Below are 43,702 nucleotides of genomic sequence, written 5' to 3'. Positions count from 1 at the left end.
TCGTCTCGACAGACGCCCGTTCGATAAAGCCCTGTTCAAGGCGCGCCATCTCATCGAGAACTTCTTCTGCAAGCTCAAGGAGTTCAAGCGTATCGCCACGCGGAGCGACAAGACAGACAGATCATTCACAGCGATGATTTATCTCTCCGCTGCAATCATCAATTCACGATAATTCCCAACAGGCCCTGAAAAAAGGCGACACCCAGAAAATTTTCGTGCTTCCATCAAGCATTTGTTTCAAAACAGTTTCTTACCGCTCTTCATTGCCCGGCTGATACAGTGCAACCCGGCCACAAGCCATGTTGATTACCATGGCCCATGCCGCAGCGCCCACAAGACAGAGAAAAACGATACTGTAGCTTTTTGTCACGCCGAGAATAAGCCCGATCAGGGGCGCGGAAACAAACCCTGCCACCTGACCACCAAAATTGATGATGCTGATGCCCAACCCGATAAAGACGGGCGGCAACGTGCGCGACGGCAGGAACATGATGGCTGAAAAGGCAAGCGACTTGAAAAAATAGACCAGAACTTCACAGAAAATGACTTCATTGACCGTAGAAGCACAGTACATGCCACCCAGCGCCAGGCATAACAGCACGATGTTCACGTTCATGAACATGCGCTCACGGTCATGAAAATACCGCATCAGCACCCATCCCCCCAGTGCCGTTGCAATCCCGGCGGAAAGGTAGGGCGCAGAAAGCAGAAAGCCTGCGGATTTTAGGGAAATGCCGCATTCACGCAGTAGGTAGGACGGCATCCAGGTATCCAGCCCTTTATTGACAAGGCTGATGCAAAAGAAAATACCAACAAGCCGCCATGTTTCACGCAGTTTAAGAAGTATTGCAATCGTGTGCCAGTTTACGGGAATGGTCGGCACATTGTCCGGCCCCCCTGCCTGTCGTGGTACCGACAGGGCATACACCCCCGCCAGCAGCATCCCCACACCGCTCATGACCACGAACACGGCACGCCAGCCCATGTAATAGATAAGCGGAATGATGACGAACGGCGCAATCATGCTGCCAACAAAGTTTGACGACATCAGGAACGCTGTCGTGCTGCCTCTCTCCTTCGGCACGAAATACTGGTAAATGCTCTTTACACTGGCACCGGGAAAGATCCCCTCCCCCAGTCCGAACAGCACCCTCACCCCGATCAGGGACAGGAACGACCATGTCAGTCCGGTCATCATGGTAAAGGCCGACCATGCGACCAGGCCCGTGATGACAATCCATTTGGGGCCGTACCGGTCGGCCATCCACCCGCCGGGAATCTGCATGAAGGCATATCCCAGATAGAATATGCCCAGTATCATGCCCTGCCTGGCAGGTGAGATATGCAGATCCCCAACAATAACGGGTGCGGCCATGTTCATGGCCGAGCGGTCAAGAAAGGAAAGACACCAGGCCACGTAAAGAAGCGCGAACACCCACCATTTCGATACAGGATTTTTAATATTGAATGGCATCACGGATCCCATTTCATATCAGTAACGGCACAAAGCGGCTGTGTTCGCGCCCGGCCTGCGGTTACAGGCCCAGGCGGTCAGGCAGGTAAGGCGTCATGTTGATGAAAGATGTCTTGCCCGCAATGCGTTCAGCCAGCATGCGCCCTGTTACCGGGCCAAGCGTAATGCCCTGGTGGCCATGGCCAAAATGGAACCACATGCCCTTGTGCCGGGGCGCAGGCCCGATAACGGGCAGCATGTCGGGCATGCAGGGCCGGTTACCCAGCCATGGCCCGCCATTGGGGCGGCTGCCCTCAAGGTCAAGCAATTCACCGGCATGCCGGCAGCAACGGGTTAGTTGCCGCAGGGCAGGCGGCGCGCCGAAACGTGAAAAATCCGCCCCCGTGGTCACCCGCAGCACGCCATCGCCCATCGGGGCCAGCATGGTGCCGGTATGGGTATCGAGCATCGGGGCATCGGGGCAGTTCTTCACCTCGGCAAATTCACGGTGGTAGCCCCGCTTGGCGAAAAGCGGCACATCATACCCAAATGGCAGCAGGGCCTCGCGCGCCCAGGGGCCCAGCGCAATCACCACATGCTCGGCCTGCACCACGCCATCCGCCGTATTGATCTGCCAGCCCGCCCCGTTCGGGCGCAGGGTCTGGGCATGGCCAATGCCAAAGTGGCCGCCATCGCGCCCGAACAGTTCCGCATACCGGCCCACCAGTCGGCCGGGGCCGTGAATGCTCCACGGATCACGCCAGTGCAGCGCCCCCGCCATGGTGCCCCTGAGCATGGGTTGCGCCAACGTCAGTTCCGCCCCGTTCAGCACATCAAGCTTCAGGCCATACTGCTCTGCCTTCTGCCGCGCAATCGTGGCTTCAGCCTGCAGTTCACGCGCGGAACGGTACATGATGTACATGCCCGTATCCCTGACGATCTGCTCAGATGCGCCCGCGCGCTCGATCATGGGAAGGTGCTCGTCGAGCGCATGCCGGATCAGGGCGGAATAGGCGCTGGCAATATGGCCATAAGCCGACGGACGTGAATTCCACCAGTACCGCAGCAGGCGCGAGGCAAGACCCGGCAGGGCCGATGGCGTGTAATGAACCGTATTGTCCAGCCCCAGTCCCACCCTGAGCAGCTTGCCCACGGAACGGGGGAACGGATAGGGCTCCACCGCCTCGCGCTGGATGACACCTGCGTTGCCGTACGATGTTTCCAGCCCGGGCTGCCTGGCATCGACCAGAACGACCTCCAGCCCCTGCTGGCGCAGGTGGTAGGCCGTGCTGGTTCCGACCATGCCCGCACCCAAAACGATTACCGATGCCTGCATCATTCCTGTTCCGTTCGTGCCACCACCCCGGCGGTCGTGGCCCCATTATATGTTGACGTAAGGCGTGCCTGATGGATGGGTGATCCTGCGCAGCCGCTACCCGAAAAAACCGGGATACTGCGCGATGGGCGGCGCCTTGCGCAGCGCATCAAGATCCGGCAGCGGGCGGCACAGCGCCGGATCGGATGCCAGCGCCTGCTCCACGGCAAGGGCAACCTGCATCAGCAGCGCATCCCCGCCCCGGGGCGCGACAATCTGCAGCCCGAACGGCATGCCTGCCTCATCAAGCCCCACGGGGATGCTGATGGCAGGGTGCCCGGACAGGGTCACCGCATAGGCCAGCGCCAGCCAGTGATAATAACTGCGCGTTTTCCTGCCATCGATCTCGGCAGGGTACAGTTCCGTCCAGGGCCGGGGAGACAAGGTGATGGCGGGACTGATCAGGATGTCATGATCGCGGAAAAACGCCTGATAGGAACGATAGATACGGGTCTGGAGAACCGCCGCGCGGGCCTGGTCGTGCAGGGTATATTGAAGCCCTTCTTCAATATTGGCACGAATATTGGGGCCAATCTGCTCGAAGTGGCTGACATAACGCTCATGATGCGCCGAAAGGAACATGGAGGCCCGCTGGATGCTGAACACCTCATCAGCCTGCGTGCAGTCAGGATGCGCCTGCGTCATGCTGCCAAACAGGGCGGCAATGGCTGGCACCCTGGCCCGAAAGGCCCGCCTGACAAGATTTTCGGTGGGCGCGAAGCCAAAATCCTCGGTCACGGCAAGGCGCAGCCTGCCGGTGCAGGCGGGCTCGGTCGGGGTGTAGTCCTGCGGCACGGCGCGCACGGCCCCGGTCGGCAGGGTATAGGCAAGCGGATCTTCGCAGGAGTCACTGGCGATGACGGACAGCATGAGCGCCGTATCCGCCACGTTGCGTGCCATCGGCCCGTCAACCGAAAGCGGGAACCAGCCCTGTGGCCGCCGCTCATTCGCCACCAGCCCGGGAGATGGGCGCATGCCGACGATGCCGTTGAAGGCCGCCGGGTTGCGCAGGCTGCCACCCGTATCAGACCCCGTGCACAGGGGCAGCATGCCGCAGGCGAGCGCCGCACCCGAACCGCCAGACGACCCGGCGGCGGAAAGCAGAGGATTGAACGGGTTGCCCGTCGCGCCATATACGGGGTTGCGGCTATTGGCGCCTGCCGCCCATTCCGGCGTGTTGGTCTTGCCAACAATGACCGCCCCTGCGGCACGCAGGCGGCGCACAATGCCCTGATCATGCTCCGGCACGTAATTGGCATAGATGGGGCTGCCGAAGGTCGTGCGCAGATGGGCGGTGACGTGCGTATCCTTGATGCCCACAGGCAGCCCGCATAACGGCCCGACATCCTCCCCGGCCCGTAGGGCCTGGTCAGCGTGGTCCGCCTGGGTACGGGCGGCCTGTACATCCATGGCGACAATGGCATTGATGGCGGGATTGATGTCCTCGATCCGCTCAAGGCAGGAATCCAGGACCTCATGGGCGGAAACATCACGCGCCCGCAACATCTGACAGAGCCCTATTGCCGATACATCACACAGACTGGTCATGACTTTTCTTTCCGCGCCCCATAAACAGCGGGAACGATATTTACGTTAATAAATATCGGACCCATATACATGCATACAATACGAAACAAACGATAGAAAAAATAGACACAAGTTCCGTAATGCAGGCCTGTATACAGGCCACCACACCGGAACGGGTAAACCATAACAGCATGTTATTTTGACATGCAAACAAATATATTTTGCCTGCTGAGCCCGGACCGGCAGCGCGGATGGATATGAAAGCTTATTTCTCTCTATGAAACAGAAAAGAATATTCTCTCATAAATCATATCGCGGTGTACATGTCGGGGCGCCTGTTCTTTGAAAAGTTGAAGATATTTTCACGCAATTCCTGGCAGCGATCAAGATCACAACATGCCGTTACGACCTCATCGCCGGTGGTGCTGGCCAGCGCCACGATTTCACCCGTGGGGGCAATGATGCAGCTCTGCCCCAGCATCGCGACACCTTCCTCAGTCCCGGCCTTGCCTACGGCTACAACCCACAGGCCATTCTGGTACGCGCCCGCCTGCATGCACAGGTGGTTATGGAAGGACTGGAGATGATCGTGCTCGGGCGCCAGCGGATAATGCAGTGGCGTATTATAGCCGATCAACAGCATTTCGGCGCCGCGCAGGCTGACCTCGCGGTATGTTTCGGGCCAGCGGCGGTCGTTACAGATCGCCATGGACATCTTGCCCCCCAGCACGTCAGCGCAGCCGTAAGGTGCTTCCCCCAGTTCGAAATAGCGCTTTTCCAGATGCTGGAACTGCCGCCAGGGTTCGTGCTCGGGGTGGCCGGGCAAATGAATCTTATGGTATTTCAGGCAGATATTGCCGTCCTGATCCACCAGTATGGCGGTATTGAAACGGCGCATCGTGCCATCGATCACCGTTTTTTCGGCATAACCAAAGTTCATGGCGATGCCGAGTTCACGCGCGCGGGCAAACAGGGGCGCCACTTCAGCCGAGGGCATTTCCGTTTCAAAGAACGTATCGATTTCAGCCTGGTCAGCCATGAACCAGCGCGGAAAGAACGTGGTAAGCGTCAGTTCGGGATACACCACAAGGTTGGCCCCACGCCTTGCCGCCTTTTCAAGCAGGGCAAGCATGCGAACGACAACCTGGGTACGTGTCTCGTGGCGTGCGATCGGCCCCATCTGGGCCGCTGCCACAATAATTTCTCTGGACATCACTCTATCTTTCCGGCTTCAGGCAATGCCTGCCTGATCTGTGACAACACGCAGCAAGAGATTGGCCCCATTCATTATGTCGTCTGGATGGGTGTATTCACGGATATTGTGGCTGATCCCCGCAACACTGGGCACGAAAATCATGGCGGTGGGGGCGATGGGGGCAATCATCTGGGCATCGTGACCCGCACCGGAATACAGCCGCATGCAGCTCAGATCCATCTTGCGGGCTGTTGCCTCGATGGTATCGACAAGGGTGGACGTGAAGGGCACCGGTTCAAAACGGGCAAGGGTGCGGTGCGACACGTTCACGCCGTAACGGGTTGCGGCTTCGCCCATCAGTTTTGCCAGCGTGGATTCAGCCGCGCACAATGCGGTGTTGTCGGGGTTGCGCAGATCAACCGTCATGACCGCGCGACTGGCGACCACATTGACCAGATTGGGGGCAAGGCTCAGTGCGCCAACAGTTGCAAGCTGCTCTGGCCCCATGCGGGCCACCATGTCGGACAGGCCCATGGTGATGTACGCTGCGGCCAGCCCCGCATCATGCCGCAGCCGCATTGGCGTGGTGCCGGCATGCGCCGAGCGCCCCTCCACCGTGATTTCGGTCCATGAAATACCCTGCACCCCGGTGACGATACCGATATTGAGGCCCCGGTCTTCCAGCACCGGTCCCTGCTCGATATGCAGTTCCACATAGGCATGGATGGCCTGCGGCCCGGACTGCATGCCGCAATAGCCGATCCGGCGCAGTTCCTCGCCCAGGACCGAGCCGTCGCATCCCGTTATGCGGTAGGCATCCTGCACATCCATCACACCGGAATAGACCAGGCTGCCCAGCATGTCGGGCGCGTAGCGCGCGCCTTCCTCATTGGTAAAGGCGGCGACCACCACGGGGTGGCGCGGGCGGATGCCCGCATCCTTCAGGCATGCCACGACCTCCAGCCCGGCAATGACGCCCAGCGTCCCGTCATACAACCCGCCGGTCGAGACCGTGTCGATATGCGATCCCATCATGACAACCGCATCCTCGACACCCGCATGGATGCCGAAGATGTTGCCGACAGGGTCGATCCGGATCTCCATGTCCAGTTCACGCATCTGACGCAGCAGTTCGGCGCGCCCCTGTGCATCCGCATCCGTCAGCGCAAGGCGGGAGACCCCGCCCCCCGACAGGGCGCCACAGGCACCAAGGCTGGCGATACGCTGCAGCAGGCGGGTCGGGTTGACCTGGAGTGTGGGCGCCGTCATGCGGGCTGTTCCAGTTTACGGCCGGTTATGCTTTCCCACATCTGCACGTCCGTCGCTCCTTCCGTGCCGACCAGCAGCACGCAGGACTGACCATCCAGCCCCAGCGCCTGGCGCATCGTTCCATCGGCTGCGGCCACGAGCAGGCCAGCCAGGCCCGCGGCCCCGCTTTCCCCCGCAATAACGGGCGGCTGCCCGCTACCCTGCGCCAGCTGCCGGATGGCAACGCGCACGGCCTCATCGGGGATGGCGAGATAGTCGGAAACCGCCCCCTCCACATACGGCCACGCCACGAGGGAGGGCTCGCCACAGGCCAGACCGGCCATGATCGTGTCATGCAGGCCGCTGACAACACTCGGGCGGCCATTGCGCGCACTCAGCAGCAGGCAGGCTGCGTTTTCAGGCTCGACAATGATGATGCGCGGGCAGTTCGCCCCGTAATGTTCCCACAGGCCGGAAATGATGGCGGCGGCAAACCCGCCCACGCCGCCCTGCAGGAAAACATGCGTGGGCCGCGTGCTGCCCAGCTGCTCCAGCGTTTCATGCAGCAGCACGCCGTAACCGCGCATCACATCCAGTGGCACGGTCATGTATCCTTCATAGGATGTATCGGAGACCACCAGCCATCCATTCGCTTCGCCTGCTGCATTGGCGGCGCGCACGGCATCATCATAATTGCCCGGATCACGTACGATTCTGGCACCCAGGCGGGCGATTTCCTCTGCCCGCTGGCGGGTGACCGTACCATGCACGAAAATCACGCTGTTGCAGCCAAAAAGCGAAGCCCCCCACGCAACCGAACGGCCATGGTTGCCATCGGTCGCGCAGGTTACGGTCACCTTCTGGGTGATGTCGCGGTAACGCCCGGCAAGCAGGTCCGCCACCTGCGGCACGTGGCCGGTTTCTTCCTCGATTCGCTGGGCAAGAAGACGAAAAACCGCATACCCTCCCCCCAGCGCCTTGAAGCTGCCCAGACCGAACCGACCGGCTTCATGCTTGTACAGCACGCTGCCCACACCCGCATCGACCGCCATGGCGGACAGCGCCAGCAGCGGGGTTGGCCTGTAACCGGGCCACTGCGAAATAATGGCAAGGGCATCAGCCGTAAAATGACGGTTCAGGGCCTTTGCCAGTGTAGCCGGGTAACCACCCGCCCCACGCTGGCCAGCATGATGCGCATCAATAACCATGCCCGCATACGGATCAGTCACGATTTTCAGTTCCCTTAAAGACGGACAACACGGTAACTCCTGTGACAAGAGTAGGGTTACCCGTGAAACCGCGTACGATTTTCATTATCGTGCTATTATGAAAAAATCTTTTCACAAAGGAAAGGCATAATTTTTTGAACCAGAAAAAAAGCAGTTCGCTCAACCAGCGGATCATGGATGCGCTGGAACACCTCACCCCGGGGGAACGCAGGCTCGCGACCGTAATCCGTGAACTGCATGGCGACATTTCAAGCTACGCCGCAAATGAGCTGGCTGAACGGGCACAGGTTTCAAACGCCACAGCGGCACGGCTGTTCAAGCGGCTGGGATATGAGAGCTACACGGCGGCCCGCGCGCAGGCCCGCGCGCAGGTCAACTGGGCGCCGCCTTCCCTGCGGCAGGAAGAAAGGCTGCGCAACGGTGGCCAGTCGGACAACACGCTCGCGGCCTATATCCAGGCTGATATCAGCAACCTGACCTATACCCTGGAAAAAATTCCGGATCGCGCCATGCACAAGGCCGTCGGCATGATTGTGGCCGCCCCGCGGATCTGGGTCACAGGTTTCCGCAATTCCACGTCACTGGCGTTGTACATGCGCGCGCTGCTGGTCCTGCTCAAGACCGATGTGCGGCTGATTGCCCAGAACGGCATGTCGGCCGGTGATGACGTGGCTACCATGCAGCCCGATGATCTGCTGATTGTCGTCGGGTTTCGCCGGCAGCCGCAACTGGTGCGCAATATCCTGCTCGAGGCCAATAATATCGGCATGCAGAGCATTCTGGTCACCGACCTGCACAGCGCCCCGCTGGCCAGTCTTGTCACCGTATCCCTGCTGACCTTCAGCGACAGCCCCGGAATTTTTGACAGCTACAGCGCAGGCACCACCGTCATCAATGCCCTATGCTCCATGGTGGAACGCGCGATGGGTACCGAAACGACCGAACGCCTGGCCCGTATCGAGATGCTGTACCGGCAGGTGGACAACCTGCACGGGGAATCTGAAAACACGAACACGGTCTGACGGGCAGCCAGCGCACGGCTGCCCACAGTCAGGCCTGCTGCGTGCCTAGGCGGCTACGGCCGTGACCGGCTTGTGCTGCCTGGCAGGCCCGCGTGGCACGGACACGAACAGGAGAATGCTGCCGGTGGCCACGATCAGGCCCATGCAGACAAGGCCCGCGGCAAGGGTGCCGGTCCAGTTCGTGAGGTGACCGATGATGATGGGACTGCAGAACCCGCCCATGAGCCCGATGGAATTGACCAGCGCAAAGCCGCCAACCGCACCCGGGCCCTTGAGCATCTCGCACGGCACGGCCCAGAAGATGATGTAGGCGGAAAAGATCAGCGAGATTGCAATGGAGACGACCACAAGCGACAGGAACAGGCTGCCCCCCACAAACGCCGTAACGAACAGGGCCAGCGCACCGAAGGCTGCCGGCAGCGTGCTGTGCAGCCTGCGCTCACCCGTGCGGTCGGAGCGGCGCGCCCATATGATGATCGCGATCGTGCACACGGCGTAGGGAATGGCCGAGAACAGGCCGGTCTGTAGTTCCGACTGGACGCCAGCATTGCGTATGATGTTGGGCAGCCAGAAATTGACCGTGTAGATACCGCAGATCAGGCAGAAATAAGCCAGGGAAAGCACATAGATCACGGGCGAGCGCAGCACGGCCCGAAAACTGGAAAAATAGACCGCCGAAGGGGCCGGCGCGCTATCGCGTTTCAGCAGCATGCGTTCGCGGTCATCCAGCCAGCGCGCATCTTCGGGGCGGTCGGGCAGGATGAAGAAGACCACAACTCCCATGATGATGCTCGGCAGCCCTTCCAGCATGAACATCCACCGCCAGCCATCCACCCCGCCGACATGATCCATCGACGAGATCAGCCACCCCGAAAGCGGCCCGGCCATGACACCGGCCAGGGGCGATGCGGTCTGCTGCACCGAAAGGACGGTAGCCAGCCGTGAAGGCGGATACCACAGGCCCAGGTAGAACATGCATGCAGGCGCGAAACCGGCTTCGAACATGCCGAGCATGAAGCGCAAGACGTAGAACATGTTCTTGTCATGTAACAACCCCATACAGGCCGACGTCGCCCCCCACAGGACCATGATGCGCGCGAACGTACGCCGCGCGCCCACACGCGGCAGCATCAGATTCGATGGAATTTCGAACAGGACATAACCAATGAAGAAAATACCCGCAGCCATGCCGTAATCGCTGCTGTTCATGCCCAGATGTTCGGAAATGTTCTTCTGCGCAAACCCGATATTCAGCCGATCCACACAATCGAGAAGATAGGCAACCAGCAGGATCGTTACGATACGCACATCCATCTTGCGATAGATGCGCCCGAGCATGTCCTGCTCCGTTGCGTTCATGGAAGATCGTGATGGATCAGCCATCAATAAACCCCGCTCTGCTTTGACTGTCGATAATGAAAATATTCTGCGCACATCTACTTGCAGATTGTGTGGGGAACAGCCTCACAACCTTCCCCACAGTGCAAAATCTGATGCGCCTGCCAACCGACTTTACGATTCAAAGGCACGGCCATGTCAACGCAGAAAAGTGTTTCGGTGCCGAATTTAATGTCATGCATGAAACGAATGCGGCCGCCCCCGTGCCGGACCGCGATCCGACTGAACGGAGCGTGACATTTTTATCGCGTCACCGATGATGCGAAAGCACGTCACCCCCGATTCAGACCGATTTCGATATGAAAAATCCTCCGGAAATCCTGTAAAAAAAATAAAAAAAAGACATTCAATTAATTGATATAGAACGATATTATTGTCTTCATTCATTTTTGGTAATGAAAAAATTGTTGCCACAGAGGCAACGGTGAATAACAAAATAGCAGCTGTGAAAACAAACCACATCCGTAATGATCAGCGCAGTTTCCCGACAGGAACGCAAAACGAGTCCTTATCCCCCACCCCACACACGATCAGGTGCTGCGAACCATCAGGCGTTTGTGTCACCCCAGCATGATTGGAGGCGTGAGTTGAGCTTGAAAAAATTTGCACTGCGCAAAACCTTGCTACTGGCCACGGCCTTCGGCTGGACAGGATATGACCTGCAGCACAGTGTCATGGCGGCTGATACCCAGCCTGCGCACACTACGGCACAACGCCCCCATCGTGGCGCGCCGCAGCATGCCGTATCGACACATTCCACGGCCGCCGCCGCCACCCTGCAGTCCAGGGCGGCACCTGAAACCATCAGCGTGCGCCGCAACCGCGCCCTCCAGTTCTCTGCAGCGCAGCACGAGCCGGATTCCACTTCACACATCAGCGCCGCAGCACTGATCGAGCAGCATGTGCAGACGGTCAATGACCTGCAGCGCCTGGTGCCCAACCTGACAATCCAGACCGAAGGCGGCTCCACTTCCGCATCGTATTACCTGCGCGGCATCGGCCTGGAAGACTACACGCAGAACAACATGTCATCTGTCATGACCTACTTCGATGACGTGGCATTCCCGATCAGCTCCATGAGCACGGGGCAGATGTTCGATGTTTCCGCCGTGGCCGTGGAACCGGGGCCTGTAGGCACCGAGCATGGCATGGCCGACACGGGTGGCGAGGTGCGTATCGACAGTAACGCCCCCACAAAGGAATTCCATTACGGCGCATCGGAGGACATCGCCTCCTATGCCCGCAGCAAGACCAATGCCTACGTATCGGGTTCGATCACGCATAACCTGCAGTACCGCATTGCGGGGCAGATGCTGGAAGGTGGCGGCTATTTCCGTAACCGCGATACCGGGCAGACCGTGGGCAACGCCAACATGGGCGCCCTGCGCGGCCGCCTGGCCTGGCAGCCTGACAGCAAGACCAACATCGACCTGATCGCCAACTGGTCACAAGATGAATCGCAGTCCGGCTACGGTTTCGTGCTGAGCGATCCGTATTCATCCTCCACCTACGGTGCCCAGCCGCGCGACCAGAACATCTACAATACCGGGTGGAACCTGAACCCGAATTTCGCCAACAAGGTGGGCATCAGCCCCAACAGCGTGCCCAACAACCACGACGTGACGTGGAGCATCATCCTCAAGGGGTCACGCGATCTTGGTTTTGCCAAGCTGAAATCCATCACGTCCTTCGCACAGCAGCAGCGCCACGAATACAATGACCGTGACGCGCTGGACCTGCGATCGGGTGATACATATTTCGTTGGCGAATCGAATGTCTTCTCGCAGGAACTCCGCCTCGAAGGCAGGCCGATGTTCAACGACCGCTTCAAATGGACCGTTGGCGCCTATTATAACCGCACCCGTACTTTCGGGGCAAACTGGTTCGATTCAACCGGCACCAATCCGTCTGATCCGTTCATTCGCGACAGCTATCACAACCAGCCTGCCGAAACATTCGATCAGTTTGTCAACCTGAGCTACAAGATCATTCCCAGCGTCCGCATCAACTTCGGGCTGAACCACGAAACCGATACCCGCCAGATCGTGGATGACACGGTCGTGCAGTATTACGGCCCCACGAATGCTGAAAAGCGGCTGATGAACGGCAGTCCCTTCCCCACCTTCGGCGCGATGACCAACCAGTTCTCGGGGCGTGTGGGCATTGACTGGCGCATCAACCAGGACGTGATGCTGTATGCCTCCATCAAGCGCGGCGTGAAGCCTGGCGGCTTTACCACCAATACAACGGTATCAGAAGCACAGCTCAAGCCGTTCAAGCCGGAATGGGTGCTGGCGTACGAAATCGGGGTCAAGAGCGAGTTCTTCAAGCATCGCCTGCGTGTCAACGCCGCCATGTTCTATGATGATTACCATGACAAGCAGATCCTGGGGCAGATCGTCATTCCCGGCCAGCTCAACCAGGGCCTCAACCCCACGCCGGGCATCTATGGTTCCTACATCAATGCGCCCAAATCCACCATCTGGGGCACGGAAGTGCAGATCCAGGCCCACCCCATCCGCGGCCTGAGCCTGACGCAGAACATCGGCTGGGAACGCGGCACCTATGATCAGTTCCAGGAAGTCAACCAGCAGGCCGTGCAGGCATATTTTGCCCAGACCCAGACATACAAGTCCTTCACCACCAACTATAACGGCGCGGACATGGGTATCCCCAAGCTGACGCTGAACGGTTCGGTGTCCTACCAGACCAGGCCGCTGCTACATAACGCCTACACCCTGACCTTCGAGGGCAACTACTCCTACCGCGGCGCACAGGGCTGGCAGCCTCGCGCAACAGGGGTTTACGTCATTCCCTCCTACTTCCTGATGGGTGCGAGCATCACCTTCAAGCCGCGCAATGGGCAGTGGTATGTCAACGCCTATGCCTCCAACCTGCTCAACCGCCATTATATCCTGAGCGAAACCTTCGCCACGGTTGACCAGATCGGTTATGCCGGCGCGCCGCGCTTCGTGGGCGGGCGTTTCGGATGTGATTTCTGAACCATGAAACAAGCCATGTAACCGACTGGCATCCCACACGGGGTGCCAGTCTTTTTTTGTTTCAAACGCCATTGCATGAAAAGAAGAGCCCGCCATGCGCATTGCCCTTACGGGAGATAGCATTCTGCTCCGTCGCCTCAACAGCCTGGAAGATGAAGCCCTTCTGCCGCTATTCGACCTGATCCGTGGCACGGATGTTGCCTTTACCAACCTGGAAGTGCTGCCAAACGATTTTCAGGGTGATCCGGCCCTGGAAAGTGGCGGGTCGCATTTCGGTGCGCCGTCCTGGGTGATCGATGAACTGTGCGATGCAGGCTTTGACCTGTTTGCAACAGCAACCAACCACAGCCTTGACTACAGCATCTCCGGCCTGCGCGCGGCCATGGACGCCATGCAGGCGCGCGAACTGCTCTATGCCGGCGTGGGCGACTGCCTGGAGGCGGCACGCAGGCCCACCTACTGCACCCGCCCGCAGGGCACGGTGGCCATGACATCGTGCACATCAAGCTTTGCCACAGGCCAGGAAGCCGCCCCCCAGACCGATGGCATGCAGGGCCGGCCCGGCCCCAGCGCGCTGCATTTTGATACGATGCACACCATCACGCCCGAGCATTTTACGACGCTGCGCGATATTGCCGTATCACTGGGGCTGGAGACATTGCGGGAGCGGACCATCCAGCTCGGTTTCGCCTTTCCCTCCGCCGATCCGTCCGTGCTACCTGTCGGTGGCCTGAACTTCCGTGCCGGCACCCAGGCCCGCATCACCACCACGCCAAACGCGCGCGACCTGGCCGACATGGCGCGCTGGGTGGAAGAAGCCCGCATGACGGCAGACAGGGTGATTGTCAGCATTCATGCCCATGAGGTGGGCTACAACACCGCAGGCCAGCTTGACCCTGAAATTCCGGCGGAATTCCTGCGCACCTTCGCCCATGCCATGATCGATGCGGGCGCCGACATCGTTGCAGGCCACGGGCCACATCTGCTGCGCGGCCTGGAAATCTATCAGGACCGGCCGATTTTCTACAGCCTGGGCAACTTCATCGGGCAGAACGAGCTTGTGCCCCGCCTGCCTTATGATTCCTACCAGCGCTTCCGTGCCGATCCTGCGCAGACTCCCGCCAAGGTGTACCAGCAGCGCACACAGGACGATACCAAGGGCTTCCCCGCCGAAACACGGTTCTGGGAAACGATCATGCCGATCTGTGAATTCGATGCAAACGGGCTGAAATCCATCCGCATCTACCCGGTCAGTCTCGGGCTGGGCATGGAGCGGCACAGGCGCGGCGTTCCCTTCCTTGCAACCGGCGCGCATGCCCGCAGCATAGAAGAGCGCTTTACGCAGCTTTCGGACGCCATGGGCACGACCCTTGCCCCCGATGCGCAAGGGGTCCTGTCCTATGTCCGCCCCTCATGACATCATGACAGAAAAACAGGACAGGCTGCACCGGCAGTCCCTTCGTGCCACAACACACAGGTAACGCGACATGTATGATATCGTCTTGAGAAATGGCCGGCTGATCGACCCTGAAACCAGGCTGGACGTGATTGGCGACGTGGCCATAAACGGCAGCGCCATCGTGGCGGTTGGCAGGGTCGAGGGCACGGGCCACAAAGAAATCGATGCAACCGGCCTGGTGATCGCCCCCGGTTTCATTGACATACATGCCCATGGCCAGTCCCTTGCCGCCGACCGCATGCAGGCATTTGATGGCGTGACTACCACGCTTGAATTCGAAATCGGCTCCCTGCCGGTCGGCCATTGGTACGAACAGCAGACCAAAACCACCCGGCTTCTGAATTACGGCATATCCGTATCATGGGTCGCAGCCCGGATCGCGGTCATGACGGGACAGGATATCAACCATGCCCCGCTCACGCTCATGGGGCGCAGCATCCGCGACCGGCGCTGGGTGGATGACGTGGCAACCGACACGCAGGTCAGCGCCATTACCGCCATGATGGAACAGGGCCTGCGTGAAGGCGGCATCGGCATCGGCATTCCCAATGCCTACCTGCCGGGCGCGGGGGTAAAGGAAGTTTCGCAGATATGCTCGCTGGCGGCGCGCTATGACGTGCCGACCTATACGCACATTTCCTTCTCTTCCAACATCGACCCACGCAGTTCGGTGGAAGCCTATACCCGCCTGATCGGCTATGCCGGATCAACCGGCGCGCGCATGCATATCTGTCACTTCAACAGCACCAGCCTCATGGATATCGAACGCTGTGCCGAACTGGTGCGCAATGCGCAGGCGCAGGGGCTGCGGATCACGGTGGAAGCCTATCCGTATGGCACGGCATCCACCGTCATTGGTGCGCCCTTCTTTGCCGATCCCGCTTTCCCGCAGCGCACGGGCCAGGGATACGACGCGCTCCAGCGCCTTGATAACGGCCAGCACATGACCAGCCGCGAGGACGTGCTGCGCGCCAGCGCGGAAAAGGCCGACAACCTTGTGCTGTGGCACTTCCTGGATGTGGAGAGCAACCAGCGCCACCGTGACCTGCTGGACATATCGGTGCTGTATCCCGGCGGCATCATCGCATCTGACGCCATGCCCTGGACCATGCCTGACGGATCGACCTACATGGGCGATGCGTGGCCCCTGCCCGATGAAGCCGTGGCCCATCCGCGTTCATCCGGCACCTTCACGCGCTTCCTGCGTGTCTACATGAACGAGCGCAAGGCCGTCAGCCTGATCGATGCCATGGCCAAGTGTTCCTGGCTGCCGGCCACCATCATCGAATGCGCAGCCCCGACCATGCGGCGCAAGGGGCGGCTACAGGTCGGGTGCGATGCGGACATCTGTGTGTTCGATGCGGACACGATCAGCGACCGGGCGGAATTCACCGCCATGAACCGGCCTGCGGTGGGCGTGAAATATCTGCTGGTCAATGGCCAGCCCGTGATCGAAGCGGGCGAACTGGCAGCCAATGCCAGCACCGGGCAGCCGGTACGCGGATGCTACCGGGCATGACCGCCCTCACCCCTCCGGCCGGCGCCCGCATGGGTGCGGTGCCTGTCATCGTGATTGGCGGCTTTCTGGGCGCAGGCAAGACAACCTTCATCAACCGGATCATCAACAGCTTCCCCACACGGAAGCTGTCGGCCGTGGTCAATGATTTTGGCGCAATCGACATTGATGCCGATCTCATCAATCTCGGGCGCGAGCAGGTCATTCCGCTGCGCAACGGCTGTATCTGCTGTTCGCTGCAGGGCGACATGCTCTCGACAATCCGTTACCTGCTTGACCAGCCCGTGCGGCCTGACGGCATCATCATAGAATGTAGCGGCGTCTCGCAGATCGGCGATGTCAAGACAGCGCTGCTTGATGCGGTATTCTGGAAGGAAGCGGCGCTCGACAGCGTGATCTGCGTAGCCGACGGGCAGGACATCCTGGAGGACCCGGCCTATTTTGCGCAATCCCTGCGCGCCGAGCAGTTCCGTGACGGTGACTTCATCATCCTCTCCAAAATGGACCAGATGTCCCCTGAGCAGCGCCAGAGCGTGCGCGAACGGGTGCTGGCGCAGGGCAAACGCGCGGAATTCGTGCTGGACAACACCGCCGTCCAGCAGATGGAAAACCTGCTGTTTTCCTTCTCCTTCGACTACGCAGCCACGCCCGGCAGGAGCCGCGGCCTGCGTGCCAGCGATGCCGTGCCCGTCCAGCCCTTTGCCTCGCTGGCATGGGAGAGTGACCGGCCCATCGCGTTCGACATTTTTCAGCAGGTCATCGGCGCGCATGCCCCGACCCTGCTGCGCGCGAAGGGCATTCTCTACGCCAGCCATGCGCCCGAAACACCCGCCGTATTCCAGATGGTGGGCAACCGCGTAACCGTGGGCGCGGGCCATGACCCGGAAGCGGGCACGCACCGCTCACGCATCGTTTTCATCGGATATGAGGGGCAGATCGACCTCAGAACCCTGCGCACGGACATGGACCGCTGCGTGGCTGAATAGGTGGATACACGCTTCATGAAATATTTCATTGCGACGCTTGGAACCGAAACCAACACCTTCTCGCCCATTCCGACCGGGCGCGCCGCCTTCATGGGCGCACGCGACTGGTTCCGCACGGATGGCAGCCTTCAGGCCACGACCGCCGCCACGCTACCGCTGCGCACATGGCGCGCGCGGGCGCAGGCTGACGGGCATGAGGTGGTGGAGAGCCTATGCGCCTTTGCCCAGCCGGCCGGGCTTACGCTCAAGGCCGTGTATGAAGAACTGCGCGACATGATCCTTGATGACCTGCGGCGTGCCATGCCGGTCGATGTGGTCCTGCTTTCCATGCACGGCGCCATGATCGCGGTGGATTATGATGACTGCGAGGGCGACCTGCTTGCCCGTATCCGCGCCATGACCGGCCCGGGCACCGTGATCGGCGCGGAACTGGACCTGCATTGCCACCTGACGGAAACCATGCGGGAAAATGCCAGCCTGATCATCACCTACAAGGAATACCCACATGATGACATAGTGGAGCGGGCGCAGGAGCTTTATGATCTGGCCACCCGCACCGCGCGCGGCGAGATCCATCCGGTCATCGCCTATCATGACTGCCGCATGCTGGCCATATGGCGCACCCCGTACGAACCCGTGCGTTCCTTCGTGGACCGGATGCAGACCTATGAAGGCCATGACGGCATCCTGTCGGTCTCGTTCGCCCATGGCTTCCCCTGGGCGGATATTCCCGATGTCGGCGCCAAGATGATGGTCATTGCCGATGGGGATGAAACCGCAGCGCAGGCACTGGCCCGCAGGCTGGGCCGCGAGATATGGGACATGCGCGACAGCACGGTCGCATCCTACGTGCCCCTGCCCGATGCGATCGGCATGATCCGCGACAATGACAGCGGCAGGCCGATCGTAATCGCCGATGTATCCGACAACGCGGGCGGCGGCGCGCCATCGGACAACACGATCATCCTGCGCGCCGTGCTCGATGCAGGGGTGGATAACGTGGCCGTCGGCTGCATATGGGACCCTGCCGCCGTGGCCCTGTGCATCGAGGCAGGGGAAGGTGCAACCTTCGACCTGCGGCTAGGTGGCAAGTGCGGCGTGACATCGGGCGACCCGATCGATATGCGCGTGACCGTGCGCCGCTGCATCCGCCCCCTGTTCCAGACGGGCCTGAGTAACGGCCAGGCCACCCTGGGTGACAGCGTGTGGCTGCACACGGCGGGGATCGATATTGTCGTGACATCCAGCCGGCAGCAGACCTTTGCCCCCGATGCCTTTACCAATTGCGGCATCTCGCTGGACAAGGCAGCCTTGGTGGTCAAGTCCGCCCAGCATTTCTACAATGCGTTTGCCGCCATTGCCGAGCGTATCATATTCGTGGCGGTACCGGGTTGCGTCATGCCCGACATGAACGGACTCTCCCTGCCCCGGCGGACCATTCCCATGTGGCCCCATGTGGAAGATCCGTTTACCTGACCGGCCTCTCCCGTCCGGGGCCTTCCACCATGCCGCCCGGTCCTGCCGGGCGGCATGGGTGTTTCAGGGAGCGTTTTCCTACAGTTCCGGTCCAAGCATGTTCGGCGTCAGTCCCAGCGGGCGCTCTCCTCCTGCCCGGGCCCGCGCGCCTTCACGCGCCGGGCCAGGAACTGCCCGTGCCGCCCATGCCGAAAGCACGCCACCGGCAATGATGAAAACCAGCCCGATGCCCAGCACCGGGGTCATGGCTTCATGCAGGAAAACCATGGACGCGAGCAGCCCGATGACCGGCACCGCAAGCGTGATGCTGGACATGGAAAAGGTAGAGACCCGGCGGCCGAATTCGCATGAGATGACAAAACACACCGATGTCGCCAGCGGGCCGATGAACAGCAGCAGCCCCGCCAGTTCACCGGACCAGACAATATGCGACGGCGGGCCTTCCTTCGCCCATGCCAGCGCGCCCAGCACAATGGTGGCCAGCAGCATCTGCCACGGGGCCAGCGCGAGCGGGGAAGACGTCCATTTGTGATGGCGCACATGCACGATCACGACTGACCAGCACATGGCCGCGACAAGCAGCATGAGATTGGCCTGCAGCGCACCCGGCCGGGTCCAGTCCATGCCGATGGGCGAACAGATCAGCACGATACCGCCCAGACCGACGCACAGCGCCATCACCCGCCTCAGACCTGGGCGCTGCCCCATGAACAGCCACGCCAGCAACGTGCCCCACAGCGGCGTGGTATAGGCCAGCAGTGCCGCCCGCCCCGCATCCGTATGCTGCATGGCCACAAGCCCCAGCGCCGTGAACGCCATCATCTGCAACCCGCCAACGCTGAACACGATGGGCAGGTCACTGCGCCGTGGCAGGGTAATCCTGCCCCGCAACAGCAGGACGATGAACAGCGTGGCGCCACCCAGCGCAAAACGCAGGACCGCCAGCCATAGCGGCGGCGCAAGTGTGACGCATGTTTTCATGGCGGGCCAGCTCAACCCCCACAGCAGCGCCATGACACCAAGCGCCGCCCCGGTCCGGGCGGCCGGGGAAAAGACCGGCTTTTTATTTGTGGAGGAACCCAGCATCGCGCAGTCGCACCATGTCCTGTGAAGAATGCGGGGAATATATATTGGTCATTGCGGATAAAATTGCCTATTTTTATCCCTTGGAAAGTCTTTATAGAAAATAGTTTTCCATTTTATGAAAAAAAGAGGAAAAAATGGCTGAAAATCGTTTCGATCTGGATGGAACCAGCCGCCAGATCCTGCGTGAACTGCAGAAAAATGCCAGCCTGACCAACCAGGAACTGGCGGAACGGGTTGGCATTTCCCCTTCCCCCTGCTGGCGGCGGGTATCGGAACTGCGCGGTTCAGGCGTGATCACGCGCACGGTCACCCTGCTTGACCCCGACCGGCTGGGGCTGAGTGTGAGTGTATTCGTCCATCTCTCGCTCCAGCGGCAGGATCAGGCCTCGCTCAAGGAATTCGAGACACAGATCAGCCAGCGTTCCGAAATCATGGAATGTTATCTCATGACCGGGGAATCCGATTACATGCTGCGTATCGTCGTGCATGACATCAGGGAGTTCCGTGATTTCATGATTGGGTTCCTGACCACGCTGCCCAACGTATCCAACCTGCGTTCGAGCTTCGCACTGTCACAGATCAAGTACACGACCGCCCTGCCAGTATGACAAGGCACCCCCGTATAACGCCCTTTGATCTGGCAATCAGGACGCCCTGCGGAACCCAAAAACGGTCATGAAATAATGTTTCATAAATTTCGATGTAATGATATTAGCATTCTATAATTTTCTTTTTGACGGTTTTTTATATCATTTTATTCATTAAATAGAAATTACATTTCATATCGGTTGTGGCATGATCGATCTGCAATCACCAAGCAGGAATGGACATTTTCCCATGCTTTCCAAATTCAAGCGCTACCCGCTGACATTCGGCCCCACCCATATCGAAAAGCTCTCGCGCATGAGCGAATACCTGGGCGGCGATGTGGAAATCTACGCCAAGCGCGAAGACTGCAATTCTGGCCTGGCCGCTGGTGGCAACAAGCTCCGCAAGCTTGAATACATCGTGCCCGACGCCATCGAAAGCGGCGCCGACACGCTGGTCTCCATTGGTGGCGTGCAGTCCAACCATACCCGCCTGGTCGCCGCCGTGGCCGCCAAGATCGGCATGAAGTGCCATGTGATCCAGGAAAGCTGGGTGCCGCATGAAGATGCGGTCTATGACCGTGTCGGCAACATCCTGATGACCCGCATCATGGGCGCCGAAGCCCAGCTGGTTGATGAAGGGTTCGACATCGGCATACGTGACAGCTGGCTCAAGGCGCTGGACGATGTGAAGTCAAAGGGTGGCAAGCCCTACGCCATTCCCGCTGGTGCTTCGGTCCATAAATATGGCGGCCTTGGCTATGTCGGCTTTGCCGAGGAAGTGCGCGCGCAGGAAGCTGAACTTGGCTTCAAGTTCGACTTCATCATAGTGTGCACCGTAACCGGTTCCACCCATGCGGGCATGGTTGTCGGCTTTGCCGAGGACGGTCGCGCGCGCAACGTCATTGGCATCGATGCCTCCTTCACCCCGGCCCAGACGAAGGCGCAGGTGCTCGACATCGCGCAGAAAACGTCTGCCCTGGTCGGCGGCAAGGAAATCGCCGGTGACGATATCGTCCTGATCGAGGATTACGCCTACCCCGCTTACGGCGTTCCCTCCAAGGAAACGGTGGAAGCCATCCGCCTTTCCGCCCGCCTCGAAGCCATGATCACGGACCCGGTCTATGAAGGCAAGTCCATGCAGGGCCTGATGGATCTGGTCAAGAAAGGCTTCTTCCCCAAAGGCTCCAGGATTCTCTATGCCCATCTCGGTGGCGCGCCCGCACTGAACGGTTATAGCTACACCTTCCGCAACGGCTGAAGGCCGCAGCGCCCGGATGCCGTATCGCTGGCATCCGGGCCCATGCCTTCAGGGACACGTTACCGCCCGCCGCCATTGTATTTCGCCCATCCGATACCGACACACCATGCCAGAACGACAGAGGCCCGCACCCCATACGATTGGCACCACGTCCGCCTGCATATCCCGTCACTGATCAATGGGGTTCGCCAGTCCAGCTTCACAGCGGAAAGATGAAGACGATGTCAGATCGATCCAGACGTTCAAACATATCTGTCACATCATGGGATCTTGACGGTCGTATTCTCCAGTATTTCCTGACTGTCATTGCCGAGGGTTCCATTCGCGGCGCAGCCGAGCGGCTCAATATCGCCGCATCCGCCATCAGCCGGCAGATCGGGGATCTGGAATACCGCTGCGGCCTCAAGCTGCTCGAACGCAAGCCACGCGGGGTCATTCCCACCACCGCTGGCCGCGCGCTGGCGGATTTCGCCCGCACCCAGCATGAAGACAGCGAGCGGCTCCTGAACTATTTCCGCACCCTTCATGGCCAGCATGACGGGATCGTGCGCATCTGCTGTGCAGAGGGTCTGGCCGAGGACATCATCGAGCATGTCCTGCCACTTTTCCGGCAGGAATTCCCCCGCACCCGCCTGCAGATACAGGGCAGGCCCGCATCTGACATCGCCAATGCCCTGCTGGAAGGCCGTGCCGATATGGGCCTGACTTACGATCTTGTGCCCTGTCAGGGCATACGCAGCGTATTATGCGCCAGCCAGCCCATATCCGTTGTTGTCCATGCCGGGCATGAATGGCTGGACCATACCCGCATACGCCCCCGGCATCTAGCCACAAGGCCCCTCGCCCTGCTGAGTGAAAACCATGCCCTGCGCCGCAGGCTGCAGCAGATGGAAAGTGATGCCGGCGTCTGTTTCCAACCCATACTGGAAACGGAGGATATCAGCACCCTGCGCAATTTCGTCATGTCAGGACAGGGGATTTCCCTGCTGCCGCATTTTGCAGTGCACCAGCAGGCACGCGCTGGCGCCGTGCGCGCGATCCCGTTCGACAACATGCCCCTGTGCATCACGACGCATGTCATAGCCCGTGTCCAGCGCGACATCGACCCCAGGCTCGAAAGCCTGCTCGGCCTGCTGGCCGACCACCATCCCGCCCTGCAGCCCCCCGCTGATTACGTTACCAGACTGTCCGCCTGATCCTGGCGTGCGAACTGGGGGGATGACGGTTTTTCCGATCCTGATGAAAATATTTTTTTATCGCGCTTTTGTAATGAATAATAATTTTACACACTTCGCTCCCCGCATTATGTTCCATCGAACCCTTTATCGATAACGGCGGATGGGCCTGACCCCGTCTGCCTGAAACGCGGGAAGACGATGTCGATTTCCATTGATAAGCTCGATACCCCGGCCGTGCTGGTTGATATCGACAAGGCATTCTCCAACATCAACAAGGCCCAGCAATATGCCAATGCGCATGGCTTCAGCCTGCGCCCGCATATCAAGACACACAAGCTGCCCTATTTTGCCCGTGCGCAGGTCAAGGCGGGGGCGGTGGGCATTACCTGCCAGAAACTGACCGAAGCCGAGATCATGGCGCAGGCGGGCCTTGCTGACATCCTGCTGACCTACAACATCATCGGCGCGCACAAGCTGGGCCGCATGGTCAATCTTGCCCGTCAGGTCGCGCTGTCTGTCGTGGCGGACAACATACCTGTGGTGGAAGGTTATGACCGGGCTACGGCCGGGGCGGATATCGCGCCGCTCCGGGTTTTTGTGGAATGTGATACCGGTGGTGGCCGCTGTGGCGTCCAGACCGCTGAAGAGGCACTGACCATCGCGCGCCGCATCATGTCCGCGCCCAACCTGCAGTTTGCAGGCCTGATGACCTACCCCGCCGCAGGCAGGCAGGCACAGTCCGATCAGTGGCTGGGCCACGCCAGGGCCGTCTTTGAAGCTGCGGGCCTGTCCGTTCCCGCCATTACCGTGGGCGGCACGCCGGACCTGTGGACGGCGGGCGACATGCAGAACATGTCCGAATACCGTCCCGGCACGTATGTCTACATGGACCGCTCCCAGGTTGCGGTGGGTGCCGCCACGGTCGATGACTGTGCGCTGACGGTACTGGCCACCGTGATCAGCCGCCCGACGGAAACACGCGCCATTATCGATGCCGGCACCAAGACCCTGACCAGCGACCTGCTGGGGCAGGATGGCTACGGCCACATCATCGACCATGAGGAAAGCCGCATTACCGCACTGAGCGAGGAACACGGCACGATCACCGCAGGCGTGGACGCCACCCTGCCCGGCATAGGGGAAAAGGTCCGTATCATCCCCAACCATGCCTGCGTGGTCACGAACATGTTCGACCATGTCTATCTGGTCTCGAACGGCAAGGTTGTCGACCGCCTGCCGGTCGCGGCCCGTGGCGGCGTCAGCTGACCCACGAACATACCATAATCGAAACAATACGGAAATCATGATGAAAAAAGTTTTTGGCAAGGCCGCCGTTCCCCTGTCGATGGCGGTCCGCGCGGGTGATTACGTCTATGTATCAGGACAGGTGCCGGTCGTGGACGGCAAGGTGGTGGAAGGGGGCATAGAGGCCCAGACCGCAGCCGTTCTGGACCATGTCGCCGCCGTGCTGGAAACCGCGGGCTGCGCCATGAGTGATGTGATCAAGACCTTCGCCATCCTGACCAGCGCCAGTGATTTCGGTGCCTTCAACAAGGTTTATGCCACCTATTTCCCTGTTGAGCCGCCTGCGCGCACCACTGTCGAAGCCGGCCTGATGGCTGCCGGCATCATGGTCGAAATCGAGGCGATTGCCTACAAGCCCGTAGGCTGATCCCCTTTCCCGCCTGCCCTCTTGATGGTCCTGATGACCGTAGGAGAACCAACGTGCGCGTATTTGTTGCCTCGCTTGCAACTGAGACAAATACCTTTTCCCCGGTGCCGACCGATCTCAATGCCTTCAAGAGCGCATTCTACGCCCCTCCGGGGGTACACCCGCCCACACCGACCCTGTGTTCCGCTGTCGTGCCGGCCCTGCGGGCGCGCCAGCAGGCGGAGGGTTTCGAACTGGTTGAAGGCACCTGCACATGGGCCGAACCGGGCGGCCTAGTAAAACGGCAGACCTATGAGGGGCTGCGAAACGAAATACTCGATCAGCTCAGGGCCGCCATGCCGGTGGATGCCGTTGTCATGGGCCTGCATGGCGCCATGGTGGCGCAGGGCTATGATGACTGCGAAGGCGACCTGCTTTCTCACATCCGCGCCTGCGTTGGCCCGGATGTCGTGATTGGCGCCACGTTTGACCCGCACAGCCACCTGACTCCGCTGCGGGTAAGCTGCCTGAATGTCATGAACGCCTTCCTTGAATTCCCCCATACGGACTTCATGGTGCGGGCCGAGCAACTGGTTGACCTCGTGCTGCGCGCAGTGCGGCATGAGATCAGGCCGGTCATTTCAACCTTTGACTGCCGCATGATCGACGTGCTGCCCACCAGCCAGCAGCCCCTGCGTGGCTTTGTTGACCGCATCCGCGCCATGCAGGGCCATGACGGCGTTCTGTCCGTCTCGCTCATCCACGGTTTCCTGGCTGGCAACGTGGCGGACCTGGGCACCCAGGTTGTCGTGGTGACGGATCATGACGCCAGCCGGGGCCAGCATCTGGCGCATGAACTGGGCATGGCGGTCTTCGGCTTCAGGGGCAGCACGCGCATGCACACGCTGCAACCCGCACAGGCCATAGCCCGCGCGCAGGCCGCCATTGCCGATCCTGCCATAACCGCCCCCATTGTCCTGGCCGACATATGGGACAACCCCGGCGGGGGCGTTGCGGGAGATGGCACCCTGCTGGTTGCTGACCTGCTCGGGGCCGGTATCGACAACATGGCGGTCGCGACCATCTGGGACCCGGTTGCGGTTTCCTTCTGTGAAGCGGCAGGCAAGGGCGCGCGGCTTCACCTGCGCTTTGGCGGCAAGTCAGGCCCGGGCGGTGGTGATCCGATCGATGCCGATATCGAAGTGCTGGAGGTTGTCGAGCAGGCCTGGCAGAGCTTTGGCGAAAGCCAGGTGCCGCTGGGAGCCAGCGCCGTCATCCGTATTGCAGGAACCCGCAACGATATCATACTCAATACAAACCGGACCCAGTGTTTCGAGCCCGACATATTTTCCAATATTGGCATTGATCCGTTAAGTAAGGATGTACTGGTTGTCAAATCAACCAATCATTTCTACGCCGGTTTTATAGGCATTGCATCCGAAGTCCTTTATGTCGATGCGGGCACCCACTATCCGTCTGACCCGCTGCGTACGCAGTACACCAAACTCAGCCGCAAGATCTGGCCGATCGTGGAAAACCCGCATGATCTGAAATAAACGGCGCACCACCACGCGTCTCCTGCCGCATGCAGCATGGAAGATGACTGACATGTCACTGACTTACGCTCTGATTACCGGGATACTGGCAATCGGGCTGATCATTGTCCTGATTGCCCGCTTCAACATCAATTCCCTGCTCGTGCTGTTTGGCGTGGCGATTGCCCTGCTGCTCGCGGCGGGGGATACGCCGGCGCAGGCTGTCGCATCCTTCCAGCATGGGGCAGGCAACGCGCTGGGCAGCATCGGTTTCCTGCTTGCATTCGGCACCATGTTTGGCAAGCTGATTGCCCAGTCGGGCGCTGCCGATACCGTGGCCCTATCCGTCATGGCCCGGTGCGGCGCGCGTAACCTGCACTGGGCCATGTCAGGCATCGGCATGATTGTGGGGCTGCCCATATTCTTTGATGTGGGCTTCATCCTTCTTGCCCCGCTTGCCTTCATCGCGGCGCAGGAAAGCCGCAGGCCGGTCCTGTTCGCCATCCTGCCGCTCATGGCCAGCCTGTCCATTGCCCATGCGGTCATGCCGCCGCATCCGGCAATCATGCAGGCCATTGGCATCTACCACGCCAACCTGCTTGAAAACATAGCGCTGGGCCTGCTGATCATGGTGCCCACGGCCATCATAAGCGGGCCTTTGTTCACGCAGTTCATCATGCGCCACATCGGCCCGATCGATACCAGCCCGATGGAAGCCGAATTCCTCTCCCGCACCGCGCCCCCCATCCGCCCGTCACTGGCCCGGAGCCTGCTGTGCATCCTCCTGCCGTTCATGCTGATCGGATGCGGGCAACTGCTGACAAACCTGTCAACGCAGGGCGGCGTGCATATGCTGGGGCAGTTCCTGGGTGAGACGAACATCTCCCTCATCATCTCGCTGGTGGTGACCGTATTACTCCTCTGTCGGCCCAATGGCATAACGACACAGCAGATTGCGCAATCCCTGCATGCCTGCCTCGCCCCCACGGGGTTCGTGATCCTGCTGGTTGGTGCGGGCGGCGGTTTCGGGCAGGCGGTCATTGACAGCGGCATTTCCAGCACCCTGACAGCAGCGGCGCTGTCGGCCCATATCTCGCCCCTGCTGCTGGCCTATCTTTCTGCCGTGATTGTCCGGCTGGCCACGGGTTCGGCCACGGTCGCAACCGGCACGGCCGCCAACCTGCTGGCCCCGGCCATGGCCGGGATGCACGGCGTCTCGCCTGAACTGCTGGTACTGGCTACCGGCGCGGGGTCCATTGCCTTCGGTCCGGTCAATGATCCGGTTTTCTGGCAGCTCAAGGAATATCTGGGCCTGTCCCTGTCCCAGACCTTTATTGTCTGGTCGGGAACGGAAACCCTGATTTCCGTTATCATCCTGCTCTTCACGCTGGGGCTGTCGGTCATCCTGTAACGCAGGGTGCATTACAGGATCGACTGCTGTTACCCTATAGGCAGGGCGCACGGAATCAAGGGGAGAGCACATTTTGCACGACCAATCGCGAAAAGCACACAACATTGTCGCGGCCACAATTGGCAATACCTTGGAATTCTACGATTTTACCGTGTATGCCGCTTTTTCCACCTTTCTGTCGCAGGCCTATTTCCCGGCTGGCAACCCGCATCTGATGCTGCTGCTCTCGACCGTAATTTTCGGAATCGGCTTTCTTTCGCGCCCCATCGGGGCGATGGTGATGGGTGCCTATGCCGACCGTTATGGCAGGAAACAGGCCATGACACTGACCATCTGGCTCATGGCGCTGGGCAGCCTGATGATTGGCATACTGCCCGGCTATGCCACGCTGGGGCTGGCGGCACCGATGCTGCTGATCCTGGCGCGGCTGATACAGGGTTTTTCTGCGGGTGGGGAAATGGGCAGTACGACCGCCTTTCTGGTTGAATCATCAGCCCGGGACCGGATCGGCCTGGCGGCAAGCTGGCAGATCGCCACACAGAATATCGGTTCGATCATCTCCGGGCTCGGCGGTGTCGGGCTGGGGGCCTGTCTGTCAAACACCCAGCTTGCGGGGTGGGGCTGGCGGCTGCCTTTCCTGTTCGGGGCCATCATTGCACCCGTCGGGTTCTGGATACGCCGCAACGTGGATGAAACACTGCATGCCGGCCAGACACTGCACAGCATGAAAACGGTCATCAGCCACCTTCTGACACAGATGCCCGGCCGCATCGCACTGAGCATCATGCTGGTCGCAGGCAATACCATTGCGCAGTATTTCTTCCTCTATGGCACCATATTCGCCATACAGGACCTGCATTTTCCTGCGGCATTTTCCATTTCCATCAATATCGCACTTGGCGTGGTGGGCTTTCCCGGCGCATTGCTGGGCGGGTACCTGGCAGACCGTTACGGCCCGTTCCGCATCGTGCTGGTGACGCGTTTCCTGCTATGCGTGCTGCTTATTCCCGCCTTCATGCTTCTGCTCGCCTATCCCACGCCCACCGTCTTTACCATCGTGATCATGTTCCTCATGTCATTCCACGCAGCGAGCACGGGCGCGTGCATCTGCCTGCTGCCTGGCATGTTTCCCATGAAGGTACGCACGCTTGGCACCGGGCTGTCATATGCGCTGGGTGTTACGATATTCGGCGGCACGGCGCAGCCGATCTTTACAATGATGATTACCGATACGGGCAACAACCTGTCGTGGATCTATTATGTCGTGGGCATGCTGTGCCTCTCGTCGCTGTCCCTGATCTTTCTGTGGCGCATGCCCGGTTCTTCCACCACCGCGGCATGCGCGAAGCAGTAGCCTGAAGCGTGCCACGCCATCCCTTACCCGTATCCGTTTCCATGTGCAGGGCAACAGACAGATGAAAGAAACAATGGAAGAACGCAGCCTGGACAAGGCAGACCGCAAGATCCTGCGTTTTCTGCAAAAAGATGGCCGCATGGCCAATGCCGACCTGGCGGTGAAGGCAAACATCAGCGCCGCTACGTGCCACCGTCGTATCCAGATGCTGTTCAAGGCCGGTTTCATACGCAGCATCCGCGCCCTGCTTGACCCGGCCCTGCTTGATCTGGGCAGCCTTGTGCTGGTGGGCGTGGTGCTTGACCGCTCCACGCCCGAAAGTTTTGCCGCGTTTGAACGGGCGATCCGTGAAATACCGGCTGTTCTCGACTGCCATCTGGTTGCAGGCGATTTCGATTACTTTCTGAAAATTCGTGTAAAGGACATGACAGACTTCAACAGGCTGCATGGTTCAAAACTGCTGGCATTGCCAGGAGTGCGCCAGACACGGACTTTTTTCGTAATGAAAGAGGTCGTGGATAATGCACCGCTCGATATATGATATGCCCGCAAGGCATATGTATGACGTACCCGCTTGTATATTACTACAAAGAAACAAGATATACCCTTGCCACCACGGCGTGCGCTTCCCGCAGGTAGGTTACAGACATGATCGAGGAACACACACTCCTGAACGAAATACGTTCATGGGTGGAAATAGAAAGCCCAACCGACTGCACCGCTGCCGTCAACCGCATGATGGACCGGGCGCAGGCGACGGCACAGGCGGGCGGCCTGCAATCCAGACGTTACCCCGGCACACACGGCCATGGCGACCATGTGCTTGTCCATGCACCCGATGATGACCTGATTACGCCGGGCATACTTGTCCTGAGCCACCTCGATACCATGCATCCGCTTGGCACGATCACGCACAAGCTGCCTTTCCGGGTGGAAGGGGATCTGGCTTATGGCCCCGGTATCTATGACATGAAAAGCGGCGCCGTAATGGCGCTGACAGCCCTGTGCAGCCTTGTACGCAGGGGCCAGCCGACGCCACTGCCGGTGCGGCAGCTTTTTGTATCGGATGAAGAAATCGGCAGTATCTCATCGCGCCCCCTTATTGAGGAACTGGCGCGCGGCGCACGTTATGCGCTGGTCACCGAGCCTGCCCGCCCTGGTGGTGAAGTCGTGACGGGCCGCAAGGGCACCGCGCGCTTTACCATGCAGGTCACGGGCGTGCCCGCCCATGCCGGTACGCATCATGCCCAGGGCCAGAGCGCCATCAAGGAACTGGCCCGGCAGATACTCGACCTTGAAGCCATGACCGATTACGCGCAGGGCATCACCATCAATGTCGGCATGATCGCGGGGGGAACGGGGGCCAATGTCGTGCCCGAAACGGCAGTGGCTGAAATCGACATGCGCATGCACGACAGCGCCACCGGCCTGTCTACCGTCAACCGCATTCTCGCCGCCGTGCCGCACAATCCAAAAACACGGCTTGCGCTGACTGGTGGCATCAACCGGCCGGGCTACCGCAAGGATGCCGCCATCACGGCCCTGTTCAACCATGCAGCGCAACTGGCCGGACGTCATGGCATCGAACTGCGCGATGTCTCATCGGGCGGGGGAAGCGACGGAAATTTCACTGCAGCCATGGGCATACCCACCCTTGATGGCCTGGGCCCGATCGGTGCTGGCGCGCACACGCTGCACGAACATATATCCATCCCGTCACTCATGCCGCGCACCCTGCTTTTTCGTGACCTGCTCGCCACGCTGGCCTGAGCAGGCAGGCCCACTTCATCTTTTTTCTTGGAACGGATAATGAAAAACGCTGATCAGATCTGGAGCAATGTCGATGCTCTGGGAAAAGACTTTTCCACCTTCGCCGACCGTATCTGGGAAACCCCGGAACTGGCCTATGATGAATACAGATCCGTCGATACGCAGCAGGACATGCTGGAGCGCTCCGGCTTCCGCATCACGCGTAACCTGGCGGGCATTCCCACCTCTGTCATGGGGGAAGCAGGCGAAGGCGGCCCGGTCATTGCCTTTCTTGGCGAATTCGATGCCCTGCCCGGCCTGAGCCAGGAGGCGGGCGTTGCCACCTGCCGTCCGTTGCCCGGCAATGGCAACGGGCATGCCTGTGGCCATAACCTGCTTGGGGGGGCTGCCATGCTGGCAGCCACTGCGCTGAAGAACTGGATGGCCGAAAACGGCATTGCCGGGACAGTGCGCTATTATGGCTGCCCGGCCGAGGAAGGCGGCGCGGCCAAGACCTACATGGTGCGCGAGGGAGTGTTCAAGGACGTAGATTTCGCGCTATCATGGCATCCCGGTTCCATGGCGGGCGTGTTCTATCCGGCCTCGCTGGCCAACATGCGCATCGATTTCACATTCCACGGCCGCTCGTCACACGCAGCCGCCGCCCCCCATCTGGGCCGTTCGGCGCTGGATGCGGCGGAACTGCTCAATATCGGCACCAATTACCTGCGTGAACACATGCCAAGCACGGCGCGCGTGCACTATGCCTATCTGGATGCAGGCGGAGAGGCGCCCAATGTCGTGCAGTCAAAGGTCACCATACGCTATCTGGTGCGCGCGGATAACCTGAGCGAAATGCGCAGCCTAGCGGAACGGGTCAGGAAAATAGCCCAGGGTGCCGCAATGATGACGGAAACCCGCGTGGAGGAAAGCGTGGTCAGCGCCGTATCCAACCTGCTGGGCAATGCCCCGCTGGAAGATACGATGTACGCCAGCCTTGTCCGCCTGGGACCACCACAATTTGACAGCGAAGATTATGATTTCGCGCGTGAAATACAGAAGACGCTGACACCGGCGGATATCCGTTCCGCCTATCTTGCCGTGGGCCTGCCCCCGCGTGATGACACGCCGTTATGTGACCAGATATCCCCCATGGGATTCGTGCCGCCGCCCTTCGGTTCCACCGATGTTGGCGATGTGAGCTGGGCGGTGCCGACAGTGCAGGCATGGGGGGCAACATGCGCCATCGGCACGCAGCTCCACTCATGGCAGATGACGGCACAGGGCAAGAGCGGTATCGCCCACAAGGGCATGATCCATGTGGCCAAGGCCATGGCCGCGACCGCACGTGACGTACTGATGGACCCGGCCCTGCTGGAACGCGTCAGGACATACCATGCAGACCAGCTGGAACAGGAGCCCTATATCTGCCCCCTGCCCGAACATGTGATGCCCCCCATTCAGGACCGGTGACCCGTCGGCACATGGACTTGTGACGGTTTTGTGCCGACCCTTTGAGCGTTTTAAGCTCGTATCAGGAGACCGACGAGACCATAAAGCATACGGAAGATTTCAAGCGCGAGGCCATAAGGATCGCGTTAAGCAGCGGACTGTCACGAACGCGTGTTGCGGCCGATCTGGGTATTGGCAAATCCACCCTGGCGAAATGGATAGCAGATTATCGTCCGGGCAAGCCGGCATCAGGGCCTCAGGCTGATCTGGCCCGCGAGAATGAACGTCTTCGCCTGGAGAACCGGATTTTACGGGAGGAGAGGGAAATCCTAAAAAAAGCTACCCAGTTCTTCGCGAGCCAAAAACCATGAGGTTCGCTTTCATCCACGGACATCGGCATGAATGGCCAATCGGGAGGCTGTGCCAGGTTGTGCGGGTCTCGGCACGGGGATACCGGGCCTGGACATCCCGACCGGCCTTGCCAGCGCCAACGTACCGATCTGAAGGTACTGACGCATATCCGTGAGCATTTTGCCCTGAGCAACCGTTCCTGCAGATGGCCTCGCATGACCATGGAACTCAGGGAAGCCGGGCTTGATGTCGGGGAACGTCGCGTTGGCCGCGTCATGAAGGACAACGGGATCCGGCCCGTGCGCACCCGTCGCCACAAGGTGACGACCGACAGCCACCACCAGTCTGATATTGCGACCAACCTTCTGGACGGTGATTTCCTTGCCGATGGCCCCAACCGGAAATGGGCGGGAGATATCAGTTATGTCTGGACTGCCGAGGGCTGGCTCTACCTCGCTGTCGTCATCGATCTGTTCAGCCGTCGTGTGATCGGGTGGGCCACGAGCGACCGGATGAAAAAGGATCTGGCCATCCGTGCCCTGGATATGGCGGTGCATCTGCATTTTCCACTCCGATCGTGGCAGCCAGTATGGCTCCCATGATGTCCAGAAAAAGCTGCTGGCCCATGGGCTGCTGGTTTCAATGTCCGGAAAGGGAAACTGTTTTGACAACGCTGCCGTCGAAACACTTTTTGTCGCACGCCAGCAGTGACGTGCCCCCCTTTTTTGTATCCACTCAAAAGGAGAGTTTCCGTTTTTCATGTTTTCATGGCTTGGAGTTGATGGAATAGCAAGGGTCTCGGGGGCATGCCCCCGAGACCCTTGTCTGGCGACCTGATCCGGTGTCCTGCCATTCAGTTGGGAATGCGGGCGTACCGTATTATCGTCTTCCCGCCCGTCAGCCAGAATCTGGCGGGCATGCGTCAGGGACGTGAACAGCGTTTCGTTGAGACATTCATCCCTGAGCCGGCCATTGAAGCTTTTGACAAACCCGTTCTGCTGCGGCTTCCCCGGGGCGATATAATGCCATTCGATCTGCATCCCGTCGGCCCATTTCACAATGGCATGGGATGTGACTTCCGTCCCGTTGTCGCTGACAATCATGAGGGGTTTGCCATATCGCTCCACCAGAGTTGTCAGTTCCCGCGTCACACGTCCGCCTGACAGCGATGTGTCGGCAACCAATGCCAGGTTCTTCCGGCTGAAATCGTCGATAACAGCCAGAATGCGGAACCGGCGGCCACAGATCAGGACGTCGGACACAAAATCCAGGCTCCAGCGCTGCCCAGGTTCCTGGGGGACGGTCATGGGAGAACGCGTCCCCAATGCTCGCTTTCGGCCTCCCCGATGACGGCCTTTCAGCCCCTCCTCTTGATAAAGGCGGAACAGCTTCTTGTGATTGGGTGTGAGGCCTTACCGCACCAGAAGATAGCTCAGGCGACGGTATCCAAAGCGGCGCCGCTGGCCCGCCAGTTCCCGCAGACGCTGGCGCAGGACGACATCGTCCGGCCCTGATCGAAATATAGCGGGCAAGACCGACAAGCGCACAGGCACGGCGTTCGCTCAGGGCCAGGACACCGCGAATATGGTCGACCGCCTGCCGTCTGGCGACAGGCGTCACCACTTTTTCCAACGATTTCCTTCAGCGCTGCCTGATTTCAGGCGCAGGAAACCATGACTGGTTGTTCTGTTTGTGGCTATCTGTCGTGCATCTGGTAGCAAAAGAGATCACCGACCTTTCCGGGCTGCTCGCGGACGTCGGTAGTCGCTCCTCGACGGAGAGCCCCATGCCAGCGCTTCCGCCGGCGAGCGTATCGTCGTCACATCGCGTAATTTCCACTGATCAATAAGGCCGCCGATAAATCTCACGCCATCGTGAAGATCCCCGATTTCAGTCCTATTGTGCATCCTGCGCGTATATCCAAAACGCAGAAAGCCGCCCTTCCGGACGGCTTAACATGCTGATGATATTGGATAATGCTTGGTTGCGGGGGCACGCACACACCGATTTCCACATAAATTATGCTCGCAAATTTAGTATTTAATATCAATCGATTAGACAGATTCCCCAGCCGTTATTCCAAAATCGCGGATAGCTTAGCCAGCACTTCATCAATGATGTGTGTCGGAACACTCTCCAGTTTCCGACCACTCCGCGACCCAATATCAAGAGCACGAGGCTGATCACAGCGAACCACTCCCGTTATTTTGGTCCCTGCCCCCACAAGCGACACGGCAAACCCAGCGGTACGTGCAAAATTGCCTCCGCTAGTAATCGGCAACACAATCGGGGTTTTCGTCAGCCGATTGAACGCGGCGGGAGACACAACCATTACCGGCCGTGTTCCCTGCTGCTCATGACCTGACGTGGGATCGAGTGAGACGAGGTAGATATCCCCCCGCTCCATCAGATGATCTCGTTCCCGACCGGTTCGGCATCAATCCACGCCCGATCCTCAGCACTGATTTCAGCAGTTTCATCACATTGGGCAAGAAGCTCTTCGAGCGTATAGCGTGGTGGAGCCGCAGGCTCGATCACAAGCCGACCGTTATCAACCGAGATACCGACTTTTGCACCTGCTGTGAGATGCAGCACATCCAGAATCGCTGGCGGAACAGCCAGCATGACGGAGCCACCGACTTTACGGAGATTAGTGGTGTGCATGGCTACCTCAAAAAGTTATATTTTTATATAACACGGCAACCACCAGCGCTTCAATTAGAAAACAGGAACGTCGTTCCCACTCTCCTCGCCAGAATTCACGCGGCTTCATTTGATACGATCGAACTGACACCCTTGCGCCCATTAACGACACGATTCGTGGGGCAACAAGGATCGGCGGACGGTCCCCGCAAGGTTCCTACTGTTGATTTTCACTGAGAACTGATGGTGTGGACGGCTCCCTGTGGTCCTGAGAGGATGCTGAGGAGTTGAATGTCAGTGAAGGAAACCATCATGCGTCAGTTGGTCCGTATCGGCATGGATACCTCGAAAAAAGTGTTTCAGCTCCACGGCGTGGATGCCGAAGAGCGGGTTGCGCCAAGCCGGAAACTGAGCCGACATCAGATGATCCGGTTTTTCGAGAAACTTCCGCCGACAGTGATTGGCATTGAAGCTTGTGGGGCTTCCCATCACTGGGCCAGAACCCTTGGTGCGCTTGGCCACGAAGTGAGGCTGATGGCGCCACAGCTTGTCAAACCGTACGTCAGGCGCAGCAAGAATGATGCGGCAGATGCCGAGGCCCTCTGTGAGGCGATGAGCCGTCCGACCATGCGTTTTGTGCCCGTCAAGACAGTTAAGCAGCAGGCGGCCCTCATGCTTGTCGGCATGCGGGAGCGGCTCATTGGCAGACGTACCCAGCTGGCCAATTCCATTCGGGGATACGCCGCAGAATTCGGATTGACCGCCCCTGCGGGTCTCTCCCGTGTGGAACCATTCCTTCAGCAGATTGCGTCTGAAGAAACGCTGCCACCTCTCGCACGTGATCTGTTTGCGCAGATGGCGGAAGAGTATGAAGCCCTGATGAAGCACATCAGGGAGCTCGATGAAAAACTGGCCACATGGCATCGAAGTCAGGAGGTGAGCCGCAGGCTATCCGGAATTCCGGGCATCGGTCCTCTGGGAGCGGCTCTGCTGCTCATGAAGGCCCCGGATCCGTATCTATTCTGCTCAGGCCGGAATTTCGCGGCGTGGATAGGCCTCACCCCTCGTGATCATTCATCAGGCGGCAAGGTCAGGCATGGCGGGATCACCAGGGCTGGAGACAGCCGCCTGAGAAGTACGCTGGTTGTCGGAGCGACCACCGTGCTTCGGCATGTAAGGCAGAACGAACAGAGCCGTCTCGCCACGCCATGGCTCGTCAGTCTTCTGAGCAGAAAGAAGCCGAAACTCGCTGCTGTAGCCCTGGCCAACAGGATGGCACGCATTGCATGGAAGCTGATGACCAGCGGCGAGACATATCGCAAACCGGTGGAGGCCGCCGCAATGGCAGCGGCTACCGCTTCCTGACGAAATTGGCCAACACGATGCACAGAAACGGAATGTGATCGTGTGAGCCGATACCGCAGTCCTGCAAAGAGGAGATGGGGGGATCGTTCGATCTGAATGGAAGACACTCCGCAAGAGCCCGTGGTTTTCAAAAACCGCTGAACTGAATGGAACTTCCATCGCAGAAACCATCTTGGCCAGCAGTCTGAACACTGCAACAACAGGCCGGACATATGGGTACAAACGACACGGTCACACCACTATTTTCCCCCTTGCAAGACAGGGCCGTCCACATATGGGTTCTTCCGCAAAGTGTGTGGTGCGAGGACTTGTACTGCGCAAAAGAAGCTGAGAAATCCTGAAGGTATGCAACTTTTGGGGTTTTTCTGTCGTGTCATCCTTCCGGTGCCTTGATCTTCCGCCCTCTCTCGTTGTTGATCAGGTCACGCCGAGCGACAATACGGTGCATATTGAAGCGAGTTTGTGTGATCGCAGTGCTGTCTGTCCCGACTGTCATGTCCGGATGCAGCGGATCCATAGTCTTGATCGCCGTACATTGTCGGATCTGCCCTGGCAGGGCCGTCGTGTTACATTCCGGGTTTCCTCGTTCCGTCTTTACTGCAACACTGCCGGTTGTCGTCGCCGGACGTTTGTCATCCATATGACCGTGCCCTATGGGCGTCATACCATGCGCCTGACAGACCTTCACCATTATGTGGCCCATGCAGTGGGTGGGTCTGCAGGCGCAAGAATGGCAGAACGCCTGCGTTGCCCGGTCAGCGCAGACACCCTGATCCGCAGGCTCCTTTCCAGAATGTCAGGGAAGCCCCCTGCGCGGTCTCCCCGTGTTCTGGGTGTGGATGACTGGGCCTGGCGTCGGGGGCATCATTACGGCACCATCCTGGTCGGTCTGGAAAAAAATGATGTGGTCAACCTGCTGCCAGACCGGCAGGCGGATACCCTTGCTGCATGGCTTGTGCAAAATCTCGGTATTGAGATCATTGCCAGAGACCGGGCTGGAGCCTACGCGGATGCCTGTTACAGAGGTGCACCATCGGCCGTTCAGGTCACAGACAGATGGCATCTGCCACGCAGAAACTCTGTCAGTCAGCCTCCACGGATACCGGGATGCGTGCCCAGCCATCATGCCTGCAAAAAGCACAGGCGCCCACACGGAATGCGAGCCAGGCCGCACAGTCAAGGCGTGAAACCCGATTCAATGATGCCCTTGCCCTGAAAGCCGAAGGGCATGGCCTTCAGGTCATAGCTGACAGGATTGGTGTCGAGCGCAAGACCCTGCGGCGCTGGTTCAGGCAGGGGCACGCCCCGACATGGAAGCGTGCCACGACAAAGCCCGGTATCCTCGCGCCTTATACGGATTATCTGGACAGGCGATGGCATGAAGGATGCCATAACGCCACGACATTGTGGCGGGAGCTGGTCAGTCAGGGTTTTACCGGGAAATATGGGATTGTGTGGAAATGGTTGACGATACGACAGGCTGCGTCTCCACAACAGCGCTTCCGACGCCATGCTGTGCCTCCCCTCGGACGGAAACTGGCACGCCTCCTATTGATGGATCCTGGAACACTTGCCGATCAGCAGAACCTGTTTGTCGGGGAACTTCTTGCAGCAGAACCCCAACTGGAAAAAACAACCAGCTGGGTGAGGAAAATGCAAAATCTGCTCTGCAGGAAATCAGAAGACAACCTCAGGCTTTTACTGAAAGAAGGAAGGGATACGCTGCTCTCCCGTCTGGTTCCAGCCCTTGAACGGGATGCCGCAGCCATTCGGGCTTCTCTTGTGACATCGTGGACAACCAGCCCTGTCGAGGGGCAGATCAGTCGATTGAAAATGATAAAGCGCACCATGTTCGGGAGAGCGGGCTTCGAACTCCTCAGGGCACGTGTACTTCCAATCTCATAGCGCAAAAATCACCACACACTTTGCGGAAGACCCCAGTTCTCAGTGAAAATCAACATTCCGTTCTTAGAAACGTTTTTAGGGTTGCTTTTAAGATCAGAAATTACCGTTCGCCCCAGCAAGGCGCCCTTCACCGAGTGGATACGTTCCACGTCATGGATGGTCTGGAACAGGAAGCGACGGGCCAGTTCACGGAACCAGCCGTAAACAGTCCGCCAGTGACCGAAGTGGATTGGCAGCATCCGCCAGCCACGCCCGAACGTACCAGACAGCGCACCACGTTGATAACCTCGCGGAACTCAATTTCGCGCGGCCTTCCACGACGTCCGGGACGTGGCATTAAAGGCTCGATCCGCTCCCATTCCTCGTCTGTTATGTCAGACGGATAGCGTTTCGTCTTGCGGGTGATCCTGGCCATCCGGCCCCTCTGCTCTGACGTCCACATCCTGAGCTTGAATCACATCAGACTGATTTTTCAAACAGGCTCTTATATCCACTTACGGTTTAGCTATGGAATTTATACATTCATCTATTTTATTATGTAATATGCCTTGAGTTAGATAGTCTTCCACAATTTTTTGAAAATCGTCACTCACAACCCACCCATAACCACGTCTCTCTCTCTTAGAGACTTTCGAAAATATCCCAAAATTACAAAGAACATTCATGATATCATTTATTGATTTATTTGTTTTCAGAGTGGAACATTGCTGTCTATAAACTTGCTCAGATTTCCACACAAACGATCCATCCTTAAAACCGACTCTAAAAATCTTATCAAAATCCTTTTTTATTTTTTCTCTATTAGCATTGGCATTGTTGTTCGCAGTCGCGATAGCCTCTCCTATCGATTCACATAATATACAATTATCATCGAAGATTATTCTTTTTATACTTTCCCGGCCATAAGAAAAATCTTGAAAATTTTCAAAAACACTTTTTTCAAATACGACATGATCGGGGAAATTACATTTATGTAAAGAAGAATAGGAATTAAAATACCCATTCACAACTTTAATATTTGTGAAATCTAACGGGAAAAAGTCCCCGTATATGGCCATATTTTCAATAATGAGTTTCCCCCCATAAAGAAATATTATAAAATCAGTAGTTTTTTCTTTGTCTAACAAATTTTCTCTGGAGCAATAAATATATGAGTACGCAGATAGTATTTTACGTCTATTTTTAACAATGTCATCTTTTTCGGAAATAGCCTTTATATAATGTATAGTATTCTTCTCGTAGTCTCCGTATAATTCTCTATTGATACTAATATCTTTTACAAGCGCTCCTCCAGCATAACAATCTCTAGCCATTGCATTTAAAACAGATCCATCTGTTTCTGGATTATTCTCTTTAATACGCTTGACCATGTACCGGGATTTAACCCAAAAATCTAACGAGTCATATCTGATAATGAAAAAATTGTCGATCTTATGCAATAACGGTGATGAATATATCGCTTTTATAAAAAACCTTTTCTTATTGTCTTCCATATCTACGGTAGCTATATCGATAATGAAATTTAGCTCTTCTTCATCAACGGAAGAGGCACTTGAAGAGAATACTATTTCTTTTAGCACGATAAAATACTTATCAAAATCTATGTTCAAGTCGTGCTTTTTTATCTCTCTATTTACGATCAAATAAATAATTTTATCAATAGCATGTTTTTTTATAAGAAAATCGCTTGATGCATCTGAAAAAGAGATAGATCCATCTTCAGCCGATAAATCAGATGCTAATTTTATGACAAGAGGTGTTATCTGGCCTCTCCGAGAATCATATTCTTTGTCGTAAATTTCTCCGATTATATTCCGAGCTCTCTGTTTTATCTTGTCATTATCAAACCTTTTGCTTAAATAATCTTCAATTTGGGGATTATCAAAACCTTTCAAGCTTAATTTATGTATGTAGCCTTCCCGCTCATCTAACTTTAAATTTCTCGAACAGATTATAACTGAACAGTTAAGATATGTATCATTAAGTTCATAAACGGATTCTATAAAATTCTTTATAGAAAATTTATCTTTAAGCTTAGATATTATTTCATCCATCCCATCCACGATAACAATTATATTTCCACTTCTGACGTTAATTGAAAATATTTCTTGAGATATTGAGTCGTTGTTATTAATATTAGCTAATTTATATAAATCTTGTATTGTATTGACTTGGTGAACTACAGATGCATCATTGGGAATATCAAAAGATGATATGATGACACCAATTTTTTTCTCATTTTCTCCAATGGAATTTATTCTTCTTACAGCCTCTTTACAAAATGTCGTCTTTCCTATGCCCCCTTCGCCAAATATAAAATAAATTGGGGAGTCATACTCCGGTTTTTTGTTTATGATAGAATTTATAAAATCCATACTCCCTATTTCTCGTTGACGGTCAGAATACTTTACTAATTTCTGCTCAACAAAAAAAGGTTCTCTCTGGTTTTTTATTATATTTTCTTTGTGGCTTTCAAGGCTCAGGTTAAATATATAATCCTCTATGAAACTGCCTTTTATTTTCTCATGCTCTAGTCTTACCTTATTGTTTTGCTTGAAGCAGTCCGTAATATAGCTTACTCTTGTAGAAATAGGCTTCCCCGTTTCTTTATTTCTTTCTAAAGGAGTCAGTATCTGTATACTATCAAATGAATTTATATCTGATTTATCTATAACTTCGTCAATAGTATTTTTCATACTTATATTTCTATGTAAGAACAGTATGCCTATACTTCTACCATCCGCATCAGATATATTATAAAATTGGTAATTCTGAGATGACGATTCTATTTTTACCTTTCGGCCCGGATAGACAATTTTTATTATCTGATCACATCGCCAGTTTTGATTGTTAATGTCCTGCTTATGAATTAATTTATACATTCCATTCGGCAGCTCAAAATCAATATTTATGTATTCCTTACTGTTAAATATAAGATGTATTAACCTGTTAATATTAAAAATAATATCTCCAATATCAATTTTTTCAAGAATAACAGATCCATCATGGGATCCTATATTCCCCAAAGTCATTATTTTTTCTATACATGATTTTATTTTTTTTAGATGAGTCGCATTAATTCCCAAAACGTCATGTTTTAAACTATCACACAACGATCTCAACGTCTTCCCAGAAGTTTTTGCATCATAATTCTCTCTATCAAATAAAAAAATTAATAGTTTACAACATCCTTCGGTTGCAATTCTAGCATCATTAGCAATATCTTCCTCATTTTCTAGATTATTTATTTTCTTATATATTCTGTCGGCAATGGCATATTCTGTTGGTCGCATAATTTAAATCCTTAATATGTATCGTTTTTTTATCATGAGATAATATCAATGTCAAAAAATACACTGGTAACACGCTAGCAGCCTGTCGGGTTGGGGTACCCTGTGAAGGGGGGCGGTTGTAAGGTGGTGAGATGAGCAGCTTCATCCCGTTTGACCGGTCTCAGCCGTATCTTCTGCCTCCTGATTTGAAGTCGTGGCTTCCGGCTGATGATATGGCGCATTTCATTGTGGCTGCCGTTGAGCGGGTTCCGATGAATGCGTTTTCCGTGCCAGTACGTACAGGTGGCAAGGCACAGTACCATCCGCGCCTGATGCTGGCCCTTCTGATCTTCAGCTATGCGAACGGGCTATTTTCCTCACGCCGGATCGAGCGGGCGACATATCGTGACACCGGGGTGCGCTTCGTGGCGGCGAACCTGCATCCGGATCACGACACGATTGCCGCCTTTCGCCGAACGAACCGGACGGCCATTGAAGCTGCATTTGCGCAGGTCCTGCTTCTGGCGCGCGAGACGGGCCTGCTGCGTCTGGGTATGGTGTCGATCGACGGCACGAAGATTGATGCCGACGCCTCGAAATACCGCTCCCTGCGCTACGACCGGATCAGGGCCCTGCGTGAACAGTTGGGGGTGGATATCGCGAAACTGATGGACCAGGCGGAGCACGCGGATGCCACAGACAGCGATCCGCAGGCATTGCCGGAAGAACGTGCCCGCCGGGAAACGCTGAAAGCGAAGCTGGATGAAGCCTGCGCCCGGCTGGAAGCTGACGCGAAGGCTCAGGCCGAGGCGGCGCGACCGGCCTACGAGAAGAAGAAAGCCGCTTATGATGCGAAAACAGGGCATCGTGGCCGGGCGCCGAAACCGCCCGATGATGAACCACCACCCGACCGGCAGATCAGCCTGACTGATCCGGACAGCCGCCTCATGCGGCGTTCGGACGCCCATGAGTTCCGGCAGGCTTACAATGCTCAGGCTGTGGTCTGCGCTGAAGGCAGCCAGCTGATCGTGACAACCGGCGTTGTCGCCACGTCAGCGGACGCGCCGTCCTTTACCAGCACGGTGCTGTCGATGGAAAACACGATCGGTCTCCCAAAGACAGTGCTCGCCGACACCGGTTACGCCAACGGGCAGGCAGTCCGGAACCTGCGGAAAAAAGGCATCGATCCGCTGGTCGCCATCGGACGGCCTCGCGCCCGCAGGCCATATGATTTCCGGCCACCTCCTGAAAACAAGGAGCCACGCCGGATAACCGAACCCTGGCGGCTAGCCATGAAGGACAGGCTGGAAACCACAGAAGCCGGAGATGTTTACAGACTACAAAAACAGACCGTTGAACCGGTCTTTGGAATTATCAAAAGCATCATGGGGTTCAGAAGATTCAGTCTGCGCAGCCTTGCAAAAGTTACGACCGAATGGACACTCGGCGCTCTCGCATACAACTGCAAAAGAATGGCTCGGCTTCACGCAGCATAAGCCGGGTCTGCCTCGGCGTTATCAGCCGCAAAATGCCCAACCCGACAGGCTGCTAGAGGGTGTTATGCACCTTGAGCGAGTATAGCGGCGTTTATGAGCATGAAACATGCGAAAGCGACGACATGGAGACTTGCGAGGGTTGAAGCGTAACGCTCGCAGTCCTTGACGAGCCTGCGGCATCGTGTGGCCCATGCGAAAGACCGCTCGACGACCCATCGGCGCGGCAGCAGGACAAAACCGCGCCTGGCTTCGGGCAATTTGACGACTTCGAGTGCGATACCGTGCGTGCGAGCCGCCTTGTCTGGTTTTGAGCCCGTATATCCCTGATCGACATAGGCCAGTTCGACGCTTTCGTCAGTGGCCTCCTGAATGGCAGCGGCGAGGCGTCCGACTTCGGCGCGATCATCCCGATTGGCTGGCGTGACATGCAGGGCCAGCAGGTGGCCCAGCGTATCCACAGCCATATGCAGCTTCGAGCCCCGTTTGCGTTTGGCCCCGTCGTAACCGGCGCGAGGCCCGC

The 43,702-nt window shown here is 57.6% G+C and carries 33 protein-coding genes and 4 pseudogenes; 23 read left to right on the top strand and 14 right to left on the bottom strand.

Going from position 1 to position 43,702, the window contains the following annotated elements; all coding sequences use genetic code 11:
• A pseudogene (locus tag HNW77_RS12040) lies at nucleotides 1-172 on the top strand (IS5/IS1182 family transposase); the annotation flags it as partial.
• A gap of 78 nt (nucleotides 173-250) precedes the next feature.
• Here the strand turns inward: HNW77_RS12040 and HNW77_RS12035 are convergent.
• The 6 genes from HNW77_RS12035 to HNW77_RS12010 all read right to left on the bottom strand — a co-directional run bounded on the left by HNW77_RS12035 (nucleotide 251) and on the right by HNW77_RS12010 (nucleotide 8,027).
• Nucleotides 251-1,474 carry an MFS transporter gene (locus HNW77_RS12035; RefSeq protein WP_172157917.1) on the bottom strand — a complete coding sequence of 408 codons (1,224 nt, stop codon included), beginning with the start codon at nucleotides 1,472-1,474 and terminating at the stop codon, nucleotides 251-253.
• 61 nt (nucleotides 1,475-1,535) lie between these two features.
• On the bottom strand, nucleotides 1,536-2,792 hold the full coding sequence (locus tag HNW77_RS12030) for an NAD(P)/FAD-dependent oxidoreductase (protein ID WP_241694443.1): 1,257 nt from the start codon (nucleotides 2,790-2,792) through the stop codon (nucleotides 1,536-1,538).
• A 93-nt stretch (nucleotides 2,793-2,885) separates the two neighbouring features.
• Nucleotides 2,886-4,376: an amidase gene (locus HNW77_RS12025; protein WP_172157915.1), complete on the bottom strand. Its 1,491-nt coding sequence runs from the start codon at nucleotides 4,374-4,376 to the stop codon at nucleotides 2,886-2,888.
• Nucleotides 4,377-4,662: 286 nt separating this feature from the next.
• A complete protein-coding gene (locus HNW77_RS12020) occupies nucleotides 4,663-5,568 on the bottom strand; it encodes an N-carbamoyl-D-amino-acid hydrolase (protein WP_172157914.1) in 906 nt (301 codons plus the stop codon).
• 18 nt (nucleotides 5,569-5,586) lie between these two features.
• A complete protein-coding gene (locus tag HNW77_RS12015; RefSeq protein ID WP_172157912.1) occupies nucleotides 5,587-6,819 on the bottom strand; it encodes a Zn-dependent hydrolase in 1,233 nt (410 codons plus the stop codon).
• The gene (locus tag HNW77_RS12010; RefSeq protein ID WP_172157910.1) at nucleotides 6,816-8,027 is read right to left on the bottom strand and encodes a diaminopropionate ammonia-lyase; all 1,212 of its coding nucleotides are present in this window, start codon (nucleotides 8,025-8,027) and stop codon (nucleotides 6,816-6,818) included. Before HNW77_RS12010 ends, HNW77_RS12015 begins: the two co-directional genes overlap by 4 nt.
• Nucleotides 8,028-8,161: 134 nt before the next feature.
• Here HNW77_RS12010 and HNW77_RS12005 point away from each other — a divergent pair, with 134 nt between their 5' ends.
• The gene (locus HNW77_RS12005; RefSeq protein ID WP_172157908.1) at nucleotides 8,162-9,049 is read left to right on the top strand and encodes a MurR/RpiR family transcriptional regulator; all 888 of its coding nucleotides are present in this window, start codon (nucleotides 8,162-8,164) and stop codon (nucleotides 9,047-9,049) included.
• 45 nt (nucleotides 9,050-9,094) lie between these two features.
• On the opposite strand, the gene HNW77_RS12000 is transcribed toward HNW77_RS12005, so the two are convergent.
• A complete protein-coding gene (locus tag HNW77_RS12000) occupies nucleotides 9,095-10,432 on the bottom strand; it encodes an MFS transporter (protein WP_172157906.1) in 1,338 nt (445 codons plus the stop codon).
• 608 nt (nucleotides 10,433-11,040) lie between these two features.
• On the opposite strand from HNW77_RS12000, the gene HNW77_RS11995 reads away from it, so the two are divergent.
• The 5 genes from HNW77_RS11995 to HNW77_RS11975 all read left to right on the top strand — a co-directional run bounded on the left by HNW77_RS11995 (nucleotide 11,041) and on the right by HNW77_RS11975 (nucleotide 18,886).
• Nucleotides 11,041-13,449: a TonB-dependent receptor gene (locus HNW77_RS11995; protein WP_172157905.1), complete on the top strand. Its 2,409-nt coding sequence runs from the start codon at nucleotides 11,041-11,043 to the stop codon at nucleotides 13,447-13,449.
• 94 nt (nucleotides 13,450-13,543) lie between these two features.
• Nucleotides 13,544-14,866: a CapA family protein gene (locus HNW77_RS11990; protein WP_172157903.1), complete on the top strand. Its 1,323-nt coding sequence runs from the start codon at nucleotides 13,544-13,546 to the stop codon at nucleotides 14,864-14,866.
• A gap of 70 nt (nucleotides 14,867-14,936) precedes the next feature.
• On the top strand, nucleotides 14,937-16,427 hold the full coding sequence (locus tag HNW77_RS11985; protein WP_172157901.1) for an amidohydrolase family protein: 1,491 nt from the start codon (nucleotides 14,937-14,939) through the stop codon (nucleotides 16,425-16,427).
• Nucleotides 16,424-17,410 carry a CobW family GTP-binding protein gene (locus tag HNW77_RS11980; protein WP_172157900.1) on the top strand — a complete coding sequence of 329 codons (987 nt, stop codon included), beginning with the start codon at nucleotides 16,424-16,426 and terminating at the stop codon, nucleotides 17,408-17,410. Before HNW77_RS11985 ends, HNW77_RS11980 begins: the two co-directional genes overlap by 4 nt.
• 15 nt (nucleotides 17,411-17,425) lie before the next feature.
• Nucleotides 17,426-18,886, top strand: coding sequence for a M81 family metallopeptidase (locus tag HNW77_RS11975; RefSeq protein ID WP_172157898.1), 1,461 nt, complete (start codon nucleotides 17,426-17,428; stop codon nucleotides 18,884-18,886).
• Nucleotides 18,887-18,964: 78 nt separating this feature from the next.
• Here the strand turns inward: HNW77_RS11975 and HNW77_RS11970 are convergent, their stop codons facing one another.
• Nucleotides 18,965-19,972 carry a DMT family transporter gene (locus HNW77_RS11970; protein WP_241694442.1) on the bottom strand — a complete coding sequence of 336 codons (1,008 nt, stop codon included), beginning with the start codon at nucleotides 19,970-19,972 and terminating at the stop codon, nucleotides 18,965-18,967.
• Nucleotides 19,973-20,106: 134 nt separating this feature from the next.
• On the opposite strand from HNW77_RS11970, the gene HNW77_RS11965 reads away from it, so the two are divergent.
• From HNW77_RS11965 to HNW77_RS17790, 12 genes and pseudogenes are all read left to right on the top strand, one after another.
• The gene (locus HNW77_RS11965; protein WP_172157896.1) at nucleotides 20,107-20,580 is read left to right on the top strand and encodes an Lrp/AsnC family transcriptional regulator; all 474 of its coding nucleotides are present in this window, start codon (nucleotides 20,107-20,109) and stop codon (nucleotides 20,578-20,580) included.
• A 229-nt stretch (nucleotides 20,581-20,809) separates the two neighbouring features.
• Nucleotides 20,810-21,820, top strand: coding sequence for a 1-aminocyclopropane-1-carboxylate deaminase (locus HNW77_RS11960; RefSeq protein ID WP_172157894.1), 1,011 nt, complete (start codon nucleotides 20,810-20,812; stop codon nucleotides 21,818-21,820).
• Nucleotides 21,821-22,041: 221 nt separating this feature from the next.
• Nucleotides 22,042-23,016: a LysR family transcriptional regulator gene (locus HNW77_RS11955; protein ID WP_172157893.1), complete on the top strand. Its 975-nt coding sequence runs from the start codon at nucleotides 22,042-22,044 to the stop codon at nucleotides 23,014-23,016.
• Between the two features lie 180 nt (nucleotides 23,017-23,196).
• Nucleotides 23,197-24,264 (top strand): D-TA family PLP-dependent enzyme, encoded by a 1,068-nt coding sequence (locus tag HNW77_RS11950; RefSeq protein ID WP_172157891.1) that lies wholly within the window; start codon nucleotides 23,197-23,199, stop codon nucleotides 24,262-24,264.
• Between the two features lie 37 nt (nucleotides 24,265-24,301).
• Nucleotides 24,302-24,670 (top strand): RidA family protein, encoded by a 369-nt coding sequence (locus HNW77_RS11945; protein ID WP_187353248.1) that lies wholly within the window; start codon nucleotides 24,302-24,304, stop codon nucleotides 24,668-24,670.
• 53 nt (nucleotides 24,671-24,723) lie between these two features.
• Nucleotides 24,724-26,205 (top strand): M81 family metallopeptidase, encoded by a 1,482-nt coding sequence (locus HNW77_RS11940; RefSeq protein ID WP_172157889.1) that lies wholly within the window; start codon nucleotides 24,724-24,726, stop codon nucleotides 26,203-26,205.
• Between the two features lie 52 nt (nucleotides 26,206-26,257).
• Nucleotides 26,258-27,595, top strand: a complete 1,338-nt coding sequence (locus HNW77_RS11935) for a GntT/GntP/DsdX family permease (RefSeq protein WP_241694441.1) — start codon at nucleotides 26,258-26,260, stop codon at nucleotides 27,593-27,595.
• Between the two features lie 73 nt (nucleotides 27,596-27,668).
• Nucleotides 27,669-28,949, top strand: a complete 1,281-nt coding sequence (locus HNW77_RS11930; protein WP_275942153.1) for an MFS transporter — start codon at nucleotides 27,669-27,671, stop codon at nucleotides 28,947-28,949.
• Between the two features lie 61 nt (nucleotides 28,950-29,010).
• Nucleotides 29,011-29,490, top strand: a complete 480-nt coding sequence (locus HNW77_RS11925; protein ID WP_172157883.1) for an Lrp/AsnC family transcriptional regulator — start codon at nucleotides 29,011-29,013, stop codon at nucleotides 29,488-29,490.
• Nucleotides 29,491-29,597: 107 nt separating this feature from the next.
• Nucleotides 29,598-30,719 carry a M20 family metallopeptidase gene (locus tag HNW77_RS11920; RefSeq protein WP_172157881.1) on the top strand — a complete coding sequence of 374 codons (1,122 nt, stop codon included), beginning with the start codon at nucleotides 29,598-29,600 and terminating at the stop codon, nucleotides 30,717-30,719.
• 39 nt (nucleotides 30,720-30,758) lie between these two features.
• Nucleotides 30,759-32,171 (top strand): M20 family metallopeptidase, encoded by a 1,413-nt coding sequence (locus HNW77_RS11915; RefSeq protein ID WP_172157879.1) that lies wholly within the window; start codon nucleotides 30,759-30,761, stop codon nucleotides 32,169-32,171.
• 80 nt (nucleotides 32,172-32,251) lie between these two features.
• A pseudogene (locus tag HNW77_RS17790) lies at nucleotides 32,252-33,194 on the top strand (IS3 family transposase); the annotation flags it as partial.
• A 113-nt stretch (nucleotides 33,195-33,307) separates the two neighbouring features.
• Here the strand turns inward: HNW77_RS17790 and HNW77_RS17785 are convergent.
• The 3 genes and pseudogenes from HNW77_RS17785 to HNW77_RS11895 form a co-directional block, all read right to left on the bottom strand.
• Nucleotides 33,308-34,130, bottom strand: a pseudogene (locus HNW77_RS17785) (IS3 family transposase); the annotation flags it as partial.
• Nucleotides 34,131-34,575: 445 nt separating this feature from the next.
• A complete protein-coding gene (locus tag HNW77_RS11900) occupies nucleotides 34,576-34,908 on the bottom strand; it encodes a type II toxin-antitoxin system PemK/MazF family toxin (RefSeq protein ID WP_172157878.1) in 333 nt (110 codons plus the stop codon).
• A complete protein-coding gene (locus HNW77_RS11895) occupies nucleotides 34,908-35,165 on the bottom strand; it encodes an AbrB/MazE/SpoVT family DNA-binding domain-containing protein (RefSeq protein WP_172157876.1) in 258 nt (85 codons plus the stop codon). The genes HNW77_RS11900 and HNW77_RS11895 overlap by 1 nt, the downstream gene beginning before the upstream one ends.
• A 291-nt stretch (nucleotides 35,166-35,456) precedes the next feature.
• On the opposite strand from HNW77_RS11895, the gene HNW77_RS11890 reads away from it, so the two are divergent.
• From HNW77_RS11890 to HNW77_RS17770, 3 genes are all read left to right on the top strand, one after another.
• On the top strand, nucleotides 35,457-36,509 hold the full coding sequence (locus HNW77_RS11890) for an IS110 family RNA-guided transposase (RefSeq protein WP_172157921.1): 1,053 nt from the start codon (nucleotides 35,457-35,459) through the stop codon (nucleotides 36,507-36,509).
• 502 nt (nucleotides 36,510-37,011) lie between these two features.
• Nucleotides 37,012-37,725 (top strand): transposase, encoded by a 714-nt coding sequence (locus tag HNW77_RS18075; protein ID WP_408886827.1) that lies wholly within the window; start codon nucleotides 37,012-37,014, stop codon nucleotides 37,723-37,725.
• Nucleotides 37,617-38,414, top strand: a complete 798-nt coding sequence (locus tag HNW77_RS17770) for a transposase (RefSeq protein WP_408886828.1) — start codon at nucleotides 37,617-37,619, stop codon at nucleotides 38,412-38,414. Before HNW77_RS18075 ends, HNW77_RS17770 begins: the two co-directional genes overlap by 109 nt.
• A gap of 143 nt (nucleotides 38,415-38,557) precedes the next feature.
• On the opposite strand, the pseudogene HNW77_RS11880 reads toward HNW77_RS17770, so the two are convergent.
• Nucleotides 38,558-38,856: pseudogene (locus HNW77_RS11880) on the bottom strand (transposase); the annotation flags it as partial.
• A gap of 52 nt (nucleotides 38,857-38,908) precedes the next feature.
• The gene (locus HNW77_RS11875) at nucleotides 38,909-41,707 is read right to left on the bottom strand and encodes an NACHT domain-containing protein (RefSeq protein WP_172157874.1); all 2,799 of its coding nucleotides are present in this window, start codon (nucleotides 41,705-41,707) and stop codon (nucleotides 38,909-38,911) included.
• A gap of 131 nt (nucleotides 41,708-41,838) precedes the next feature.
• Between HNW77_RS11875 and HNW77_RS11870 the strand changes: the two genes are divergently transcribed.
• Nucleotides 41,839-43,182, top strand: coding sequence for an IS1182 family transposase (locus HNW77_RS11870; RefSeq protein ID WP_172157873.1), 1,344 nt, complete (start codon nucleotides 41,839-41,841; stop codon nucleotides 43,180-43,182).
• Nucleotides 43,183-43,244: 62 nt separating this feature from the next.
• Here HNW77_RS11870 and HNW77_RS11865 read toward each other — a convergent pair.
• Nucleotides 43,245-43,702 (bottom strand): transposase (locus tag HNW77_RS11865; RefSeq protein ID WP_172157871.1); only part of this gene is annotated, 458 nt, incomplete at its 5' end.

It is taken from the genome of Komagataeibacter melomenusus (genome assembly GCF_013155395.1).
GTDB classification, from domain to species: domain Bacteria; phylum Pseudomonadota; class Alphaproteobacteria; order Acetobacterales; family Acetobacteraceae; genus Komagataeibacter; species Komagataeibacter melomenusus.
Note: the sequence above shows the minus strand (reverse complement) of the source record. Positions and strands in the feature narration are given on the sequence as shown.

What these genes read in the sequence shown, in the direction of transcription:
- HNW77_RS12035 (WP_172157917.1), bottom strand. Translation starts at nt 1,474, where the DNA reads ATGCCATTCAATATTAAAAATCCTGTATCGAAATGGTGGGTGTTCGCG.
- HNW77_RS12030 (WP_241694443.1), bottom strand. Translation starts at nt 2,792, where the DNA reads ATGATGCAGGCATCGGTAATCGTTTTGGGTGCGGGCATGGTCGGAACC.
- HNW77_RS12025 (WP_172157915.1), bottom strand. Translation starts at nt 4,376, where the DNA reads ATGACCAGTCTGTGTGATGTATCGGCAATAGGGCTCTGTCAGATGTTG.
- HNW77_RS12020 (WP_172157914.1), bottom strand. Translation starts at nt 5,568, where the DNA reads ATGTCCAGAGAAATTATTGTGGCAGCGGCCCAGATGGGGCCGATCGCA.
- HNW77_RS12015 (WP_172157912.1), bottom strand. Translation starts at nt 6,819, where the DNA reads ATGACGGCGCCCACACTCCAGGTCAACCCGACCCGCCTGCTGCAGCGT.
- HNW77_RS12000 (WP_172157906.1), bottom strand. Translation starts at nt 10,432, where the DNA reads ATGGCTGATCCATCACGATCTTCCATGAACGCAACGGAGCAGGACATG.
- HNW77_RS11990 (WP_172157903.1), top strand. Translation starts at nt 13,544, where the DNA reads ATGCGCATTGCCCTTACGGGAGATAGCATTCTGCTCCGTCGCCTCAAC.
- HNW77_RS11985 (WP_172157901.1), top strand. Translation starts at nt 14,937, where the DNA reads ATGTATGATATCGTCTTGAGAAATGGCCGGCTGATCGACCCTGAAACC.
- HNW77_RS11980 (WP_172157900.1), top strand. Translation starts at nt 16,424, where the DNA reads ATGACCGCCCTCACCCCTCCGGCCGGCGCCCGCATGGGTGCGGTGCCT.
- HNW77_RS11975 (WP_172157898.1), top strand. Translation starts at nt 17,426, where the DNA reads ATGAAATATTTCATTGCGACGCTTGGAACCGAAACCAACACCTTCTCG.
- HNW77_RS11970 (WP_241694442.1), bottom strand. Translation starts at nt 19,972, where the DNA reads ATGCTGGGTTCCTCCACAAATAAAAAGCCGGTCTTTTCCCCGGCCGCC.
- HNW77_RS11965 (WP_172157896.1), top strand. Translation starts at nt 20,107, where the DNA reads ATGGCTGAAAATCGTTTCGATCTGGATGGAACCAGCCGCCAGATCCTG.
- HNW77_RS11960 (WP_172157894.1), top strand. Translation starts at nt 20,810, where the DNA reads ATGCTTTCCAAATTCAAGCGCTACCCGCTGACATTCGGCCCCACCCAT.
- HNW77_RS11955 (WP_172157893.1), top strand. Translation starts at nt 22,042, where the DNA reads ATGTCAGATCGATCCAGACGTTCAAACATATCTGTCACATCATGGGAT.
- HNW77_RS11950 (WP_172157891.1), top strand. Translation starts at nt 23,197, where the DNA reads ATGTCGATTTCCATTGATAAGCTCGATACCCCGGCCGTGCTGGTTGAT.
- HNW77_RS11945 (WP_187353248.1), top strand. Translation starts at nt 24,302, where the DNA reads ATGATGAAAAAAGTTTTTGGCAAGGCCGCCGTTCCCCTGTCGATGGCG.
- HNW77_RS11935 (WP_241694441.1), top strand. Translation starts at nt 26,258, where the DNA reads ATGTCACTGACTTACGCTCTGATTACCGGGATACTGGCAATCGGGCTG.
- HNW77_RS11925 (WP_172157883.1), top strand. Translation starts at nt 29,011, where the DNA reads ATGAAAGAAACAATGGAAGAACGCAGCCTGGACAAGGCAGACCGCAAG.
- HNW77_RS11920 (WP_172157881.1), top strand. Translation starts at nt 29,598, where the DNA reads ATGATCGAGGAACACACACTCCTGAACGAAATACGTTCATGGGTGGAA.
- HNW77_RS11915 (WP_172157879.1), top strand. Translation starts at nt 30,759, where the DNA reads ATGAAAAACGCTGATCAGATCTGGAGCAATGTCGATGCTCTGGGAAAA.
- HNW77_RS11900 (WP_172157878.1), bottom strand. Translation starts at nt 34,908, where the DNA reads ATGGAGCGGGGGGATATCTACCTCGTCTCACTCGATCCCACGTCAGGT.
- HNW77_RS11895 (WP_172157876.1), bottom strand. Translation starts at nt 35,165, where the DNA reads ATGCACACCACTAATCTCCGTAAAGTCGGTGGCTCCGTCATGCTGGCT.
- HNW77_RS11890 (WP_172157921.1), top strand. Translation starts at nt 35,457, where the DNA reads ATGCGTCAGTTGGTCCGTATCGGCATGGATACCTCGAAAAAAGTGTTT.
- HNW77_RS18075 (WP_408886827.1), top strand. Translation starts at nt 37,012, where the DNA reads ATGCAGCGGATCCATAGTCTTGATCGCCGTACATTGTCGGATCTGCCC.
- HNW77_RS17770 (WP_408886828.1), top strand. Translation starts at nt 37,617, where the DNA reads ATGCGTGCCCAGCCATCATGCCTGCAAAAAGCACAGGCGCCCACACGG.
- HNW77_RS11875 (WP_172157874.1), bottom strand. Translation starts at nt 41,707, where the DNA reads ATGCGACCAACAGAATATGCCATTGCCGACAGAATATATAAGAAAATA.
- HNW77_RS11870 (WP_172157873.1), top strand. Translation starts at nt 41,839, where the DNA reads ATGAGCAGCTTCATCCCGTTTGACCGGTCTCAGCCGTATCTTCTGCCT.